56 protein-coding genes and 1 tRNA gene (2 of these 57 cut by a window edge) are annotated in these 57671 nt (G+C 36.6%); 14 read left to right on the top strand and 43 right to left on the bottom strand.

All coding sequences use genetic code 11. The features are described from left to right. Positions 1 to 647, top strand: partial view of a glucosaminidase domain-containing protein gene (locus CLV55_RS03515; protein ID WP_112112363.1) — the 3' portion only. 247 nt of this gene lie to the left of the window's left edge; the window shows 647 of its 894 coding nt (coding positions 248-894); its start codon lies off the left edge, out of view; it ends in the stop codon at positions 645 to 647. Between the two features lie 5 nt (positions 648 to 652). Next, the gene (gene hemL, locus CLV55_RS03510) at positions 653 to 1939 is read left to right on the top strand and encodes a glutamate-1-semialdehyde 2,1-aminomutase (protein WP_112112362.1); all 1287 of its coding nucleotides are present in this window, start codon (positions 653 to 655) and stop codon (positions 1937 to 1939) included. Positions 1940 to 2193: 254 nt separating this feature from the next. Here the strand turns inward: hemL and CLV55_RS03505 are convergent, their stop codons facing one another. From CLV55_RS03505 to CLV55_RS03430, 16 genes are all read right to left on the bottom strand, one after another. After that, on the bottom strand, positions 2194 to 4242 hold the full coding sequence (locus tag CLV55_RS03505; protein ID WP_112112361.1) for an alpha-ketoacid dehydrogenase subunit alpha/beta: 2049 nt from the start codon (positions 4240 to 4242) through the stop codon (positions 2194 to 2196). Between the two features lie 74 nt (positions 4243 to 4316). Further along, complete coding sequence (locus CLV55_RS03500; protein ID WP_112112479.1) at positions 4317 to 5372, bottom strand: branched-chain amino acid aminotransferase; 1056 nt, start codon at positions 5370 to 5372, stop codon at positions 4317 to 4319. Positions 5373 to 5388: 16 nt separating this feature from the next. Then, positions 5389 to 6687 carry a dihydrolipoamide acetyltransferase family protein gene (locus CLV55_RS03495; protein ID WP_112112360.1) on the bottom strand — a complete coding sequence of 433 codons (1299 nt, stop codon included), beginning with the start codon at positions 6685 to 6687 and terminating at the stop codon, positions 5389 to 5391. 35 nt (positions 6688 to 6722) lie between these two features. Continuing rightward, entirely contained in the window at positions 6723 to 7319 is a 597-nt protein-coding gene (locus tag CLV55_RS03490; protein ID WP_112112359.1) for an acyltransferase, read from the bottom strand. An 87-nt stretch (positions 7320 to 7406) separates the two neighbouring features. Continuing rightward, entirely contained in the window at positions 7407 to 8159 is a 753-nt protein-coding gene (locus tag CLV55_RS03485) for an enoyl-CoA hydratase/isomerase family protein (protein WP_245902677.1), read from the bottom strand. Positions 8160 to 8214: 55 nt separating this feature from the next. Beyond that, on the bottom strand, positions 8215 to 10710 hold the full coding sequence (gene paaZ, locus CLV55_RS03480) for a phenylacetic acid degradation bifunctional protein PaaZ (protein WP_112112478.1): 2496 nt from the start codon (positions 10708 to 10710) through the stop codon (positions 8215 to 8217). Positions 10711 to 10791: 81 nt separating this feature from the next. Then, a complete protein-coding gene (gene pcaF, locus CLV55_RS03475; protein WP_112112357.1) occupies positions 10792 to 11994 on the bottom strand; it encodes a 3-oxoadipyl-CoA thiolase in 1203 nt (400 codons plus the stop codon). A 77-nt stretch (positions 11995 to 12071) separates the two neighbouring features. Continuing rightward, a complete protein-coding gene (locus CLV55_RS03470; protein ID WP_112112356.1) occupies positions 12072 to 12479 on the bottom strand; it encodes a PaaI family thioesterase in 408 nt (135 codons plus the stop codon). Positions 12480 to 12551: 72 nt separating this feature from the next. Further along, a complete protein-coding gene (locus CLV55_RS03465) occupies positions 12552 to 13709 on the bottom strand; it encodes a 3-hydroxyacyl-CoA dehydrogenase NAD-binding domain-containing protein (RefSeq protein WP_112112355.1) in 1158 nt (385 codons plus the stop codon). A gap of 60 nt (positions 13710 to 13769) precedes the next feature. Beyond that, the gene (locus tag CLV55_RS03460) at positions 13770 to 14582 is read right to left on the bottom strand and encodes an enoyl-CoA hydratase-related protein (protein ID WP_112112354.1); all 813 of its coding nucleotides are present in this window, start codon (positions 14580 to 14582) and stop codon (positions 13770 to 13772) included. Between the two features lie 126 nt (positions 14583 to 14708). After that, positions 14709 to 15209, bottom strand: coding sequence for a 1,2-phenylacetyl-CoA epoxidase subunit PaaD (gene paaD / locus CLV55_RS03455; protein WP_112112353.1), 501 nt, complete (start codon positions 15207 to 15209; stop codon positions 14709 to 14711). An 83-nt stretch (positions 15210 to 15292) separates the two neighbouring features. Continuing rightward, positions 15293 to 16045 (bottom strand): 1,2-phenylacetyl-CoA epoxidase subunit PaaC, encoded by a 753-nt coding sequence (gene paaC / locus CLV55_RS03450; protein ID WP_112112352.1) that lies wholly within the window; start codon positions 16043 to 16045, stop codon positions 15293 to 15295. 87 nt (positions 16046 to 16132) lie between these two features. Further along, positions 16133 to 16414: a 1,2-phenylacetyl-CoA epoxidase subunit PaaB gene (paaB, locus tag CLV55_RS03445; RefSeq protein ID WP_112112351.1), complete on the bottom strand. Its 282-nt coding sequence runs from the start codon at positions 16412 to 16414 to the stop codon at positions 16133 to 16135. Between the two features lie 81 nt (positions 16415 to 16495). Then, positions 16496 to 17452: a 1,2-phenylacetyl-CoA epoxidase subunit PaaA gene (gene paaA / locus CLV55_RS03440; RefSeq protein WP_112112350.1), complete on the bottom strand. Its 957-nt coding sequence runs from the start codon at positions 17450 to 17452 to the stop codon at positions 16496 to 16498. Between the two features lie 91 nt (positions 17453 to 17543). Further along, on the bottom strand, positions 17544 to 18617 hold the full coding sequence (gene paaE / locus CLV55_RS03435) for a 1,2-phenylacetyl-CoA epoxidase subunit PaaE (RefSeq protein ID WP_112112349.1): 1074 nt from the start codon (positions 18615 to 18617) through the stop codon (positions 17544 to 17546). A gap of 177 nt (positions 18618 to 18794) precedes the next feature. Then, positions 18795 to 19364, bottom strand: a complete 570-nt coding sequence (locus CLV55_RS03430; RefSeq protein ID WP_112112348.1) for a TetR/AcrR family transcriptional regulator — start codon at positions 19362 to 19364, stop codon at positions 18795 to 18797. A 135-nt stretch (positions 19365 to 19499) separates the two neighbouring features. Here CLV55_RS03430 and CLV55_RS03425 point away from each other — a divergent pair, with 135 nt between their 5' ends. Beyond that, the gene (locus tag CLV55_RS03425) at positions 19500 to 19808 is read left to right on the top strand and encodes a rhodanese-like domain-containing protein (protein ID WP_112112347.1); all 309 of its coding nucleotides are present in this window, start codon (positions 19500 to 19502) and stop codon (positions 19806 to 19808) included. Between the two features lie 6 nt (positions 19809 to 19814). On the opposite strand, the gene CLV55_RS03420 is transcribed toward CLV55_RS03425, so the two are convergent. After that, a complete protein-coding gene (locus CLV55_RS03420) occupies positions 19815 to 20765 on the bottom strand; it encodes a GSCFA domain-containing protein (protein ID WP_112112346.1) in 951 nt (316 codons plus the stop codon). Between the two features lie 120 nt (positions 20766 to 20885). On the opposite strand from CLV55_RS03420, the gene CLV55_RS12810 reads away from it, so the two are divergent. After that, positions 20886 to 21053 (top strand): hypothetical protein, encoded by a 168-nt coding sequence (locus CLV55_RS12810; RefSeq protein ID WP_158527013.1) that lies wholly within the window; start codon positions 20886 to 20888, stop codon positions 21051 to 21053. Between the two features lie 313 nt (positions 21054 to 21366). Continuing rightward, positions 21367 to 23112 (top strand): ABC transporter ATP-binding protein, encoded by a 1746-nt coding sequence (locus tag CLV55_RS03415; protein ID WP_112112345.1) that lies wholly within the window; start codon positions 21367 to 21369, stop codon positions 23110 to 23112. A 68-nt stretch (positions 23113 to 23180) separates the two neighbouring features. Here CLV55_RS03415 and alaS read toward each other — a convergent pair whose 3' ends face one another. Next, on the bottom strand, positions 23181 to 25817 hold the full coding sequence (gene alaS, locus CLV55_RS03410; protein WP_112112344.1) for an alanine--tRNA ligase: 2637 nt from the start codon (positions 25815 to 25817) through the stop codon (positions 23181 to 23183). Positions 25818 to 25940: 123 nt separating this feature from the next. On the opposite strand from alaS, the gene CLV55_RS03405 reads away from it, so the two are divergent. The 5 genes from CLV55_RS03405 (at position 25941) to CLV55_RS03385 (ending at position 29213) form a co-directional block, all read left to right on the top strand. Continuing rightward, positions 25941 to 26918 (top strand): M23 family metallopeptidase, encoded by a 978-nt coding sequence (locus CLV55_RS03405; RefSeq protein ID WP_112112343.1) that lies wholly within the window; start codon positions 25941 to 25943, stop codon positions 26916 to 26918. 49 nt (positions 26919 to 26967) lie between these two features. Continuing rightward, positions 26968 to 27300, top strand: coding sequence for a MerR family transcriptional regulator (locus tag CLV55_RS03400; RefSeq protein WP_112112342.1), 333 nt, complete (start codon positions 26968 to 26970; stop codon positions 27298 to 27300). A gap of 61 nt (positions 27301 to 27361) precedes the next feature. After that, a complete protein-coding gene (locus CLV55_RS03395; RefSeq protein ID WP_112112341.1) occupies positions 27362 to 27964 on the top strand; it encodes a LemA family protein in 603 nt (200 codons plus the stop codon). Then, positions 27964 to 28401: a TPM domain-containing protein gene (locus CLV55_RS03390; RefSeq protein ID WP_112112340.1), complete on the top strand. Its 438-nt coding sequence runs from the start codon at positions 27964 to 27966 to the stop codon at positions 28399 to 28401. The genes CLV55_RS03395 and CLV55_RS03390 overlap by 1 nt, the downstream gene beginning before the upstream one ends. Positions 28402 to 28403: 2 nt before the next feature. Further along, positions 28404 to 29213 carry a TPM domain-containing protein gene (locus CLV55_RS03385; RefSeq protein WP_112112339.1) on the top strand — a complete coding sequence of 270 codons (810 nt, stop codon included), beginning with the start codon at positions 28404 to 28406 and terminating at the stop codon, positions 29211 to 29213. A gap of 84 nt (positions 29214 to 29297) precedes the next feature. On the opposite strand, the gene CLV55_RS03380 is transcribed toward CLV55_RS03385, so the two are convergent. From CLV55_RS03380 to CLV55_RS03350, 6 genes are all read right to left on the bottom strand, one after another. After that, positions 29298 to 30959 (bottom strand): tetratricopeptide repeat protein, encoded by a 1662-nt coding sequence (locus tag CLV55_RS03380; protein ID WP_112112338.1) that lies wholly within the window; start codon positions 30957 to 30959, stop codon positions 29298 to 29300. 12 nt (positions 30960 to 30971) lie between these two features. Continuing rightward, positions 30972 to 31892 carry a PstS family phosphate ABC transporter substrate-binding protein gene (locus tag CLV55_RS03375; protein WP_112112337.1) on the bottom strand — a complete coding sequence of 307 codons (921 nt, stop codon included), beginning with the start codon at positions 31890 to 31892 and terminating at the stop codon, positions 30972 to 30974. 233 nt (positions 31893 to 32125) lie between these two features. Then, positions 32126 to 32932, bottom strand: a complete 807-nt coding sequence (locus tag CLV55_RS03365) for an energy transducer TonB (RefSeq protein WP_112112335.1) — start codon at positions 32930 to 32932, stop codon at positions 32126 to 32128. A gap of 16 nt (positions 32933 to 32948) precedes the next feature. Continuing rightward, positions 32949 to 33518: an ExbD/TolR family protein gene (locus tag CLV55_RS03360; protein WP_112112334.1), complete on the bottom strand. Its 570-nt coding sequence runs from the start codon at positions 33516 to 33518 to the stop codon at positions 32949 to 32951. A gap of 18 nt (positions 33519 to 33536) precedes the next feature. Further along, entirely contained in the window at positions 33537 to 34160 is a 624-nt protein-coding gene (locus tag CLV55_RS03355; RefSeq protein ID WP_112112333.1) for an ExbD/TolR family protein, read from the bottom strand. 36 nt (positions 34161 to 34196) lie between these two features. Then, positions 34197 to 35015, bottom strand: a complete 819-nt coding sequence (locus CLV55_RS03350; RefSeq protein WP_112112332.1) for a MotA/TolQ/ExbB proton channel family protein — start codon at positions 35013 to 35015, stop codon at positions 34197 to 34199. Positions 35016 to 35388: 373 nt separating this feature from the next. On the opposite strand from CLV55_RS03350, the gene CLV55_RS03345 reads away from it, so the two are divergent. Together CLV55_RS03345 and CLV55_RS03340 are read left to right on the top strand one after the other, a co-directional pair. Next, positions 35389 to 35757, top strand: a complete 369-nt coding sequence (locus CLV55_RS03345; protein ID WP_112112331.1) for a DMT family protein — start codon at positions 35389 to 35391, stop codon at positions 35755 to 35757. A 13-nt stretch (positions 35758 to 35770) separates the two neighbouring features. Beyond that, positions 35771 to 36133: a cupin domain-containing protein gene (locus CLV55_RS03340; protein WP_112112330.1), complete on the top strand. Its 363-nt coding sequence runs from the start codon at positions 35771 to 35773 to the stop codon at positions 36131 to 36133. On the opposite strand, the gene CLV55_RS03335 is transcribed toward CLV55_RS03340, so the two are convergent. From CLV55_RS03335 to queA, 6 genes are all read right to left on the bottom strand, one after another. Continuing rightward, positions 36130 to 37491 (bottom strand): FAD-dependent oxidoreductase, encoded by a 1362-nt coding sequence (locus tag CLV55_RS03335; RefSeq protein ID WP_112112329.1) that lies wholly within the window; start codon positions 37489 to 37491, stop codon positions 36130 to 36132. The two genes, CLV55_RS03340 and CLV55_RS03335, sit on opposite strands and share 4 nt — an antisense overlap. A 68-nt stretch (positions 37492 to 37559) precedes the next feature. Continuing rightward, positions 37560 to 39977, bottom strand: a complete 2418-nt coding sequence (locus tag CLV55_RS03330; RefSeq protein ID WP_112112328.1) for a penicillin acylase family protein — start codon at positions 39975 to 39977, stop codon at positions 37560 to 37562. A gap of 116 nt (positions 39978 to 40093) precedes the next feature. Beyond that, positions 40094 to 41182, bottom strand: a complete 1089-nt coding sequence (locus tag CLV55_RS03325; RefSeq protein WP_112112327.1) for an agmatinase family protein — start codon at positions 41180 to 41182, stop codon at positions 40094 to 40096. A 129-nt stretch (positions 41183 to 41311) separates the two neighbouring features. Then, on the bottom strand, positions 41312 to 43378 hold the full coding sequence (locus tag CLV55_RS03320; RefSeq protein WP_112112326.1) for a T9SS type A sorting domain-containing protein: 2067 nt from the start codon (positions 43376 to 43378) through the stop codon (positions 41312 to 41314). Positions 43379 to 43446: 68 nt separating this feature from the next. Further along, positions 43447 to 44724 (bottom strand): kynureninase, encoded by a 1278-nt coding sequence (kynU, locus tag CLV55_RS03315; RefSeq protein ID WP_112112325.1) that lies wholly within the window; start codon positions 44722 to 44724, stop codon positions 43447 to 43449. Positions 44725 to 44897: 173 nt separating this feature from the next. After that, on the bottom strand, positions 44898 to 45947 hold the full coding sequence (queA, locus tag CLV55_RS03310) for a tRNA preQ1(34) S-adenosylmethionine ribosyltransferase-isomerase QueA (RefSeq protein ID WP_112112324.1): 1050 nt from the start codon (positions 45945 to 45947) through the stop codon (positions 44898 to 44900). Positions 45948 to 46094: 147 nt separating this feature from the next. On the opposite strand from queA, the gene CLV55_RS03305 reads away from it, so the two are divergent. Then, positions 46095 to 46168 (top strand) — tRNA-Pro (locus CLV55_RS03305). A gap of 6 nt (positions 46169 to 46174) precedes the next feature. Here CLV55_RS03305 and aroA read toward each other — a convergent pair. From aroA to CLV55_RS03275, 6 genes are all read right to left on the bottom strand, one after another. After that, complete coding sequence (aroA, locus tag CLV55_RS03300) at positions 46175 to 47422, bottom strand: 3-phosphoshikimate 1-carboxyvinyltransferase (RefSeq protein WP_112112323.1); 1248 nt, start codon at positions 47420 to 47422, stop codon at positions 46175 to 46177. After that, positions 47419 to 47781 carry a four helix bundle protein gene (locus CLV55_RS03295; RefSeq protein ID WP_112112322.1) on the bottom strand — a complete coding sequence of 121 codons (363 nt, stop codon included), beginning with the start codon at positions 47779 to 47781 and terminating at the stop codon, positions 47419 to 47421. Before CLV55_RS03295 ends, aroA begins: the two co-directional genes overlap by 4 nt. A 30-nt stretch (positions 47782 to 47811) precedes the next feature. Then, positions 47812 to 48138 (bottom strand): nucleotide pyrophosphohydrolase, encoded by a 327-nt coding sequence (locus CLV55_RS03290; RefSeq protein WP_112112321.1) that lies wholly within the window; start codon positions 48136 to 48138, stop codon positions 47812 to 47814. An 18-nt stretch (positions 48139 to 48156) separates the two neighbouring features. After that, entirely contained in the window at positions 48157 to 49182 is a 1026-nt protein-coding gene (locus CLV55_RS03285; RefSeq protein ID WP_112112320.1) for a DUF2971 domain-containing protein, read from the bottom strand. 10 nt (positions 49183 to 49192) lie between these two features. Then, complete coding sequence (locus CLV55_RS03280; protein ID WP_112112319.1) at positions 49193 to 51592, bottom strand: hypothetical protein; 2400 nt, start codon at positions 51590 to 51592, stop codon at positions 49193 to 49195. Positions 51593 to 51754: 162 nt separating this feature from the next. Further along, the gene (locus tag CLV55_RS03275; RefSeq protein ID WP_146739524.1) at positions 51755 to 52240 is read right to left on the bottom strand and encodes a hypothetical protein; all 486 of its coding nucleotides are present in this window, start codon (positions 52238 to 52240) and stop codon (positions 51755 to 51757) included. A 431-nt stretch (positions 52241 to 52671) separates the two neighbouring features. Between CLV55_RS03275 and CLV55_RS03270 the strand changes: the two genes are divergently transcribed. Then, positions 52672 to 53046: a hypothetical protein gene (locus tag CLV55_RS03270; protein ID WP_112112317.1), complete on the top strand. Its 375-nt coding sequence runs from the start codon at positions 52672 to 52674 to the stop codon at positions 53044 to 53046. 65 nt (positions 53047 to 53111) lie between these two features. On the opposite strand, the gene dtd is transcribed toward CLV55_RS03270, so the two are convergent. The 7 genes from dtd to CLV55_RS03235 form a co-directional block, all read right to left on the bottom strand. Continuing rightward, entirely contained in the window at positions 53112 to 53564 is a 453-nt protein-coding gene (gene dtd, locus CLV55_RS03265) for a D-aminoacyl-tRNA deacylase (protein WP_112112316.1), read from the bottom strand. A gap of 34 nt (positions 53565 to 53598) precedes the next feature. After that, entirely contained in the window at positions 53599 to 53904 is a 306-nt protein-coding gene (locus tag CLV55_RS03260; protein WP_112112315.1) for a GIY-YIG nuclease family protein, read from the bottom strand. 109 nt (positions 53905 to 54013) lie between these two features. Next, the gene (gene rsgA / locus CLV55_RS03255; protein ID WP_112112314.1) at positions 54014 to 54991 is read right to left on the bottom strand and encodes a ribosome small subunit-dependent GTPase A; all 978 of its coding nucleotides are present in this window, start codon (positions 54989 to 54991) and stop codon (positions 54014 to 54016) included. A 78-nt stretch (positions 54992 to 55069) separates the two neighbouring features. Further along, positions 55070 to 56143 (bottom strand): bifunctional 3-deoxy-7-phosphoheptulonate synthase/chorismate mutase type II, encoded by a 1074-nt coding sequence (locus tag CLV55_RS03250; protein WP_112112313.1) that lies wholly within the window; start codon positions 56141 to 56143, stop codon positions 55070 to 55072. Between the two features lie 75 nt (positions 56144 to 56218). Continuing rightward, positions 56219 to 56905, bottom strand: a complete 687-nt coding sequence (folE, locus tag CLV55_RS03245; RefSeq protein WP_112112312.1) for a GTP cyclohydrolase I FolE — start codon at positions 56903 to 56905, stop codon at positions 56219 to 56221. Positions 56906 to 56916: 11 nt separating this feature from the next. Beyond that, positions 56917 to 57600: an SDR family NAD(P)-dependent oxidoreductase gene (locus CLV55_RS03240; protein ID WP_112112477.1), complete on the bottom strand. Its 684-nt coding sequence runs from the start codon at positions 57598 to 57600 to the stop codon at positions 56917 to 56919. Positions 57601 to 57666: 66 nt separating this feature from the next. Next, on the bottom strand, positions 57667 to 57671 hold the final stretch of the coding sequence (locus CLV55_RS03235; protein ID WP_112112311.1) for a TIGR03643 family protein. The gene runs 307 nt beyond the window's last position; the window shows 5 of its 312 coding nt (coding positions 308-312); its start codon lies off the right edge, out of view — the gene reads right to left on this strand; it ends in the stop codon at positions 57667 to 57669.

Here is a 57671-nt window from a genome sequence, read left to right as displayed (position 1 = left end):
CCGCTGTTAAAGTAACCACAGCCATGGTGCAGGATTATATTGAAAAATACAAAGCCATTTCAAAAAAAGATATGGTAGATTATGGTATTCCTGCAAGTATCACCCTGGGACAAGGCATACTTGAATCGGGTGCAGGTACAGGACCTCTTAGTGTACAAGCCAACAATCATTTCGGTATTAAATGTCATAAAGAATGGAACGGCCCTAGTGTACGTTATGATGATGATGAAGCCAACGAATGTTTTAGAAAATATGCCTCCCCCGAAGAATCGTTTAGAGATCATTCGTTATTTTTATCTTCGAGAGCGCATTACTCGAGCTTATTTCAATTAGATAAATCCGATTACAGAGCTTGGGCTATGGGACTTAAAAATGCGGGCTATGCGACAGATCCCGCTTATCCTACAAAACTAATCGGGCTGATTGAACGCTACCAATTGCAAAAATTTGATGCCGAAGTGCTTGGCACAACCTACACCTCTACTAGTTCTGGCAATACAACTCCTTCGCAACTGCATCAAGTGAGCAAAGGCGACACCCTTTATTCCATATCAAAACGATACAACATTTCTATAGAAGACTTAAAAAAGAAAAATAACATGGCCAACGACTCTTTATCAGTTGGGCAAAATCTAATTATAAAATAACCCTTATGTTATATCAAAGAAGCAGTCAGCTTTTCATTGAAGCTGAAAAAGTAATTCCAGGAGGCGTGAACTCCCCTGTTAGAGCCTTTAAAGGTGTGGGAGGCACTCCTATTTTCGTAAAAAAAGCCAAAGGAGCTTATTTATATGATGAAGATGACAATCAATTCATCGACTACATCAATTCGTGGGGTCCTATGATTTTAGGGCATGCTTTCGAACCCGTTATTGAAGCCATAACAGAAAGAGCCAAACTAGGAACGTCTTTTGGAACTCCCACGGCTCTCGAAACAAAAATTGCTGCACTGGCGCTTGAAATGGTACCCAATATTGACAAAATTCGATTTGTAAATTCAGGTACTGAGGCTTGCATGAGTGCCATTCGACTGGCTAGAGGCTATACCAAAAGAGATAAGATTATAAAATTTGCAGGATGCTATCATGGACATTCCGATTCCTTCCTTATTCAAGCGGGAAGTGGTGCGAGTACGTTTGGCATTCCCAACAGCCCAGGGGTCACTTCAGGAACCGCTCAAGATACTTTACTGGCACAATACAACAATATTCAAAATGTAATGGCTCTTTTTGAAGCTAATCCTAATGAAATTGCGGCTGTAATTATTGAACCTGTAGCTGGAAATATGGGATGTGTCCCACCAAAAGAAGGGTTTTTGGAACAACTTCGTGCGCTGTGTACAGCAAATGGAACCCTTTTAATTTTTGACGAAGTGATGACTGGTTTTAGGCTCGCACGAGGTGGCGCACAAGAGTTGTATAACATTACGGCTGATATCGTGTGCTTCGGAAAAGTAATTGGAGGTGGCCTTCCCGTTGGAGCCTTTGCGGGTCGAAATGAAATCATGAATCACTTGGCTCCATTGGGACCAGTGTATCAAGCCGGCACGTTATCTGGTAATCCTTTGGCTATGGCTGCGGGTTATGCCATGCTTGAGACACTCAATACCGATCGTGAAATATACCAACGCCTTGAAGAAAAAACAGCATATCTTGAAAAAGGCATGCACAAAATACTCACCAAAAACAACGTAGCCTATACCATCAATCGAGTAGGATCGATGATTTCGGTACATTTTGATGCCCAACCTGTAACCGATTTTGATACTGCCAAAGCGGGAGATAATGCTTTCTTTAAAACGTTTTTCCACAATTTACTTCAAAGTGGTATTTACATTGCCCCCTCTGCGTACGAAACATGGTTTATTACCGACGCACTCACCTACGACGATTTAGACACCACGCTAAATGCCATAGACCGCGCCACACAAAATCACTAATTTTTAGGATTGAATAAAAGAAAAACTCCAACTGATATGTTGGAGTTTTTTTGTAACGATACATATTGTAAACTTTCTATAAACAGGATTTTTGAGTACTTTTTTTGTCTGAACTAATACTCTTTTGCTCCTTTTAAGTATCCTTTTGCTTGATTTGAGTACTTTTCCTTCATTAAAAACCCACTTGATCCTAAAAAAAGCCCTGACTGCTTTTTAATAACAATCAGGGCTTTGTGCTATAAATAGGTAAAAAGCTAGTACGCCAAAAGGGCTTCAATTTTTGCTTTCACCTTATCTACATTCGGAATCATAGTGAACTCCAAAGTACTATTCAGTGGAATGGCGGGCATATTTTCAGAACCGATAACCATCACAGGTGCATCTAAATATTTGAAGCAATTCTCTTGAATTAATCCTGCCAAACTTCGTGCAAACGAATTGTTAGTGGGTTCTTCGGTTACAACAAGGCATTTTTTTGCTTTCTTCACCGATTTAAAAATAGTTTCCTCATCTAACGGATATAAGGTTCGCAAATCTATGATTTCGACTTGATTTTTCATCGTTACCGAAGCGTTCAAGGCCCAGTGTACGCCCATTCCATAAGTAATTATAGTTAGGGTTTCCTCCGTTTCTTGTTCCCAAATTTCTTGAACGATATTCGCCTTTCCAAAAGGCAACATGTAATCTTCGCTTGGTTCGTTTACTCTTGCTGCATCTGTGCCTTTTACCTTACTCCAATACAAACCCTTGTGTTCTAAAATCACCACTGGATTTGGGTCATAATACGCTGCTTTCATCAAGCCTTTTAAATCGGCACCATTGCTAGGATACGCGATTTTGATGCCGCGAATATTCGTCAACACACTTTCTACAGACGACGAATGATAAGGGCCTCCACTTCCATAAGCACCAATTGGAACTCTCAAAATCATGCTCACTGGCCATTTTCCGTTGGATAAATAACATGAGCGACTCACTTCGGTAAACAACTGGTTCAAACCTGGCCAAATGTAATCGGCAAACTGCACCTCAACAATCGGTTTCAAACCAACCGCCGACATTCCCACCGTAGACCCTACTATAAAAGCTTCTTGAATGGGGGTATTAAACACACGTTCGTCTCCAAATTTTTGTGCCAATGTTGCCGCTTCTCTAAAAACACCCCCCAATCGTCCGCCAACATCTTGTCCGTACAACAAACATTCTTGGTGTTTTTTCATTAATTCTTCTACAGCAAACAGGGCACAATCGACCATCACGACTTTATCCTCGCGTTCTGGATTTCGTTCTCCAACTTCTTCTGTGATTGGGGTTGGAGCAAAATCGTGTGTAAATAAATCTTCTGGTTTGGGATCTTCGGCTAGTTGTGCTTTATCAAAATCAGCTTGAACTTTGGCAACAGCCGAATCTTCTATAGTTTTAATTTCGTCTTTTGTAAATCCTGCTTCTAACAATTGTTGTTTCAAAACTGGATAAGGATCGCGCAATTGTGCTTCTTCCAAATCGTCACGATACCATTCCATTCGAACTCCAGAAGTATGGTGATTTAATAACGGTACTTTCGCATGCACCAAAAACGGACGGCGTTCTTCACGAATGGTTTGCACTACTTTTTGAATCGCCAAATAGCTTTCGGTGAAATTGGCTCCATCAATCGAAATGGCTTCAATTCCGTGAAATCCTTTGGCATATTCAAACGCATTTTGCGCACGGGTTTCGGCAGCATTAGCCGAAATGTCCCAACCGTTATCTTGTACTAAATACAAAATTGGTAATTGCTTTAAAGCTGCCATTTGCAAGGCTTCGGCAATTTCTCCTTCGGTTACCGAGGCATCACCAAGCGAACAAATCACAATGGGATTTTCTTGATTTTTATCTTGAATTCCTGTATTTTCTTTGTACCAAAATCCCATTGCGGCTCCGGTTGCTGGAATAGCCTGCATACCCGTTGCAGAGGATTGGTGCGGAATTTTAGGCTTATCGGCATCTTTCAAACTCGGATGACAATAATACGTACGCCCTCCCGAAAATGGATCATCTTTTTTCGCCATCAACTGCAACATCAAATCGTAGGGTTGCATTCCTATTCCAAGCATCATAGCATCATCACGATAATATGGAAACGCATAATCTTGCGGCAACAATTGCATCGCCATCGCAATCTGAATCGCTTCGTGTCCGCGTGACGTAGCATGCACGTATTTGGAAACTATTTTGAAATTATCTTCATACAACATTGCCATGGCTTTGGCCGTTGCCATTGTTGAAAAGGCTTTTTTAAGAATTGATTTGTCTAAATTCATTTATTTAATGCTTATCTGAAAAGTAAAAAACTTTGCGCTCGTTGCGCCTTCTTTGCTAACCTTGCGGTTAACTATTATTTTGCTTCAACAATCCAACCAAATTCGTCTTTACTATCTTGTACTTTAATCGCATTCAGCGTATCATTTACCATAACAGAAACTGGATTATCCTCTGGGAATTTAATAGATATATCGTTATTCCCAATTTCTTCAACCATCGCAATTCCTACAGCTGTTCCTGTTCCGAAAGCTTCTTCTAATGTTCCGTTCTTGGAAGCTTCTATGATTTCTGACATCTTGATGGGACGTTCAGTAACTTCAAATCCTTTACTTCGCAACAAGTCGATGACACTCATTCGAGTAATTCCAGACAAAATAGAACCGCTTAAATTAGGTGTGATAAACTTCCCTGCTATTTTAAAGAAAATATTCATGGTCCCTACTTCTTGAATGTACTCAAAAGTATAGGGATCTAACCACAATACTTGATCGTATCCTTTCGCTTTAGCATATTCTGTTGGACGAATCGCTGCGGCATAATTCCCTGCGGCTTTCGCCTCACCGGTTCCTCCATTTACCGCACGAACGTATTTTTTTTCGGCATATAATTTGATTTTTCGACTAAAAAAGGGTCCGGCTGGTGACGCCATCACGATAAACTTATAAGTAGTAGCTGCACGCATACCGATAAAAGGTTCGTCGGCATACATAAACGGACGCAAGTACAAAGCACTTCCCACTTGTGTCGGAATCCAATTTTTCTCTAAAGCGGTAAATTGTTTTAAAGCTTCTACAAACAATTCCTCGGGAAACATAGGCATTCCCATTCGGTCAGCGCTAAAATTCATGCGCTTGGCATTTTCTTCGGGGCGGAACAATAATGCTGTACCGTCTTTTCCTAATGTTGCTTTCATGCCTTCAAAAATGGCTTGCCCATAATGCAACGCCATGGCCGCAGGATGGGTGGGAATCAACGCTAAAGGTTCTATTCGAGGATTTGTCCATTCGCCGTTTTCATAATCACAAATAAAGAGGTGATCGGTAAATTGGGTACCCATCGTAATGTTTTCAAGGTTTACTTCCGAAACTCTTGATTGTGAAACTTTAGTTATTTTTATTACTTGATTCATAATCTGTTCCATTATATTATATCGTTGTATTGCTATCAAATTGTTCTAAATAATCGCCTACTTTTCGCAAGAAAGAGCCTCCTAAAAATCCGTCTACTACTCTGTGGTCAAACGATAAAGAAAGATACATCATGCTTCGGATGGCGATTTCGTCACCTTTTTCTGTTGTAATCACTTCAGGACGTTTTTTTATGATTCCTAAAGCTAAAATGGCAACTTCAGGTTGGTTGATAATGGGTGTTCCCATCAAACTTCCAAAGGTTCCTACATTGGAAATGGTGAACGTACTTCCTTGAATTTGCTCGGGTTTTAATTTATTATTACGAGAAGCTTCTGCTAAAGAATTTACATCTTTTGCCAAAGCCACTAAATCTTTTTCATTCGCATTTTTCACTACGGGAACAATTAAATTACCAGAAGGTAACGCAGTTGCCATTCCGATATTGACATCGTTGTGAACGATAATATTCTTCTCATCAACCGAAACATTTATCATTGGAAAATCTACAATTGCTTTTGCTACAGCCTGAACAAAAACTGGTGTAAACGTTAATTTCTCGTTGTGCTTTTCTTGAAATTTCTCTTTGTTTTCGTTGCGCCAGTTCACTAAATTCGTCACATCTACTTCAATATACGACGTCACATGAGGCGACGTTTGCTTGGAATACACCATGTGATCTGCAATCATTTTGCGCATTCGGTCCATTTCTACAATGCGATCTTTTCCTTCTACAAAATTGATTTTTGGCTTAGGAAAGGTTGTAGATTGTAGGTTGTGGGTTGTGGGTTGAGGAATGCTTTTGAGAGGATATTTTCTATTCTTTAGATAATTAAAAACATCGCTTTTTTGCAAACGCCCATCGGTTCCCGAACCCGGAATGGTTTGTAATTCTTCTATGGATAAATTTTCCTTTTGTGCAATTGAAATGATTAATGGCGAAATAAACGCATTTGGATTGGTTGTTAGTTTTCGGTTGTCAGTTTTCGGTTGTGGAACCTCGACTGCATTGGGCGAAACAGACTTATTTTCAATAGAACTATTTTCAGACTTTTGACTTATGACTTTTGACTTTTGACTTTCATCAATCAAAGCCAAAACGGTTCCTACTTCAACCACATCATCTTTCTGAAAACGGATTTCAGTAATCACGCCCGATACCGGTGACGGTACATCGCTGTCTACTTTATCGGTAGCCACTTCCAATAGTGTTTCTTCGGCTTCCACAAAATCACCTACGTTTTTCAACCAACTGATTATTGTTGCTTCGGATATGCTTTCACCCATTTTGGGCATTTTGAATTCTGTTATTGACATATTTTACATATGTAGGGACAATTCGCAAATTGTCACTACGATTTTTTAAATTCTTCTAATGTTTTATAAAACGCTTCTTGTGTTTGTCGATTAGTTGGGATTTCTCGCAACGGTTCAACGGCTTTTAAGGTTTCGTAACACTCTTTTGGCAATTGTTGGTACAAAGCGGTTCCTTTGGTTTTCCAAACCATCATTTCATCCGAAACGTCTTTTATAATTGCGGCTGGATTTCCCACTACCATTTTTCGATTTGGGATTTGCATTCCGGCTTTTATGAAACTTAAGGCACCAATGATACATTCATCGCCTATATTCACATCATCCATAATTACGGCATTCATTCCGACTAAACAATTGGCTCCAATATTAGCTCCGTGAATTATCGCTCCGTGACCAATATGTGCCCTAGCTTTTAACACCATCGTCTTTCCAGGGAACATATGAATCGTGCAATTTTCTTGCACGTTACACCCATCTTCAATGATAATTTCACCCCAATCGCCACGAATGGCAGCACCAGGACCAACATACACATTTTTTCCAATAATCACATTACCCGTAACTGCCGCTTGTGGATGAATAAAACTACTTTCGTGTATGACTGGGATAAACCCTTTGAATTCGTATATCATATTTTTAGGTTGTGGGTTGTAGGTTGTGGGTTGTAGGTTGTGGGTTGTAGGTTTCCTTCTAACACCTACTACCTAAATCCTACTACCTTATTTAAACTTCTTCAACGTTTCTTTTGTAAAATCAGACAACACCAATCGTCCACTGATGGCGGCTCTTTCAGCTAATAAAGCATCCCAATCTTCGGTACCTCGCCAAAAAATCTTTTTCATTTCAGTCATCGCCTCGGGATTGTAAGTACATAGATATTCGGCGAATTGTTGTACCGCTTCATCAAGTGCTTCTACCGTTTCATAGATCGTAGCATACAATCCTTTGTCTTTTGCCCAAGATGCTTCATAAAATGTATTAGCATCTATGGCAATTTGTGACATGGCAGAAACTCCCATTTTTCGTTCGATGGCAGGTGATACGACAAAGGGTCCAATACCTACATTCAGTTCGCTTAGTTTAATCGCTGCATTCTTGGTTGCCATACAATAATCAGCCGCTGCGGCAATACCTACGCCACCTCCAACGGTTTTCCCTTGGATTCTTACAATAATGAATTTTGGGCATTTTCGCATGGCATTGATTACATTGGCAAAACCAGAAAAGAATACTTTTCCAGTTGCTGCATCATCGATATTGATTAATTCTTGAAAACTAGCTCCCGCGCAAAAAGCACTATCGCCACCGCTTTTCAAAATAATTACTTTTACTTCTGGATTGTGCCCTACTTCTGTAATCGTATTGGCTAATTGTGCTAAAATAATTCCTGGTAATGAATTTTTAGCAGGATGAAAAAACTCGATTGTAGCAATGTCGTTTTCTAGGTTTTGTTTTACGTATGCTTCCATTATACTATTTAATCGCAAAGAGCGCAAAGTTTACGCAAGGTTCGCTAAGTCTTTATTTTTATATTAAATTAAATTGTTCAAAATGATGATTCAAATGTTTTCGTTCTAACAAATACGATTCGTATCTATTTAATTCTCCAAAAACCATATTCTTCATAATCGCTTCTGGATTTTCTTTGAAGAAGGTTTTGTATTGTTCTCTTGCTTCGAAAAATTTGGCTTTGGCGGTTTCAAAATCAGGATGAACTAAGTCTTCTAATTCATCTTTTTTCATCGTTGGAAACTTAGTTCCCTTTGGAAATTTATCATAATTGTATAGCGAATTATGCACTTTATCCAAAATGGTTGAGGGTGTTACAATTTCGAAATCTTGAATTTCACCTGAAAGGATTTTGTAGCCTTCTTCCAAATGTTCCAACAAATGTTGCGGCGTTAGAATTCCCCAAATTGGTTTGGCATTTTCTGTTAATTTATTGATACATTCAGCAACTTTTTCATCGGTCATTTCTACAAAAACCTCTTGTTTTTTCTGTACCATGGTCAAAATTGTAGCAACTGCTACCAACTCATCAGTAGTATCAAAAACCTCAACAAACCATTTCACAATACCGCTCGGATGTTCGGCTGAAGCCACGTCTCTATCCACTTTTTGTTTGCACGTTAAACGCACATAAACGGTATCATTGTGATAAATCGGACGCAAGAAACGACATTCTTCCAATCCGTAATTCGCAGCAACCGGACCTTTATTTGGATAGACAAACAAACCAGCCGCTGCCGCTAAAATGAAGTAGCCGTGTGCGGTTCTTTTCTTAAAAATACTTCCATCCAACGAAGTAATATCGGTATGCGCATAAAAATGATCCCAAGTTAAATTAGCAAAATTGATAATATCGGTATCGGTCACGGTACGATTATGAGTACGCAATGACATTCCCGGTTGAATATCCTCCCAATGGTATTGAAACGGATGTTGCGTGATTTCTTTATACGCCGAATGCGCTTGATAAATGCCTGTGATTTCGGTTAAAGTTGTTGGCGAACCCTGAATGGCACAACGTTGCATATAATGTTTGATACCTCGAACACCACCCATTTCTTCACCTCCTCCAGCACGACCAGGACCTCCGTGAACCAATAATGGTAATGGCGAACCGTGACCCGTACTTTGTTTGGCATTCTCACGATTCAACACCAAAATTCTACCGTGATGCGAGGCGGCATTGACCACATAATCTTTAGCAATTGCATCTGAATTGGTCACAATTGACGACACTAACGACCCTTTACCCATTTGGGCTAATTCAATCGCTTGATCCAAATTCTTATAAGGCATAATCGTTGAAACCGGCCCAAAAGCTTCGGTTTCGTGAACCGCTACATTAGTGAATGGATGGTCTTCACGAAGTAAAATCGGACTCACAAAAGCGCCTTTTTCATCCGCTCCGATGATGTTCGTTTTTTCTAAATCGCCATACACTATTTTGGCCGATTTGGATAATTCCTGAACTCTTCCTTTTAAAACATTTACTTGGTCTTTACTTACTAAAGCTCCCATGCGAACTTCTTTCAATCTCGGGTCACCAATTGCTAATTTATCCAACGATTTTGAAAGCGCCCCTTGTACATCATCCATCAATTTTTCAGGAACAATCATTCTTCGAATCGCAGTACATTTTTGTCCGGCTTTTACCGTAATTTCACTACGAGCTTGATTGATAAACAAATCAAATTCGGGTGTTCCTGGAACAGCGTCTTCGCCTAAAATAGAAGCATTCAAACTATCGGCTTCCATCGTAAACGGTACCGATTCCTGAATAATTCTTGGATGTGCTTTCAACAATCTTCCTGTAGCTGCCGAACCAGTAAACGTAATCACATCCTGACTTTCAACAGTATCAAAAATGTTTTTGGCGGTTCCCGAAATCAATTGCAAGGCGCCTTCTGGCAATATATTAGAAGCAATAATTTCTCGTACCACCGCTTCGGTTAAATAAGCCGTTACGGGTGCAGGTAAAACCACTGCTGGCATTCCCGCCATCCAATTGACCGCACATTTTTCTAACATTCCCCAAATTGGAAAGTTAAATGCATTAATATGAATCGCCACGCCTTTTTTCGGAACCAAAATATGATGCGCCATAAATCGACCCCCTTTCGACAAATCAATCGGGTCACCTTCTACGTGATACGGTTGATTAGGAAACAATTTTCGCAACGAGGCATTCGAATATAAATTTCCAAAACCACCTTCAATGTCAATCCACGAATCGATGCGAGTAGCTCCTGTTCGGTAACTGATTTCGTAAAACGCTTCTTTGCGTTTGGTCAAATATAGCGCCAAACTTTTTATCATATTGCCGCGTTCTTGGAAGGTCATCTTGCGCAGTTTTTCGCCGCCTTTGGTTCTTCCATAATGCAAAATCGCAGGAATATCCAATCCTTCTACAGAAGTTTCTGCGATGAATTCACCAGTTACTGCGTCATATGATGGCTTTCCTTCTCCGGTAGCTGAAGTCCATGTTCCTAGTACGTAATGTTGTGTTTTAGTCATAATTTTTTGTTTGATTTTTGATTGATAATATTTGATTTTTGAACTTCTTAAATCGACAATCAAAAATCTTCAATCGTTAATCTATACCCTTTCAATAATCACCGCATAGCCTTGCCCAACCCCAATACACATCGTGATTAAGGCATATCGCTTTCCGGTCAACTGCAATTCTAATGCTGCTGAATAGGCAATTCTGGCTCCCGTTACTCCTAGTGGATGACCAATAGCAATAGCGCCACCATTCGGATTAATTCTTGGGTCGTTGTCTTTCAATCCCAACTCCCGAATGCAAGCAATACTCTGAGCCGCAAACGCCTCGTTCAATTCGATGATGTCAATTTGGTCTAACGTCAAACCTGCTTTTGCCAAAGCTTTTTTAGTCGCTTCCACTGGACCAATTCCCATAATTCTCGGCTCTACGCCCACTACAGCCGAACTCACAATTCGAGCGAGAGGTCTTAAACCGTATTGTTGGACCGCTTCCGCAGAGGCAATAATCGTTGCCGCTGCACCGTCATTTAATCCTGAGGCATTTCCAGCAGTTACGCTACCGTCTTTTTTAAATGCCGGACGCAATTTTGCCAAACCTTCCTTTGAGGTAGTTGGCTTGATAAATTCGTCTTTCGAGAATTGAATCGCATCCCCTTTTCGTTGCGGAATGTCAACAGTTACAATTTCTTTGGCTAATCGTCCTGAAGCTTGAGCCGCAGTAGCTTTTTGTTGGCTGTGCAACGCAAACGCATCTTGGTCTTCACGAGAGATGTTATATTTTTCTACCAAATTTTCAGCCGTTTCTCCCATCGCATCCGTGCCATACATGGCGTGCATTTTCGGATTGATGAATCGCCATCCAAAACTCGAATCGTACATTTTACTATCAGTTCCATAGGCCGATGAGGGTTTGGAAACCACCAAAGGACCACGTGTCATATTCTCAACTCCACCGGCAATAAACACATGTCCGTCGCCTGCTTTAATCGCCCGACTCGCATTGATAATAGCCGACAATCCCGAACTGCACAACCGATTCACCGTTTCACCCGGAACGGTATACGGCAATCCCGCTAACAGTAAAGACATACGAGCCACATTACGATTGTCCTCACCCGCCTGATTGGCGCAACCTATGATAACGTCATCGTAGGCACCGGTTGGAATGTTTGGATTTTTTTCAACTACGGATTTGATAACCAAAGCCCCTAAATCATCAGCTCTTACTGCTGATAAAGTGCCTTGATAACTTCCTATTGGCGTTCGAACGCCGTCTATGATATATGCTTCCATTTAGGTATTTGGTATTAGGTTGTAGGTTTTAGGTTAAACTTCATAAATCAAAAATCGTTAATCTTCAATCGTTAATTTTATTCTTCCCATTCTTTTTGAGTGCGATACACGACGCCTTTAAAAAGCGCCACCAACTCGTCCCCTCGTTTTACTTCTATAATATTAAATCCTAATTTATTGTTTACTTTTTCAATTACGGATTCGGCCATTAGATAATCGCCTTCACTAACCGCTTCAATATGATTGATAGACGTTTCGATAGAAACCGAAAACCTTCCGTGCGTATTAGCAGCAAATCCGAAAGCGGTATCGGCTAACGAATACGTAATTCCGCCATGCGCTTTGTACATGCTGTTGAGCATTTCTTTTCGAACGGTCATCCCTACTTTGCAACGCCCGATTTCACATTCGAGAATTTCAATCCCGAGCCACTGACTATAGGCATCCTGACTCAACATCTTGTATGGTATTTTGGTTCCTTCCATAATGATTTATTTGATTGTTGATTAAGGATTTTTGATTTTTTGTATAGTTCAGCAATCAAAAATCGTTAATCTTCATTCGTTAATTAAAAACTTTTTACCTTCTCTTGCCATTCTACGCAAAATCGGACTGCATCTATATCGGTCTTCGTGGTATTCATTGTACAATTCGTCCAGCTTTTCTACGCACCAATTTATTCCCAATTCATTAGCCCAAGCGAGTAGTCCTTTTGGGTAATTCACTCCTTTGGTCATGGCGTTGTCAATATCTTTAGCAGAAGCAATGTTTAAAAAGAACGTATCGGCCGCTTCGTTGATAAGCATGACGATTACGCGTTCAAAAATGCTTTTCGCTAAAGCCAAATCTTCTTTTGGAACAGGTAATTCTTGACAATAATCATAAAAACCTCTTCCCGATTTTCTTCCTAAAAATCCGGCTTCCAACAGACGTTTTTGTGTGAATGACGGTTTAAATTTTGGGTCAAAATAAAAAGCGGTAAACACGGTTGCGGTTACGATATAATTCACATCATGTCCAATCATATCCATTAATTCAAATGGACCCATTCGGAAACCGCCGATAGTTTTTAAAGCCCAATCTATTGTAGCGAAGTCGGCTACACCTTCCTCATAAATGCGTAAACTTTCACTGTAAAAAGGTCGAGCAACACGATTTACGATAAAACCTGGCGTATCTTTGGCAACGGCTACAACTTTCTTCCAATCGGAGATAATTTGTACCGATTTTTGCAACACTTCTTCGCTCGTTTGCACCGCCGGAATCACCTCAACCAACTGCATCAATGGCGCTGGATTAAAAAAGTGAATTCCAATGACGCGTTCCGGTTTTTTACAAGAAGCAGCAATGGAAGCTATAGATAACGATGATGTGTTGGAAGCCAATATCGTATTTTCTGAGACTAAAGTTTCTAATTCAGAGAATACCTTTCGCTTGACTTCAAGATTTTCTACAATCGCTTCAATGACTAGGTCAGAATCGGATAAATCGTTGAGCGAATTGACATAAGAAATAGAGTTTTGAATTCGGGATTTTTCATCGGCATCAATTTTTTCTTTTTCGACTAACTTCGATAACGTAGTTTCAAGAGCCTTTTTACTTTTGGCTAACGCATCTTGATTCAAATCAAATAATTTTACGGCACAACCAGCTGTTGCGGCTACTTGCGCAATGCCGCTTCCCATGGTTCCTGAACCTATTATTGCTATATTCATACTACTACTTTTAACCGCAAAGAGCGCTAGGTTTTACGCTAAGTTCGCTAAGTTGATTATTTAATTTCCTTTGAATTCTGGTTTTCTTTTTTCAATAAAAGCAGTTACTCCTTCGTTATAATCGTATGATGAACTCGCTTCTATTTGCAAATCACTTTCTAATGCCAATTGTTGTTCCAAAGTATTAGTCATGGATTGATTTAACAATCTTTTGGTTAATCCTAATGCTTTTGTTGGCATTTGTGCTAAATTTTCGGCAATGGTTTTTACTTCTTCCTCAAAAGTGGCTACTGGAAATAATTTGTAAATCATCCCCATAGTTAATGCTTCGAGAGCTGAAACTTTATCGCCCAACATCATCAATGCCGATGCTTTTTGAAACCCAATTAATCGTGGTAAAAAGAAGGTTCCAGCACTATCTGGTACCAATCCTATTTTACTAAAAGCTTGAATAAAACTCGCATGTTCGGAGGCAATAACAATATCACATGCCAAAGCAATATTTGCTCCAGCCCCTGCGGCTACTCCATTTACTGCTGCTACGATTGGTTTTTCGATAGTTCTAATTCTTTGAATAATTGGATTGTAGTGTTCTTCTAAGATTTTTCTAAATCCTGGATTTAACTCTGGATCAGTAACTTCTTTTAAGTCTTGTCCAGCACAAAATGCTTTTCCATTCCCTGTTAGAACTATAGCTCTAACTGTTGAATCTTCATTGCAATTGTCTAAAACACTCTGTAAAGACAAGGCCATATCTCTGTTGAAACTGTTGAATACTTCAGGTCTATTAAGTGTAATCCACGCTACCTTATTTTCAATTTTTAACTCAATTGCTCCGCCAGTTCGCAGAAGCTCGTGCGAATTATTGCTCATACCTATTTTATTATAAGATTGAAGATTAATGATTTTTGACCCGAGAGCTTTGCTCGAATTGGCGAAGCATTTTGGAAGTATAGAAATCTTAAATCAAAATTCAACAATCAGCAATCGTTAATCTTATTATTTTAAACATTTAAAATAGTCAAATGGTTCCTTGCAATCCTCACATTGAAACAAGGCTTTACAGGCTGTAGAACCAAATTGACTAAGTACCTTTGTTTGTTGGGAACCGCATTGTGGGCACTTCACGAGTTTTTTATTTCCTAAAAGTGCTTCTTTATCTGCATGTTCTGACAAAGGGGCTGCGATTCCATATTTTTCGAGGGCTGCTCTCCCTTTCGATGTAATCCAATCGGTTGTCCAAGCTGGCTTTAGGATTACTGCTACTGAGGCTTCATATCCTTTTTGTTTAAAAGCCGCCTTGATATCATCTGCAATAGTATCCATAGCAGGGCAACCACTATAGGTGGATGTAATCTCAACGTACACCTTTTGATTTTCGATTTTCGCAGAACGAACAACTCCCATATCAACAATTGTTAATACAGGAATTTCTGGGTCTGAGACTGTTTCGAGTATGTCAAGCAGTTCTTGATCGATAGGTATTAGTTGCTCTGTCATATAGCTTTATTTGATTGAAGAGTGCTTCGCCAATTGGAGCAAAGCTCTCGATTCTAAAATCAACATTCAACAATCGTAATCGTTTACCACGTCATGTTCGGATACGTGCGTTGCATGTACTGCATCTCTGTCAAAATATAGCCCATATGTTCGCTATGTATTCCTTGCTTTCCACCTTTTTGAAAGTACTCCACCTCTGGAATTTGTAGCGTTGCTTCTTCTAAAATAGCTGTTACTTTTTTATAATAATTCTCTTTCAACATGGCAACATCTACACCTATTCCCTCTGCAACCATGACTTTATCAGCGTCTGTTTGATGAAACAATTCGTCGGTGAAAATCCATAAATCATTGATGGCTGTTTGAATTCTGTTGTGACTTTCTTCTGTACCGTCGCCTAATCTTCTAATCCAATCCGAAGAAAAACGAACGTGGTACAACACTTCTTTTATGCTTTTCGTCGCAATGGCAGCAAGCTGTTCGTCTTTACTGTCTTGTAATTCTTCCAAAAGTGCCAAATGATATACATCATATAAAAATTGTCTTGCGATAGAATAGCCAAAATCAGTATTCGGTTGTTCTACTAAAAGTACGTTTTTGTATTCACGTTCCAATCGAAGAAAAGCTACAGTATCTTCATTCGCATCGCCGCCTTGCAATTGGGCAACATATTGAAAATAACTGCGGGTTTGCCCTAACAAATCCAAAGAAATATTAGTCAAAGCGATGTCGGTTTCAATACTGGGTCCATGACCACATAGTTCTCCCAAACGCTGTCCTAAAATCAAGGAATTATCAGCTATACCGAGTATGTATTGAATTAAATTGTTATTCATTTCTGTTAAGGTTGTGGGTTATAGGTTGTGGGGTGTAGGCTTTACGTCTGAATGACAAAACCTATTACCAAATACCTAAAACCTAATTTACATGTGTTTTAATTCTTCGGGCAATTCGTAGAATGTTGGATGACGATAGGCTTTGTCCATTGCTGGTTCAAAAGTTTCTCCGTTATTTTCTGGGTTAGAGGCTGTGATTTGAGCAGATGGTACCACCCAAATACTCACGCCTTCCATGCGACGGGTGTATACATCTCGCGCATTTTCTAATGCCATGGTAGCATCGCTAGCGTGAAGCGAACCGCAATGACGATGCTCTAATCCGTTTTTACTTCGTATAAATACTTCCCAAAGTGGCCAGTTTTTCATAATTTATTAGTCTTAAAGTCGAAAGTCGAAAGTCGAAAGTCGAAAGCCTTTAAGACTTTGGACATTTGACTTTGGACAAAATTATATTGCTTGTTTTTCTTCTTTATTTGCTTGTTTTTCGGCATAAGCCATAGCTGCATCACGCACCCATTGTCCTTTCTCGTGAGCATTAATTCTGTCTGACAAACGTTGTTTGTTACAAGGACCATGTCCTTTGACTACTTGCCAAAACTCCTCCCAATCGATTTCACCAAAATCATAATGTTTTCGTTCTTCGTTCCATTTCAGTTTTGGATCGGGAATGGTCAAACCTAAAATATTAGCTTGAGGAACCGTTTGGTCTACAAAAGCTTGACGCAATTCGTCATTGGTTTTACGTTTCAATTTCCATTTCACAGATTGCTCTGTGTTGGGCGAATCGGCATCACGAGGGCCAAACATCATTAACGAAGGCCACCACCAACGGTTAATAGAGTCCTGTGCCATCGCTTTTTGCTCTGGAGTTCCATTGCAAAGCGTTAATAAAATTTCATAGCCTTGACGCTGATGAAAACTTTCTTCTTTACAAATTCGCACCATCGCTCGAGAATAGGGTCCATAAGAAGTTCCCATTAAAGCCACTTGATTCATAATAGCAGCGCCGTCAACCAACCATCCAATAGTTCCCATATCTGCCCAAGTTACCGCTGGATAATTAAAAATACTAGAATATTTAGCCTCTCCAGAATGCAATTGAGCAATCAACTCATCTCGAGAAATTCCAAGAGTTTCTGCGGCACTGTATAAATACAAGCCGTGACCTCCTTCATCTTGAATTTTAGCCAACAAGGCTACTTTTCTGCGTAAAGAAGGTGCGCGCGTAATCCAATTTCCTTCTGGCAACATACCAACAACTTCAGAATGTGCGTGTTGGGAAATTTGACGAATGTGGGTTTTGCGATACTTTTCTGGCATCCAATCTTTGGGCTCGATTTTCTCATCGTTATCGATGCGAGCTTGAAACATTTGCTCTAAATTTTTGACTTCTTGTTCTGACATAATTTAAAGTAATTAGTCGTTAGTAATTAGTGATTCGTCACTTTTATATCATCGTGTTTGGAATTCTGAAACAAGTTCAAAATTGTTTCTCTTACAATCCAAAATCGACCACCACTTTTTTGGAAGTGGGTACCGCTTGGCAACTCAACACATAGTTTTTAGCTAATTCATCTTCTTCTAGCGAGTAGTTCAGTTTCATTTCGACCGAACCATCAACTACTTTACAACGACAGGTACTGCACACGCCACCTTTGCAAGCATAGGGTAAATCGGCTCCCGCCGCAATGGCACCATCTAAAAGATTATCAAAATCTTCACCCATCACAAAATGAAATTCTTTCCCTCCATCAATGATGGTCACTTCAGTGCCTTCTACTTTTTTCTCAACAATTTTATGGATGCGTTGTCTGTCTTCTTCTGACAATCCTGTTGTAAATAATTCATAATGAATTTTATCTTTAGACAACCCGGCATTTACTAATGTATCGCGCAACAAATAGATCATTTCTTCAGGACCACAAATAAAACACTCATCGGTTTCAGACACATCAAAAAGTTTCTCTGTAAGCACTTGTATTTTTTCTTGAGTAAATCTTCCGTTGAATAATTCGGAAGGTCGGTATTCTTTTGTTAGGAAATGAAAAATTTCAAAACGATTGAAATATACATTTTTAAGCTGTTCGATTTCTTCTTTAAAAAGAATTGATTTTACAGTGCTGTTCAAATAAAACAACTTAAACGTACTGTGAGGCTCGGCTGCTAAATGCGTTTTAATCATTGACAAAATAGGCGTCACTCCACTTCCTGCTGCAAAAGCAATATAGTTTTTGCTTTTTGCCGGTGCCACTTCAGTATAAAAGGCGCCGTGTGGAGGCATTATGTCGAGCACATCGCCAGATTTCAATGTATCGTTAGCAAAGGTAGAAAACAACCCGTCGGGAATTCTTTTTACAGCCACTTGCCATTTATGCTCCAACGGACTCGAACACAACGAATAGGAACGACGAACTTCTTTGCCGTCTAACATAGTTCGTACCGTAACATGTTGTCCTTGTTTGTATTGAAAATCTGTTTGTAACGCTTCTGGTATAGCAAAGGTAATGACCGAACAATCTTTGGTGTCCTTATATACATCTGCTACTTTTATACTATGAAATTTTGCCATAAATTACTTTTTACACTTAACTAACAACTGTTAGTTTGCAATGCAAATATAGTGATTTTTTCAACACATTACGAAAACGTTGTAATTTTTTAATTTACTCCCTAAGATATTACCATTTAAAATGCTTTTTTTGGAATACCGAATGAAGGAATCAAAAAAATACAGAAAACAACTTACTTAAACAATACCATTTAATAAGACTTTAACCATGTTTTCTGTTAATGCTTTTGAACTCAATTTATTGGTTTTATTGTACCAAATGTATAAAGTACGCAACGTGGAAAGAATTGAAAAAATAATAACATCAATATTGAGATCTTTAATGTCCCCTTCTTGGATTCCTTTTTGAATGATGGCTTTAAAGTTCTCTTCGTAATCGTTACGCATTTTGATAAAGTACTCTAAATCCGAATCGGTTAGGTGCATCCAATCGTTATTCAAACAAGCTAAAGCATTAGAATCTCGTAGTGTGATATCAATATGCAACTGAATGATTCGTTCTATTTTTTTTATGGCGGAATCCTTAGAACAAACCACTTCATTCATTACATTGGTAAATTCTTCAGCAATCTCAATAACGATGAGTACTAAAATTTCTTGCTTAGATTTGATGTGGTTGTACAAACTGGCCGCCTTGATATCCATGGCTTGGGCAATGTCTCTCATTGTGACTGCACTGTAGCCTTTCTCTTTGAAAAGCGTAGCCGCCACGTTTACGATTTCGGTTTTTCTGTCGGTTAATTTCATCGTTCCAAAGATAAAAAAATTAGCTTGGGTAACTTTTGTTACAAGTTTGTAGGATGGATAGTTATACTTTTGTCTTCTACATTTAATTTTAGAATAGCGATTTAAGAAATTAGAAAAATTATTAAGACACGAAATATGGGATTATTAGATTTATTAGGCTTTGGAGGAAAATCGGATACCCTCAAAGAATTTATAGAAAAAGGGGCAGTGATTGTTGATGTTCGTACCGTTGGTGAATACCGAAACGGTCATATTAAGGGATCAAAAAACATTCCTTTAGACACTCTTTCGAGCCAAATACATGAGATTAAGAAACTCCAAAAACCTGTGATTGCCTGTTGTGCGAGTGGCATGCGTAGTGCTCAAGCGACAGCTATGTTAAAAAAACTAGGCATTGAAGCAATGAATGGTGGCGGTTGGAGCAGTCTAGAAAATAAATTGTAATCTATATTAAAACTCCATAAAAGGAAATTGGTTTTTGAGTTGGGCGCTTTTTTTGGCCAACGTTTGTAAAAATTGTTGATGGCTTGCAGTATTCGGATTGAAGGGTCTGTGAGCCATTCCTTTTTGAATTTGGGCTACTTCTTGCATTATAGGAGAGGTAGACGGTGCGAGGGTACTCTCACAAAAACGCTCCCAAATGTAGCGCAGGGCAATTTTATTAGGATGCAGTAGATCTTCGTCATAAAAACGGTAATCACGCAATTCGTCCATCATGATTTCATAGGAGGGAAAGTAGTTGACTGCACCCGATTGATTATCCATTATTTCATGTAGCGCAGTAATCAAATGGGCCTTGCTTCTTTGGTTTTCCACAAATCCGTCTTTAATGTGACGCACTGGCGATATGGTAAAAATGAACGCACATGTTGGGTTAATTTGCTGCACTAAATCGATAGTATTTCTCATGGATTGAAATAACGTTTCAACAGATAGAATTTCTTTGTCAAATTGGTTTTGGGACACTTTATGACAATTGGCTACGATTTCATGAGAAGCTTTTTGTCGGTAGACCCATGCCGTACCATAAGTACAAATCATGTGCGAAGCTGCTAGCAATTCGACTCTAAAATGATGCAATTTCTTATTGAGCGATTCCAACAACAATTTGGGATCGGTTTGACTAAGCGCCGAGTGCACTTCAAAACAATGCCAAAGTTCGTTATGGAAAAAAATGTCTTTTTCAGTAAATTCTATTTTGTGTACCGCACGGTAGATGAGTTTTTCAATCGCCACCGGATTAAAAATAATCCCAAACGGATTGGTGAGGTGTTGAAACTTAAAATAATCCCATTGAGCCCCCATATTTTCGGCAAAACAAGACCCTAACGAAATGATTCTTGACGCATATTCTATGGCGTGCTCCGATGGGGTGATGGGTATTTTTGTAGTGAATTGCATTCTTATGATTGATAAAAATATTGCATTGCACCTCGTAATTAGGCAAAACAAAGATATTGATTTTTGTTTTCCAATTACTTTTTTAAACTACAGTTTTCCTAAACAAAGACTATTTTATCTATGCAACAGGCTATAAATCTTGATAAACAAACAATAGAAGATTTTAAAGGAGCTAGTGTCGAAGAAGTTAAAGCATTTGGGAATACTGCATTAGCTGGTGAAGGTCGTCTGATAGTTTTTAGTATTTTGATTTTAATTATATTCTCAATTGCAAGAAGATGTAATTAAACAGCTCCGCAAAAAGTTCCTATGAAAGGTAAACGTCTCCCGACTTTTGAGGAACACTTAAAAATTTCTGTCGTGAGGCATAGGCAGGAAATATTTATTTTGTCTTTTCGCTTTGCTCGAATGCAACACGTAGTATTATAAACAAACTCTTTTCGGAGTTTAGCCCTTTGGATTCAAATACCTTAAGTTTCATAAAGATACATTGTAATACATTATATAGGGTATTGTTTTAAATGGTATCTAAATCGCTAAACAATACTACCTACGTCTTGCTTTTTCCCTATTTTTGCATTCTTAAAATCAGAATTCTTGTATGAAACTACTCTACACCTACCTTATAAAACATAAAACCTTGTTGTTTTTTGCCTTGGTTATGGCTGCTATAAATATTTGTTTTAGTTTATCCGACTCAGTAATTACGGGTAAATTAATGCAAGATTGTGGGGTGGGCATTGCCAAATATAAAGGTGAAGAATGGCGGTTTATTAAAGCGGTTTCTTTTTGGCTTGGGCTTTCTCTTGGAGCTGCGATGATTTCACGTATTACGAAAAATTTTCAAGATTATTTTACCAACATCGTCATTCAACGCACTGGAGCCGCCATGTATACGGATGGAATTAAAAAATCATTGGATTTGCCTTTTGAAGATTTTGAAGACCAACGTAGTGGTGAAACGTTGAGCAAGCTTCAAAAAGTGCGCACCGATTCTGAAAAACTCATTACACTTTCGATTTCTTTGATTTTTCAAACCATTATTGGATTTATTTTTGTCATCGTTTATATTTCTAGAATCGATTATAGAATTTCGTTCATCTACCTCATCACAGCCCCTATTATTGCCTTAGTCAGTTCGTATTTAGGTAAAAAAATCAAAGCCGTATCGCGGAAAATTGTTTTACAAACCAATGCTTTGGCTGGAGCTACCACCGAGAGTTTGCGTAATATTGAACTTGTAAAAAGCTTAGGACTAACCTATCAAGAAGAAAAACGATTAAATCTAAACACGCTAAAAATCCTGCAATTGGAATTGGAAAAGATTCGCTTCATTAGAAGTTTGAGTTTTATTCAAGGTACTACCGTACACTTTTTAAGAACGTGTGTGGTGTTTACCCTCTACTATTTCTTATTTGGTGGAAAAATTTTAGTAGGGGATTTACTAACGATGGTCTTCTTTACCTTCTTCATTTTTAATCCTTTGCAAGAATTAGGTTCGTTTATCATCGCACTAAACGAAACAAAAGTCTCTATGGAAAACTTTAAAGACTTGTTGCAAGCACGTACCGAATTCCGTCCAAAAGAAGCTACTCCAATTGGTGTCATTTCGTCATTACATTTTTCAAATGTGAGTTTCAAACATAAATCGGCCAATCATTTTGCCGTAGAAAACATCAATTTTGACATCAACCAAGGCGAAACGGTGGCTTTTGTGGGACCGTCTGGCTCGGGAAAAACAACATTAGTGAAATTATTAGTGGGACTCTATCCTACTGCGCAGGGAACCATCAAATACAATAATATTGACTCCAAAGCAATTGATTTACTCTATTTGCGAAAACAACTCGGATTTGTAACCCAAGATGCGCAGTTGTTCTCGGGAACCATTAGAGAGAATTTATTGTTTGTGAAACCCACTGCAACCGATGAAGAGTTATATGATGCCCTGAAAAGAGCCAGTTGCGACAATTTATTAAAACGGGCTCAAGACGGTTTGAATGCAACCATTGGTGAAGGAGGAATTAAAGTTTCGGGGGGTGAAAAACAACGTTTATCTATTGCCCGTGCGATATTGCGTAATCCCAACTTATTAATTTTTGACGAAGCTACTTCGGCTTTGGATTCCATTACAGAAGAAGAAATTAATGAAACCATTCGAAACATTTCTGATAAAAACAGAATAACAGTACTTATTGCGCATCGCCTTTCAACTGTAATGCATGCTGATAAAATTTTCGTACTAGAACAAGGAAAAATTATTGAACAAGGAAAACATGACGCCCTGTTGCAAGAAAAAGGCTTGTATTATGCGATGTGGCGCCAACAAATTGGGGAACGAAAATAAAAAAGGAACACAGATTCTCAAAATTGATATAATTTCTCAAATCTGTGTTCCAAAATATTTAGTAAACTCTATTTCACAAAATCAACCGCTTTTTCTAATGCTTCTTTGATTCCTAGTATATTTTTACCTTTTCCAGAAGCGAAGAAGGGTTGACCTCCCCCATTTCCGTCAATGTATTTTCCTAATTCACGAATCACATTCCCTGCATTCAATCCTTTTTCCGCAACCAATTCTTTGGAAATATAACAATGAATATTAGGTGCATTGTCGTCCACAGAAGCTAAGAACACAAACGAGTTGGCTTTGAAATTTCCTATCGCTTGAGCTAAATCTTTAGTAGCCCCCATAGATAAATCTACTTGTTTCGCTAGGAAGTTGATTCCATTTATTTCTTGGAACTCATTACTTAAAGTATTCTTTAAACCGTCTACTTTTTCTTTTATTAATTGCTCAATTTGTTTTTTCAACTTTGCATTATCCTCTTGTAAGGTAGCGACCGATTTTAATACATCTTGTGGGTTTTTCAACGTTTCTTTGATTTCTGCTAAAGTATGCTCTTGGTTTTTATAGAACGCTTTCACTGCATCACCCGTAATAGCTTCAATACGACGAATACCGGTAGCTACAGCTCCTTCAGAAACAATTTTGAAATGCCAAATTTCTGCAGTGTTTTTCACGTGAATTCCACCACAAAGTTCCATACTTTGCCCAAATTTAATAGCGCGAACATTATCACCATATTTTTCTCCAAACAAAGCCATAGCACCTTCGTCTAACGCTTGTTGAATTGGAATACTTCTGCGTTCAATTAAAGGCAACTGCTCTTCAATTCGAGTATTTACAAAGTCTTCTACTTGTTTGATTTCTTCGTCGGTTACTTTACTGAAATGCGAAAAGTCAAAACGCAGATAATTCGGATTTACTAACGAACCTTTTTGTTCCACATGAGTTCCCAAAATAGCGCGCAATGCTTGATGCATCAAGTGCGTAGCTGAGTGATTTTTAGAAGTTGACGTTCTTAAATCGGTGTTGACTTTTGCCACAAAATTGGCCTCTAGATTTTCAGGAAGTTGTTTAGTAAAATGGAGAATTAGGTTGTTTTCTTTCTTCGTATCAATGATTTCAATCGTTTCATTGGCTGATACCAAGGTTCCTTTATCTCCTACTTGTCCTCCTCCTTCTGGATAAAATGGGGTACTATCAAGTACGATTTGATATAAAACACCATCTTTTTTGGAATCTACCTTACGAATACGCGTAATTTTTACGTCATTTTCCGTTTGGTCATAACCTACAAAGGTTTCAACATTTCCAGCGATTAACACCTTCCAATCATCCGTTGAAACTTCAGAAGCAGCTCGAGAACGGGCTTTTTGCTTTTGCAATTCGACTTCAAAACCTTCCTCGTCATAAGTATAGCCTTTTTCTTTTAAGATCAATGCGGTTAAATCTTTTGGAAATCCGAACGTGTCATACAATTCAAATACTTTCTCCCCAGGCACTTCTTTACCACTCGTCTCTGAAACCACTTTTTCCAACAATTGTAATCCTTGCTCTAAGGTTCTCAAGAAAGACGCTTCTTCCTCTCGAATGACATTCGTAACCAATTGCTGTTGCGCTTTGATTTCTGGGAAAAATTCGCCCATTTGATTAGCTAAAACTTCTACTAATTTATTGATAAAAGGCTCTTTGGTATTCAAAAATGTAAATCCGTAACGAATCGCACGACGTAAAATTCTACGAATCACATACCCTGCTCCCGTATTTGATGGTAATTGACCGTCGGCAATAGCAAACGCTACGGCACGCACGTGATCTACAATAACACGAATCGCAATATTGGTTTTATTTTGTTCCTCAGATATGTTCTTAACTTCGTTTGAAGTATATTTTAATCCTGTAATTTGTTCAACTTTTTCAATCAATGGCGTAAAAACATCTGTATCATAATTAGAAGTCACATTTTGCATCGCCATACACAAACGTTCAAATCCCATTCCAGTATCTACGTGTTGCGCTGGTAATTTTTCTAACGAACCATCTGCTTTTCGGTTGAATTCCATAAATACGTTATTCCAAATCTCTACTACTTGTGGATGATCGGCGTTGACTAGGTCACGTCCTGATATTTTGGAACGTTCTTCATTGGAACGTAAATCAATATGAATTTCTGAACAGGGTCCGCATGGCCCTTGGTCACCCATTTCCCAAAAGTTGTCCTTTTTATTTCCAAGAATGATGCGGTCTTCCGAAACATATTGCTTCCAAATATCAAACGCTTCTTGATCGAACGGTACATTTTCGGCAGGATTTCCTTCAAATACTGAAACATATAAGCGGTCTTTGTCTAACTTCAACACTTCGGTCAAAAATTGCCATGCCCAAGCCAAAGCTTCCTTTTTGAAATAATCACCAAACGACCAGTTTCCTAACATTTCAAACATAGTATGGTGGTAGGTATCAAACCCTACATCTTCCAAATCGTTGTGCTTTCCTGAAACACGAAGGCATTTTTGCGTATCTGCAATACGTTTGCTTTTAGGCGTTCCATTTCCAAGAAAATATTCTTTGAACTGCGCCATTCCCGAGTTGTTAAACATCAGCGTGGGGTCGTCTTTTAAAACGATAGGTGCTGAAGGAACGATTAAGTGTCCGTTGCTTTCAAAGAAGTTGAGATACGCTTTACGAATGTCTTGTGATTTCATTGGTTTAAGTATTATGCTGATATTTTTTTTAAATCTTGTAATGCTAATTGAAACATTTATTAAATTTGTTCGTATAATTAGTATTGTACTATAAACGAGTACAAAAATAGTATAATTTAAGAAATGTCGAAGAAAGTTAAGTATTATTACGATCCAGAAAGTCTAGCCTATCGCATCATAAGTCCAAAAAAGCTAAAAAAGTTTGGTTATGCCTTCCTTTTTTTGATAGCTTCGGCATTATTTGGCTTTCTTTGTTTTGTCGTTTTAATGAATACTCCTTACTTTCAAACTCCAAAAGACAAAATGCAACAGCGTGAAATTGACAATCTGACCTTACGCTATGCGCTTTTAAACAAGAGAATTGAAGATTTAGACGAGGTAGCTTCAAATTTGGAAGATCGAGATAATAATTTGTATCGTGTTTATTTTAATTCGGCACCTATTCCAACAGAGAAAAGAAGAGGCATAATAGATCGAGCGCGCTATAAAGAATTGGAAGGATTTGACAATTCAGAATTGGTTATCAATACTTCTGAAAAAGTTGACGGCATTACAAAAGCGCTTGCAGTTCAATCGAAATCGTTGGATGAAATATTAAAATTAGCTAAACAGAAAAATAAATTATTGAGTGCGATTCCAGCCATTCAACCAGTCAAAAACGAGGATTTAAAACACATGGCTTCAGGGTTTGGCTATCGTTCAGACCCTTTTACCAAAGCACGAAAAATGCATGAAGGGATGGATTTTACTGCCAAAACGGGTACTCCAATTTATGCCACGGGCGATGGGATTGTAAAAAATGCAGACAATTCGTTGTCAGGTTATGGAAATCATATTGAAATCCGACATGGATATGGATATTTAACATTGTATGGTCATCTCAGCAAATACAAAGTACGTCCAGGACAACATGTGAAACGAGGCGATGTGATTGGTTTTGTGGGTAGTACAGGACGTAGTGAAGCACCTCATTTACACTATGAAGTACATAAGGACGGAAAAGTAGTAAACCCTATTAATTTTTATTACGGAAATATTTCGGCAGCAGAATATGTTGTCATATCAAAAATTGCGTATCAGGAAAATCAATCCTTGGATTAAAGATGTACGATTGATGAATTTGATTTGGAACAACTAAAAAAATATAAAAATGCACATACAATTATCTAAAGACAAATTATATTTTAGTATTGGTGAAGTCGCCGATGCTTTTGGCGTCAATGCTTCCTTGATTCGATTTTGGGATAAAGAATTTGATATTCTAAAGCCTAAAAAAAACGCCAAGGGAAACCGAATGTTTACCCAAGAAGATGTCAAAAATCTACAACTAATTTATCATTTAGTTAAAGAACGTGGCTTTACATTAGAAGGGGCTAAAACCCATTTGAAAGAAGGTCAGAAAAAAACTTTAGATAAATTTGATATCATTGCAAAGTTGGAAGGTATCAAATCCGAACTGACAACCATTAAAAATAATCTTTAGGAATGATTTTTGCTCAAACAATAAAATAAAAATAAAAACAAAACTTAAAAAATAAGAAAACATGAGAAAATGGTTAATCCCTGTTGGAATAGTTGTAATACTTGTATTGATGTCAATTTCTTCCTACAATGGTCTTGTAGGCGTTCAAGCAGATGCTAAAACAGCTTGGTCAAAAGTAGAAAGTGCGTATCAAAGAAGAAATGACCTTATTGGTAATTTAGTAAAAGTGGTTCAAAAAGCTGCTAATTATGAAAAAGGAACTTTAACGGCTGTAATCGAAGCTCGTGCTAAAGCTACTTCGATAACTATTGACCCTGCCAATGCTACACCAGAACAAATGGCACAATTTCAACAAGCACAAGAAGGTTTAAAAGGTTCTTTATCTAGACTTTTATTAACTGTGGAGCAATACCCAGAATTAAAAGCAACAGAAGGCTTTAAAGAACTTCAATCTCAAATTGAAGGAACAGAAAACAGAATTAATGTGGAAAGAGATCGATTCAATGATGCTGTGAACATTTATGATCAAAAAACCAAAAAATTTCCTAGTGTAATTTTTGCAAAACTTTTTGGATTTAACGAAATGAATCGTTTTAAAGCTGATGTTGGTGCTGAAAAAGCTCCAGACGTTAATGACTATTTTGATAAAACAGAAACAAAATAATGTCAAAAGTAGAAGACTTTTTGTCAAAAAAAGAAGAAGCTGAAGTAGTTGAAGCCATTCGTATGGCTGAAGAAAATACTTCGGGTGAAATTCGCGTACACGTAGAAAAAGAAACTTCTATTGCCACTATAGATAGAGCAATGGAAGTTTTTTCTATGCTTAAAATGGAAAACACCAAAGATCGAAATGGTGTGCTTATTTATGTCGCCGTAAAAAGTAAACAATTTGCTATCTATGGAGACCAAGGCATTAACAATAAAGTAGGCGATGATTTTTGGAACACTACTAAAGATATTATGCTAAATCATTTTAAAAACGGCAATAATAAACAAGCTTTAGTAGAAGGCATTCTAAGTGCCGGACAACAACTTAAGCATCATTTTCCATATCAGAATGATGATGTGAATGAACTTTCTAACGAAATATCAAAAGGATAGACATGAAAGAACCAATAAATAAAATTTATAATGGCAATTGGGTTTTTCGCTTTTATATTACTTTTTTGTTTATCTGCATGAGTAATTTTGGGTATTCACAACTCACAATACCTGAGAAGCCATCGTTTATTCCACCAATAATAGATAGTACACAAACGTTATCTGAAATTCAAAAGCAGCAATTATTTGAAAAACTCAAGAATTATTCTGATAGTACTTCTACCGAAATTTTTGTAATGATTGTACCTACAACTCAAGGTGAAGACATTTCAAGATATGCTACAGATTTAGGACAAAAATGGAAAATTGGACAAAAGGGAAAAGACAATGGTATTGTTTTTCTTATTGCAAAAGACGACCGTAAAATGTCTATTCAAACGGGTTATGGCGTTGAACATTTATTAACCGATGCCTTATCAAGACGAATAATAGAACAAGAGATTAAACCTGAATTTAGAGAAGGTCGGTATTTTGAAGGAATCGACAATGGAGTTACGGCTATCTTTAAAGTATTGAAAGGTGAATATAAAGGTAATCCAAAAAGAAATAAAGATGACAGTATCCCAATTGGTGTATTCATCATAATTTTTATTATTATCATTATTCTTATTTCAAGAAACAGAGGCAACGGACGTGGTGGAAATGGCATAGGAGGCCCGAGTTTATTAGACATGATAATCCTTAGCAATATGGGAAGAAGCAGTGGTGGCGGTTTTGGTGGCGGTTTTGGAGGTTCTTCTGGAGGAGGGGGTTTTGGTGGCTTCGGCGGTGGCGGAAGTTTTGGCGGTGGTGGTGCTAGTGGCGGCTGGTAAAGACGAATTGAGTCAACTTTATTTTATAAAAAAAACTCGTTTAGAATGTCTAAACGAGTTTTTTGTTTGGGTTATAGTCTCCTTTTACTTTAATATTTTTAACGAGTCTAAAGCATATGTATTCGTAGGGTCTAAAGCCAATGTTTTGTTTAATAATTCTTTAGCTTTTGCCTTATCGGAATTGGCATAATGTGCCGCCATGTTATTGTAAGCTTCTGTCATTTTTGTTTTTGCTTTTGCAATCTCTTCAGGCGTTTTCGTATTCAATACATCTAAGAATTGTTGGTATGATTTTGCCATAATTTCATCGTTTTCCAATGAATTATTAATACGTGCTTTGTACAAAAAGGCATCTGGATAGGTTGGTGTCAATTGAATCACAGTATCCATAGCTTTATCTGCATTTTGTAACGCTACTTTATCAATAGTTTTGGCATCTTTTCCTCTATTTACAGTATAAACACACAAGCCAAAGTACATATTATCTTCAACATAATTTTTTGAATTAGAATTGGTAATAGCTACTTCAAAAAGAGCTGCAGCAACATTATACAATTTTGTGCCATAGTAGTTTTTAGCAACTTCGTTCAATAAATTTGCAATTGTAGGATCTAACTCCAGCGATTTTTTGATGTCTGAAATTCCGTTAGCAAGTATGGTGGCATCAACCGTTTTTCCATCTGCCGCAACCGCTTTTTTAATCTTTGACAAGCCTAAATAGTAATAATCTCCTGAAATAATTTTAGACCCTTTTTGAATGTAATCTGTCAATGCTGTGATCGCAGCATCTGTATTTCCATTTTCATAAGCCGCATAACCTAAATATCTTAAAATACGAGGATTTACTTTATCTAATTTTTTCATTTCATTCGCTTCTGCTTCAAGCGCTTTATAATCTTTTGCCAGAATTAAAAAGTCGGCATGGCGCATACGAGAAGCTAAGGAATAATCGGTCAAACTCATGTATTTATTATAATAATCCAATGCCTTTGCAATATTTTCTTTAAAGGTTGAAGGCTTATTATACGCCCACAAATAGTACGTTTCCGCCAATTCTCGATACACAGGGCCATAATTTGCATTCAAAGCAATCACTTCATTATAGGCTGCAATTGCTTCTGTATAGGCTTTCGCACCTTTTAACAATACACCCAATTGCATTTTTGCGCGAATAAGTGTATTATCAGTTGTATAAGCATCTCGATAGGAAGCATAAGCTTCATTTTGGCTTTTATCACCATAATATGCATCACCCAAAACCAATTTAATCATCGCATCATTTGGATTAATAAGTTTTGCTTTTTCTAGCAATGCAATAGCCTTTTTATAATCTGGTTTTGGTACATTCATATAAGCTTGAGCAATACAGATATACTCTTCTGTATCTTTCTTCTTCATATCTTTCATAACCAAATCAAACTTAGCTTGTGCTGCAGCAGTATTATCACTTTCTAGATCTAGTTGTCCTAATCCAATATTATTCAACCTCCCACCATCTGGTGCAGACAACCCTTTTTGGAACACTACTTTCGCAGAATCTTCGCTATTTTGTTTAAGATAAATATTCCCTAACAAAAAAGCCGCTCTTCCATTATCAGGTTTCGTTTGAAGAAGAGTTTTGAGCATGGTTTTTGCTTTTTCATATTGCTCAGCATCAACCGCTTTTTTTACTTGATCTAAATCTTGAGCTTGTACAAAAGCTGTTGCACTTAAAAAAGCAATACTGAAAAATTTTAATGTATTCATTTTCTTAGAATTTTATTTACTTTCGTTTTCTATTTGTTTTCTTATATTTATTTTTCTACTTGGAATTCTTATTGGAGACAATCCCGATTTTAATACAATACGTTGTCCTTTTTCACCGGCCATAAACGAGGCTAATCCGATTCCTAAACCTTCATATCCCTGACAATTGATCAGGTACAAATCACGTGCCAAAGGATATTTTTGCATGGCTAGATTATCTTGACTTGGGTATACATACTCTTGCGAATCACCTCTAACACTCATCACCGAAACTTGATTTACAAAAGCTTGCATAGAAGGCTTGGGCTGTGCAATCCAATTGAGTCCGACCACTCCAATCATATTTTCATTCTCAGCGACATATTTTATGACTTCATCATTAGTCTTAAAAGAATAAGTTCCAGAAACAGGAAGTTCCTCCACTTTTGCTTTTTCACACAACATTCTTGCTGCACTCGAGTTTGGATTGTCAAAAACTAATCCTTTGAATTTCTTATTTTTCCCTTGAATAAAGGCAACCACATCTTGCAATGCGATTAGAGTATCATGCGTTGACTTTTTAGAAATAAATGCAATAGCATCCGTAGCAAAAGCCGTAGTTCTTGGAACTATATTTTTAGTTTTAAAATAAGATTCTTCCACTGGAGATAATTTCCGTGACAACACCGCCACTTTGACTTTACCCTTTGCTAACGATGATACACATTCTTTTTCTGATAGTGGCAACATCGCAATAGAAGCTTTATACGTGTTTTCGAATACTTGTACTTGATCTTCTACAATTGGTACCAAGGCTTCATCAACCAAGAGTGCCATTTTGCCTTCTACTATGGTGTCACGTTCATTTGTTGATTCCTCTTGCTTTTTACACGCATAAAAAACAAAAATCACAACTGTCATAAAGAGAACCCAAACTGAACTATTTTTAATCATTCGTCTTTCGTTGAATTAAAGAAACGCAAAAATCGTAAAAAAGAATATACTATCAATAAAATTCCGAATGCAATTCGATATTTATATTCCATTCTTAATGGTAAACTCTTCCAGAAGATAATTAATGTTCCAAGTGTTAAATAAATCAAAAAAAACAAAATTCCTATAAATAGAAGAAATCGCTCTTTAAGCGATTTCTTCTTGTAACTATCAATGAATTGATGTATCATTCTTTATTCAGAAGCTTTTGGGAAAGCAATTGGAATAACATAAGTACAACGTACTTTTTTACCATTTTGCTCTGCTGGAGTCCAACGTGGAGCTTTTCGTAATACTCGTTCAGTTTCTTTTCCAGTGCCATATCCAATATCTTTTACTTTGATATCCGATAAAGACCCGTCTTTTTCAACTGTGAACGTTGCAAAAATCTTACCTCCTGGAAAATTTTCATCTTCTATGATGTCTTTATCAAAGTTATTTGCGATAAACTGTCTAAACTTATCAATTCCTCCTGGAAAACTAGGTTCTACTTGAACTCCAGCAGAATTATAAACGGTATTATCTTCTGTAATTTCTTGATTCTTAGGACCATCTCCTGAAGGCCCTAATGTTAATTCAGCATCTGGATCTCCTTTAATGGTTTCAGCTCCTAATTTTTTATCTTCAATTTGCTTTACTTGAACAATTTCTTCAACCACTTCTTCCGTTTTAGCCACAACAGGCTTCACAAATTTAATTTGATCTACTTTTGGAGGTGGTGGCGGTGGCGGTGTTAAATTCTCTTTCGGTTTTTCCTTAGGAGGCATTTTTACCGTCGTAATTTTTGTATTTAACGTGGCATCATCATTAGTTGTTGAATTTCCAATAAACTCAATAATTTTTGGTGTTGATACCGCTAAAGCAAAAACCACTGCACCAATTAGAAGAGCCACTCCTGAAGTTTTTTGGTTGCTTTGACGTAAATCATAAGCTCCATAACTTTTGTTGCGTCCTTCAAAAACGATGTCTAACCATTGTTTGTTTAATAGGTCTAATTTCATGTTTTTACTTTTTAAATTAAGGAGTTACTAATTTTAGCTCCTCGGGTGTAATATCATTAACTATGGCATATGTTGGTACGTTGCAAATAGCCATTTCGTCTAAGATGTCTACTAAATTTCTATAGGTAGCTTTTTTAGTAGGCTTAATAATCACAATCAACCCATCGCCTGGTTTGCTTCCTGACTTAGCGGCACAATATGCTGCCACAGATGTCACACGTTTCAATATCTCTTTGCGGATACCCTCTTTGCCATAGGTTGCTTCAGTTGGTGCTCCTCCTGGTTCTGGTGTTGCTAACAACCCATGAAACCATTTGATTTTGTTATCACCACCCAAAACAATCGTCATAGTTCTCTTTTGATCTACTTTTATTTCCTCTTTTGGATCATCTTTTTTATCATTCTTATCAGGCAATCCAAGATTCATCGACTGTGGTTTTGATAATGACGTGGTCAACATGAAGAATGTAATGAGAAGGAATGCCAAATCCACCATGGCAGTTAAATCTACCTTAGAGTTTTGTTTTTTACTTCTTACTTTACCGCCTTTGCCACCGCCACTATCACCGGTATTTAATTCAGCCATTTTTTATATTTTATTATATTAATAGTCTTTCCCTCTTAGACCTGTTACCAAATCGAACGTATTGATGTCTTGGTCTTGTAAAATATCCATAATTTTTTTAATTTTTGGATATTCCAATTTTGCATCGCCTTTAATCGCGAAGTCGAGATCTTTTTGATTTCCTAACTCTATATTTGCTTGACGTGCAGTATAAATCCAATCTTTCAATTGGTTATTGATAGAATCGAAAGGAACACCTGGTTGTAAACCCACTTTGTTTCTTTCTGCACTCTTCATTTTTATAATACTGCTTAAACTTTCGATAGGCACTCCGAAACTTTCCATAAGAGCGAACTGATCTTTCTCTTGGTCTGTAAAACTTACTTTATATTTATCTGACATCAATTCAAGAGTTTTTCTACGAATATCTCTTCCTTTAATATCAAAAAACACATTGTCTTTTCCTTTCCCAACGGTAATGGTAACCAATCCGATATCGGGTAATTTTGTTTTAACAGTAGAACTTGGTGTGTCAACATTTACAGGCTCTGGCACTTTTGCCGTTGCCGTCAAAATAAAGAAAGTAAGCAAAAGGAAAGCCACATCACACATTGCCGTCATGTCAATGGACGCCGCTTTTTTGGACATTTTTATTTGAGCCATAATTTATCTTTTACTTATTATATAATAGTATTCCTATTATTTTAAACCTCCTCTAAATTTTCTGTATGTATTAACAATTGCAGTACCTGCTTCGTCAATAGAATAGGTTAACGTATCTATTTTAGATGTAAATAAGTTATAGAAAATAATTGATAATGCTGATGTCGAAATTCCAGTTGCTGTATTAATCAACGCCTCAGAAATACCATTTGCCAACAACGCTTGGTCTGGAGTTCCAGCTGAAGCTAACGCCCCAAACGCCTTAATCATCCCGGTTACAGTCCCTAATAATCCTGCAAGAGTTCCTAATGATACTGTTGTAGAAAGAATAGTCATGTGTTTTTCTAACATTGGCATTTCTAACGAAGTTGCCTCTTCGATTTCTTTGTGAATCATCTCAGCGGCTTCTTCACTAGAGAACCCTTCTTTTTTCACATCTTGATATTTTACAAGTGCTGCTCTAATCGCATTTGCCACAGATCCTTTTTGTTTGTCACAAGCAGCAATAGCATCTTCAATATTTCCAGAAGCAATACTTCCTTGTACTTTTTTCATGAATTTATCAAGATTTTCTATACCTGCCGCTTTAGTAATTACCATAAAACGCTCTACAGAGAATACAATTACCATCAACAACAATCCCATAAGAACAGGTACAATTGGACCTCCTTTATATACCATTGCCAAATAGTTTCCTGGTAGTGGATGTCCTGTATTTACTCCACCCTCAAAGTTAGAACCAGCACCCATGATGAAATTCCAAACAATCCATCCTACAAAGATACATGATACAATTACAATACCAGAGAACATACCGCCTCCGTTAGATCCATTTTCATTTTTTGCGTTTGCCATTTTTTTAATAATTTAAATAGTTTTTAATAATTTATAAGTTTTAGTTGTAATAAACTTGTTTAGGAGCAAATTTAATTTTTTAGTTTAAATAAAAAAACTTTTTTTGTTATTTATAACATTCTTTAAAAACAGAACTTTTCGCTTTATTTATTCGGTTATATCTTTATTTTTTATAAATAAAACACAAAACTATGTCGTTTTATTGCATTCTTTTTAATTACGAACTACACTAATAACGTCTCCAAAACCTGTCTTAGTATGCTACATAGAGAAACTATTTCTAAAAAAGGTTGGAAAAGTGAATTGATTTTTACCCGAAAGAGAAAAATAAACATAAAATTAAGTAGTATTGCATTTTGTAAAAGCACCTCTTATGAAAAGTTTTACAACTATTGGCCTTCTCCTCCTTTCCAACATTTTTATGACATTAGCTTGGTATGGTCATTTAAAATTTAAAGAATTGAAATGGTTTGAAAATGCAGGACTGATTACCATTGTACTTATCAGTTGGGGATTGGCTCTGTTTGAATATTGTTTTCAAGTGCCTGCCAACAAAATAGGATACCAAGGTAATGGTGGCCCTTTTACCTTACTGCAATTAAAAGTGATTCAAGAAGTCATTACTTTAATCATTTTTGTCATTTTTTCATTGTTGTTTTTTAAAAACGAAAGTTTAAGATGGAATCATTTGGTTGGGATGTGTTTCTTGGTAATGGCCGTTTATTTTATTTTTAAGAAGTAAAAATTAATTTGAGATGAAAAAATACATAATTCAAAAAGCCCCTTTTGTAGTTCCTACAACTGATGGAAAATTAATTGAAGAACATCATGGTAAAGTGGCCACCCAAAACGATGCCATTTCAATTGCTCACATGATAGCCCCTGCTGGTTGGAGCGAACCTTTTCAAACTCCTGAATTTGAAGAGTATACCTACATCATTTCAGGAAAAAAGCAATTCATTATTGAAGGTGATGTTGTGGTGCTTGAAGCAGGTCAATCCATCAAAATTGAAGCCCATACTCGTGTGCAATACTCCAATCCGTTTGACGAGCCATGCGAATATATTGCCATTTGCAGACCAGCATTCGATTTCAACAAAGTGCATCGGGAAGATTAATCCAGTAGTCCGATGCTCGTTGTCAGTTTTTGGAGAATTATTTTTTCAACTTCTTCACTATTCCATTTTGATGCAATGTTTTCTATTTGCATGACTTCTTCCATGATTTTATTTTGGAAATCACCGATAGCTAAGGCTTCGGAATAGGGTTGTAAACTAAAAGTTACTCGACTGTATAAGGGCATCCATTTGTCGGGATGTTTGTCGGAAAACCATTTTTCAATTTTCTTTTGCAACAAGAATTTTTCATCGGCAGTTTTCGTACTCATTTCGATAAAATTTCTTCTAGAAAGTTCAGCAATGGCATCGGCATTGGGTTTTCGCGACTTTTGGTATTCTGAAAAGATTGTTTTCCAATCGTCGCCATAATTCGAAATCAATTCGTTCAAAATGGTGATGTCTTCAAAACCGGCATTCATTCCGTGTCCGTAAAATGGCACAATAGCATGCGCCGAGTCACCAATGAGCGCTACTTTATCTTCATACGTCCACGGGTAACATTTCATTATCGCCAAATAACTGGTCGGATTTTTGAAAAAATCGTTTACCAAATCGGGAATGACTTCCTTAGTATCTGGAAAATAGGTTGCAAAAAAATCGACTAAGGCTTTCTCATCTTTCAATTGTTCAAAAGAATTTTCACCTTCAAACGGCATGAACAATGTGCAAGTAAAAGAGCCATCCAAATTAGACAAGCCCATCAACATAAAATTGCCTCTTGGCCAAATGTGCAGCGAATTTTTATCAATCTTGTGGGTGCCATCTTCGTTAGCTGGAATATGCAACTCTTTATACCCTAGACTCATAAATTCTTGAGAATAATCGAACATCGCTTGACGTTGCATACGGTGGCGAATTCTAGAAAAAGCGCCATCCGCACCAAAAACAATGTCATATTTTAGTTCGCTCCACTGTCCTTGTTCGGATTCTCCTTCAAAAAGTGTTGCAGTAGCCAGTGAGATATCCCAGATTTTACGATTAAAAAAGAAATCGACCCCAGCCTCTTCTGCCAAATCAATCATTTTCCGATTTAAAACTCCGCGTGATAAGGAAAAAATGGCTTCGCCTTCTTTTCCATAAAATTGGGTTACAAAACTTCCGTCTTGTAAGTGAATTCCTCTTTTATCAACTGGAATTCCTATTTTTCGAATTTCTTCCTCCAAACCCACATCTTGCATGGCTTTCCATCCTCTATTTGACATAACCAAATTGATAGAACGTCCAGAAAATTCAACCGTTCTCATATCTGGACTTCTGTCGTACACATGAACAGTATGACCTAACCGTTTGAGGTAAATTGCCAATAAGCTTCCGACTAATCCAGAGCCTACTACCGCTATTTTTTTTGGGGTTTGCATGTAATTTTATAAAAAGAAGTTGTGCAAATTTAATTTATTTTGTTTCAATACCAAGACCTCATATCATTTTAGTTTGCTGGCTCAAATAGCAATTTTGTTGACGTCGTCACAATCTCTTTTTTATTGAGCTTCATTTTTCTAAATTTCCCTTGTGCATACATCGTGGCTTGATCGTTGTAATGCTTGCTCATTGGATTTCCCGATTGCCCTGTTGGCAAAATGCTCATACTGTTTTCAACGTTTGAAAAATCAATAATCCGTCGCGTTGAAGGTCCGGCTTTAACCTTATAAATTCCGTCGGACGCAAAACCAAATTGTAAATTATTGATCACTTCATTAGATCCTGCAACAGCATAGGGTCCAACATTAAAAAAACTTCTTAATGCTTTAATTTTACCTATTGGATGCTGATGTTCTACCGTATGAACTTTTTCCCATTGCCACATTGTGACATCACTTCCCAATTGTTTTTCGAGTTCGGAAACCGTTTCTCTAAAAGACTTTGTCAAAATTTCTTTACGCGTTTCTTTTTTGTTTTTAGTAATACAATTATCCCACCAAATCGAATTGTCGTTCGTAATCTGAGGTTCAATAATTTGTTTTATGATGTGTGTGGACAACAAGGCCGAAAACTTTTCATCTCCGAGTTCGTCAAGGAAGGTATTTTCCAAATATCGGTACATGAATTTATTATAAATCGTTGATTGAATGGTATTCAAATCGTTTTCTCCGTTCCAATTCAACATTAAATATAGGGCTTCTTTTTCTAATCTTGAAAAGCCTGTTTTGTTTAAACTAGAAACTACCACTTTAGCTATTTTTGCAGCATTAGTAGATGTGTTATCCAAAATCATTTTCTCCACATCTTGTGCGGTCCAATTGTTTTTTGAAACTAAAAAACGTTCTATGCGTTGGGCTCTATCTTTGGGCAAATAGTATCCTGGATACAAATAACCGTCTATGGGCTCGGGTTGGTTGTTGGACGAATATACATAATTCCATGGCGGATTTATAGCCGATGGATTTTTTGAAAAATCAAGAAATTCTCTTTTATCATCGATGCCATTAGCGCCATTCATGATGAAATTGCCGTTAACCGATTTATCCAATTTATAGAGTTTTCCAGAGGCAATCCAAGCGATATTATTGTGTGCATCGCCATACATCACATTCAATCCGGGGGCTGCAATTAGAGAAACACCATTATAAAAATCATTGACATTTTTAGAATGTGACAATCTATGTACCGCCTCCAAAATCTGATTTTTTTGCTGCGTATAAACCCAAGTCATGGAAACGGGCTTTTTGGAATTCAGTGTCGTTAAAAGTCCATTCATCACAGGTCCATGAATGGTTTGCTTTACATGTAAAGTAACCGAAGTACTGTCTTTAACTTTTATGATTTTTTGTCTAACGATGTAATTTTTATATCCGTCACTAGTTTTGTATTGATTTACGTTATTGGGATTTTGCTCCTCTTGAAAAAAATCAATGTCATCATTTTCAAACATGGTCAATCCGTAAGCATATTCTCGATTATGTCCCAAAAGCGGAAATGGAGCGCCAGCCAAATAATATCCATACATTTCATAATCGGGCGTGTGAATATGAGCTTCATACCATGTACACGGTTGTGAAAAAGCAATATGAGGATCATTGGCAAAAATCACTTTTCCATTTTTGGTTTTTGGTGACCCTATTACCCAGCTATTACTTCCAATAAAGGGAGGTACCGGAGATTGGTCTAATAACCGTGCAACAGCAGTAGCAATCTTTGTATAGTTATTTAATTGAGCTTCATTCTTTTTGGTTTTACCTTGACCCTCTTTATAATTTTTCAACTGAACCGTACCCAATGAGCCATCGATTCCAAAATCTTTTAGATAGGGCATTCCTAGTTGATCACGAATATCCGTAAGCAACGGATCGGTTTTTTGAGCCATGGCAAAACTAAATGACATGAACCCAAATATATTATACACATCTTTAAGGGTAAATTTTTCTTTTTTAACGCCAACTAATTGAAATTCGATAGGAGTTTTTCCGTTTTCAATATATTGATTAATTCCATCTACATAAGCCATTGCTAGTTTATAGGTTTCCGATTTCTTGTCTAATTCCGCTACTTTTTTTTCAGAATCTTCGTCTATTCCTATACCTGCAAAAAACGTATCGTTTGCCAACGCTTTACTTCCAAACAATTCTGACAACCTTCCTGGAGCAATACGTCGTAAAAGTTCCATCTGCCACAACCGATCTTGGGCATGAACATAACCTAAAACTGTCATCGCATCTTTTTGATTAGTAGCATAAATATGAGGAATGCCATACTCATCAAAATAAACTGTAGTCTTTTTATCGATGTGTTTTATAGTCACTTCCCCTTCGTATTGTGGTTTAGTCGATTGAAGGTATACAAAAAGTGATGTAAAAAGTACAAGAAGTACTATTCCTATTACTACTACTATTTTTTTAAGTTTTTTCATTTGCAAACGGATTGAGTACCAAATATAACGAATAAAACCATTGAGAGATTCAGTTTCGTTAAGATTTCGCCTAACTTTTCTAAACTTCTCAATGGTTTACTATCGTTAAGCTTTTTTTATTTTCTAGGAAATTGAATGTAATTACCCGTATTCATGCCATTGTTTTTAGCCAAAACACCACACATATGAAACAACATTCTTGCGCCTACATTTCCATCCCAATCGTCATTGTCTCCTGGAGCAACTTCCACCAAATCAAAGCCAATGATTTCTTTATCACTTTCGGCTAATTTATTAAACAAATAGGTAGCTTGTTCAAACGAAAATCCGCCTGGCACAGGAGTTCCTGTATTCGGACAATACCAAGGATACATGCCATCAATATCGAAGGAAATGCATACTTTTTGAGGTAGAGACGCCAAGATAGCGTCACATTGTTGTTGCCAAGTTTTTCCTTCAAAAGTCTCTTTTTTCAGATCAGCATCGGTGTGTACTAACACTCTTCCGTTTTGTGCTTGAACTACAGCAACCTCTTGTTCGCAAAAATCACGGATTCCGACTTGAACAATTTTAGAAATCTGAGGGATTTGTAATGCATTATACATAATAGAAGCATGCGAATAGGTAAATCCTTCATAGGCAATACGCAAATCCATGTGTGCATCTAAGTGCAAAATCCCAAAATCGCTATGTTGGGTAGCCAAAGCTTCGTAATATCCTAATGGTGTGGAATGATCTCCTCCCAGAAGTACGACTTTTTTACCTTGATTCATCCAATGCAAAACCAATTCCTTCACCTCGGTATGTACCTCACGGCACACTTTATTTATTTTTTCTAACTCAGCCTTTAAATTCGGAATTTCATCAATATTTTTTCCCTCTTCTAAAGCTTGTATAATAGGTTGCGCAAGGGCTTTATATGTATCCGAATTGGTTTTCCAACCTTCAGGAACTTCGGCTAAATACATTCCGAGTTTCCATAATTCTGGAAAATCTTGATGATTTAAATCCACTTGAAAAGAAGCATCGAGGATGGCATCTGGACCTTCCGAAGCCCCCGCACCATAACTCACAGTTACTTCCCAAGGTACAGGAATAATAATAATGTCAGATTGTGCAGCCGAAAAAGGCAATCCAAACACAGTCGCATCGGCAAGTCCAGGTTGGCTTGGATCAAAATTTTGTATAATTTGTTCTTTTGTCATTTTTATAAATAATAAGTTACAAAAGTACTAAGGATGTAAGGTTTTTGCAAAAGATGTTTTGAAACAGTTGAAATAAAAAAGCCACAATGTTTTTAAGGTCACTGTGGCTTTAAAAATGGTATTAATGCATTATTCTTTTATGAATTTATATGATGCTTTGGACACATTAAAATAAATAGTATACAAGCCTGATTCATATTTTGAAACATCAATAGTTTCTTCATTTGATAACAGTTTTCGTTCCGTTACTTTTTGACCAAGTAAATTGTAAATTGTTACGCTTTCATTCGCCTCAAAATCACCTTTGATTGTAATTTGATTTTTTGTTGGATTTGGAAACACCGCTACCTTTGTCTTGCTGTTTTCGTTGAGGGTTAAGTTTGGTGTAATTGTCAACGTAAATGTTTGAGAAACTGTAGCCGTACCACTCGTAGCGGTCATGGTAATTGAATACGTTCCAGGAGCGAGAACCGTGCCTATTACTGGCGATTGCGTTACTACGGCATTACAATTAGCAACAATTGGATTAGCTAAAGAAGAGAAACTTGGCAAAGTATAGGTATTATTTGCATCCGCGGCAACCGTTTGATCTGCAATAGCAGCCATTGTTAGGGGAAGTGCTGTTAAAGCATACCCAGCAGCATTAAATTTATCCGTCATGGTCTGAATGTCAGCACAAGGATAATTCATATTTATAGCGGCTTGTCTCACTGCAGCGGCAGCCGTTTTCTGATTACTTGAACTATTTGTCAAAGCCAACCCTTCTAAAAAGGCTTTATCGGTTTTGGTTCTACCAATCACATCATAGATTTTCATTAGAGCGGTTGCCCAAATTTGCCCGTACGTATGAATTTCGGTATACGTAGACCCTGTTTGTGGATACGTTCTAGTATAATTTGTTACTCTCCCACTCCACCATTCGTTATGACCATCCCAACTAAAAACCCAATTATACGCTGGTTCATTAGATGCCCATTGATTCAAACTTCTGCTGTAAGACATTGCCCAATAATCTCCACTTCCTTCTCCTAATCCTGTTGAACTTGAAGAATGACCTCCCGTTATCCAATCGTGAATTCCGTGTCCCATTTCATGCAATATAACATCAGAATCTTCTGCATCATCAACACCTCCTTCACCAAAAACTAATGTTCCTGATGAATAGTATGAATTATCTGCTCCATTATCTCCAGAAGGATCAAACCATAGAACTCCAGAATTTGTTAGTGGAATACAAGGAATTCCCAGTGTAAAATTAATATAACGCATACTGTCATCTAAATGATAAAAGGCATTTGCAGCTTCAAAATTATCTGCCGCTCTATCAAATAAAAAATCGGGCGTTGCTTGTGTAAACAACCCTTTACTTGGAGCTTCTAAATCTTTAATTTCAACAAAAGAGCTCTTTAGTTTGTATACGCCACTTGTATAATCGATTTCAGGCAAAGTTACTCTAGTCCTAGCAGCATCTAACGAGGCATTTGTTGCATCTGAGTTATCTACATAATCCCCTGCATAAGCTACATGCGCTTGAGAAAGAGGATCCGGAATATAAACATAAGCCGAACCATTCACGAAATTTGTAGTTTTTAAAGCGTTTTTATTTTCACCTTTCGCCTCATTTTTTTTCTTTTTTTCTTTTTTATGATGATATACTGCAACATCTTTTGTACTTAAAACAGCGCCCGATTGTGCATCTATCATAACTTCCCAACTTCCTGACATATCAAATGCATTCGTCACCACTCTGTAAGCTAATTTCGTTTGGTTGCTTATTTTGCAAACTACCAATTTGCATTCTTGATGGGTAATCACTCCTTTGAAAGCTAAAGTCTTATTCGATTTAGCAATAGCTTCATTTGCTGTTAATACTGGAATTGTATTGATATTTGCTATCGTCTCATCGTAATTATTTGAAGTAAAAGTCACCTCATTAGCATGTGCAAAATTAACTACTATTTCATTGTCGAATACCGGAACATCGTGTAGCATTTGTTGAAAACGTAAGGTTTCACCAGCCAAACTCTTCCGCACAAAGGTAAGTTTGAATGTGTGATAGGGTTGGATATGTAACTCTTTTGCTTGAGAGGCAATCCATTCTCTTGCAACGGATTCTTTATCTGAAGAAACTTGTGCCAATGATTTGAGATTTGCAAAGACAAGTAAAATCAGTATTAGACGTAATTTTAACTTCATAGTTTAGTTTGTTTTAGTTATCAATAGATTACAAATAAAATCAATTCATTTTAAATAGCCAAACCTTTCTAATTTCTATGCAAAATTCCGGCTTTTAAAATTTGTCCAAAACGATACATATCTTCATAAGAAGTATATAAAGGAACAGGTGCCAAGCGAATTACGTTGGGCTCACGCCAATCGGTTATCACACCATTTTTCATCAAATAATCAAATAAACTTCGCCCCTCTCCATGCAAAAAAACAGATAATTGACAGGCGCGTGCTGTGGGAATGGCTGGGGTGATTATCTCAAACGCACTTCCTACCTCTTGAGCAATTTCTTTTAGTATAAACTCTAAATAAGACGTTATGATATCTCTTTTTTCTATCAAGGCATCCATTCCTACTTCATCAAAAATTTCTATCGACGCTAGATAAGGCGCTAAAGATAAAATGGGTAAATTACTCACTTGCCAACCTTGAGCCCCTTGAACAGGCTCAAATTGGGGTTCCATTTTAAATCGGCGTTCTTTATTATGTCCCCACCAACCTGCAAAACGCGGCAAATTGGACTGATGGTGTTTTTCGTGCACAAAACAACCCGAAGCATTTCCGGGCCCAGAATTCATATATTTATAGGAACACCATGCGGCAAAATCTACATTCCAATCATGCAAATCCAATTTAATATTCCCTGCAGCATGTGCTAAATCAAAACCAACATAGGCTCCCACTCTATGTCCTGCTTCAGTGATGGTTTTCATATCAAATACTTGACCCGTGTAATAATTTACCCCCCCAAAAAGTACCAAAGCCAGTTCATCTCCTACTTCTTCAATTTTTGACAGAATATCTTCTAAACGAATATTGTGTTCCCCTTCACGCCTTTTGATTTCAACAATCGCTTCCTGAGGATTGAAACCATGATGATGTACTTGGGATTGAAACATATATTGGTCGGATGGGAAAGCTTTTTCCTCGCATATTATTTTAAATCGCTTGGCTGTGGGACGATAAAACGACACCATCAATAAATGCAAATTAATAGTTAAGGTATTCATTACCGTAACTTCTGATGGCTTTGCTCCTACTATTTTACTTAAAGGAAGAGCAAAACGCTCATGATAATCCCACCAAGGTTTTTCTGCAAAAAAATGACCTTCTACGGCCAAATGCGCCCAATCATTCATCACTTCGTCTACAAATTTTCGGGTACGTTTGGGTTGCAATCCTAAAGAATTTCCTGTAAAATAGATTACGTCTCTCCCCTCATGTTGTGGAAAGATAAACTCATTTCTATAGGTCTTTAATGGATCTTGAAGGTCTAATTGTTGTGCAAAATCGAGCGTGTTCTGAAAAGTCATGGTTCTTTGGTTTTATTTTAAATGTACGTAAACGTCTTTATGCTAACAGGTGTAAATGTAACAAAAAAAGATTGTCTAAAAGGCATTGTTTTTTTACTAAACTTTTAAAAATAAAGACAAAAAAAATCTCACTAAGAGAAGTGAGATTTTAGTTACGAATAGTACGTCGACTTTTATAGAATTAACATTGCGTCGCCATACGAGTAAAACTTATATTTTTCTTTCACCGCTTCTTCATAGGCTTTTTTCATTAAATCATGCCCACAAAATGCTGAAATCATCATGAGAAGTGTTGATTTTGGCGTATGAAAATTAGTAACCATACAATCTGCAATACTAAAATCATAGGGAGGAAAAATAAATTTATTGGTCCATCCTTCATACGGATTCAAAGTTTTGGCAGAGGAAACCGAGCTTTCAATGGCACGCATAGAAGTCGTTCCAATACAACAAATACGCTTTTTATTTGCTTTTGCTGCATTGACAATATCACATGCTTCTTGTGTAATTTTCAACTCTTCGGAATCCATTTTATGTTTAGATAAATCTTCTACTTCAACGGGATTGAAAGTTCCTAATCCCACGTGTAACGTCACTTCAGCAAAGTTAATTCCTTTAATTTCCAACTTTTTCAACAAGTGTTTCGAAAAATGCAAACCCGCAGTTGGAGCTGCTACAGCCCCTTCTTCTTTCGCATAAATCGTTTGATAACGCTCTGCATCTTCTTCAGTAACCTCACGGTTGATGTATTTTGGAATAGGAGTTTCTCCTAATTCAGTCAATTTATTTCTAAATTCTTCATAAGTTCCATCATAGAGAAAACGCAAAGTTCTCCCGCGTGACGTGGTATTATCGATCACTTCTGCTACCAACGAATCATCGTCTCCAAAATACAACTTGTTTCCAATTCTTATTTTTCGGGCAGGATCAACTAAAACATCCCAAAGTCTTTGCTCTGCATTCAATTCACGAAGTAAAAACACCTCAATTCTTGCCCCTGTTTTTTCCTTATTTCCATACATTCTAGCTGGAAATACTTTGGTATTGTTTAATATCATAACATCGCCATCATCAAAATAGTCGATAATATCTTTAAACAATTTGTGTTCAATAGTTCCTTTTTTTCGATCAACCACCATCAATCGTGATTCATCGCGGTTTTCAGCAGGAAACTCAGCTAACAATTCGGCTGGCAAATTAAAATTGAAATGAGATAATTTCATTTAAAAGAGTTTAAAAGTTTAGTAATTTAAAAGTTTGAGGATGTTCCAAATCCTTTCAAATTTTAGGTTGCAAATATACGATGGCAAAATAGGCGTTGTCAAGTTTTTGCATGTTTATTTTTTATTTATTACTTTTGCACCCTTGTTCGGGATGTAGCGCAGCCTGGTAGCGTACTAGCATGGGGTGCTAGGGGTCGCTGGTTCGAATCCAGTCATCCCGACTTTTTTTATTCTTCCTCTATTATAAAGCCTATTTTTTTTAAATCGTCCCAAAATGTGGGGTATGATTTTGATACTACTTCGGCTTGTTCGATTCCTATAGTTGTTTTTAGTGCCAAGGGAGCAAATGCCATAGCCATGCGGTGGTCTTGATAGGTAGAAATGGTAATTCCTTTATTGATTATTGTCTTTGCTTTTAAATGCAAGGAATCGTTGGTAACTGAAACGGTTGCGCCCAATTTTGTCAATTCCGTTTTTAAGGCTTCCAATCGATCAGTTTCTTTAATTTTAAGAGTGTGTAAACCATATAAATCACATGCTATTCCGAGTCCGAAACAAGTCACAGCAAGGGTTTGCGCAAGGTCGGGAGAGTGGTTTAGGTTGTAGGTTATAGTGTGTAGGTTTTGGGTACTGGATTTTATAATCGTTATTGAATTATTCTCATTAAAAATAGTTTCGACTCCAAAGTTTTTATAAATTTCAACCAATACGGCATCCCCTTGTAGGCTATTTTTCTTGTAGCTTGACAAGGTTATTTCTGTTCCAAGGTTTGAGAGCGCTATAATGGAATACCAATAAGAAGCTGAAGACCAATCCGATTCAATGGTTAAGATTGTAGGCTGTAGGTCATAGGTCGTAGGTTTAACAAAAATTTTACTATCAAAAAAAGAAGTTTCAACTCCTATAGCATTTAATAACGCTAAGGTCATTTGGATGTATGGAAGGGAGGTCATTTCGCCTTCTAATGTCAATTCTAATCCATTTTCGAGTTTGGGAGCGATTAATAAAAGTGCAGAAACATATTGACTACTCACATTTGCCGAAAGTGAAACTTTATTTTTTGAAAGTTTTTTCCCTTTGATGCTTATGGGTGGAAATCCTGCTTTTTCTTGATATGTTATTTCAGCTCCAAGTTGGTTTAATGCTTCGACAAGAATTTTTATGGGACGCTCTTTCATTCGTGACGAACCCGTAAGAACAACTTCTTTACCTTCTTGAATTGCAAAAAAAGCAGTTAGAAAACGCATGGCCGTTCCTGCATGATGAACGTCAACTAATTGTGAATTATGAATGATGAATGGTGAGTGTAATGCTTTTGACAGTACCTCTGAATCATCAGAATTGGACGTGTTTTCTAGTGAAATATTGGGATACAATGCCCTCAACAACAACAACCTATTAGTTTCAGACTTGCTGCCAGTCAACTTTAATTGTGAATGGTGAATGATAAATGGTGAATGTAACAATAGGTTCATTTTTTCCCTATTTTTTGTTTAGTTGTAATACTAATTGATGCTAAAATCTTATTAATTTCAACAATATCTGATTTTAATGATTGGTATTGAACTTCTTCTAAATAACCTGATTTAAATAATAATTCAAGCCAATAATCAGATTCATTAGCTTCTTTTTGAGCAATAGCTAACTTATGAATAAAGTCTAATTTACTTTCTGCTTGTTCTGATTCTCTAACTAAAGCACCTATTGAAGTTCCACTTCTTAACAATTGCTTACTCAAAACATATTCTTTCTTGTCAGAAGATAAAAACTGATACAGTTTAACTATACGTAAAGCAAAACTAAATGATTTGGTTTTAATTATATTTTCACCCATAATTCATAATTCACCATTTACCATTCACAATTATTTTAGTTTTTCATTATTATGGTGCCTATCGTGGTCGCGTTTGGTTTTTAAATCCATTTTTTTATCGAAAGCCGCTTGCAAATCGACGCCGGTTTGGTTGGCAAGGCATAAGACTACAAAAACCACATCGGCTAGTTCTTCGCCAAGGTCTTTGTTTTTGTCACTTTCTTTTTCGGATTGTTCACCATAACGACGCGCTATGATGCGAGCTACTTCTCCTACTTCTTCGGTAAGTTGAGCCATGTTAGTCAATTCATTAAAGTAGCGCACACCGTGGTTTTTTATCCAAGCGTCTACTTCGTGTTGGGCGTTTTTTAGGTTCATGTTATATCTTTTTTATTTTTAAGTAAAAAATTGCAAGTCACTGTTTATTATTTCTATGTCAAAGTTCATGCTTAATTTTTTTCTTTTTTCAATTAAAAACTGTCTAATTTCGTAAGTGTTTTTAATGTTATATCCTAAAACAATTTTTTTAATTTTAATTTTAGGCAACTTCTGTTGTGCATCCTCTAAAGTTATATTTTCTCTATGGCTATAATTTTTATTGTACCAATCTTCTATTCTTTCTTGTAAAACTAATTTATATATGTAACGAACTTCATTCTGACTATTTATTATTTTATCAATGAATAAATTGTTATGATCATCATAAATATTATTTTTATTTTCCTTAATTAACAACCTTACTTCATTTTCCCTGTGAAACTTATTTGCTTTGTGAAAACAAAAAATTTTAGACATCATTTCATAAAGATTATTTGGCATAAAGCCACCAAAATTATTTTTATGTTTAATTATGCTATTCTTTAAATCATCAAAAATTGTCAAGTTTTCATTACCATATAAAACTTTGCCAAATAACAAATTTAAATTAACATTTTCTACTTCAAATACTAATACAGCTCCAGAACCTCTGTTACTATAGTTTTCCCACATATAGGTATCAGTAATAGTTTCTGGAGTATTTAAACAACTTGATAAACAAAAAATATTTTGTTTTAAATTGGATATAGTATCATCACTAATTTCAATATTTAATTCTTCCTTCATTCTATTCAGACCTAAAATCAATTCTAGATTGTCTGATAAATTTTCAATGGAAGAAAGTCTAAAATAACCAGTTTCTAATATAGAATTTAAACCTTGTAAAGTTGTAAAATGTAATAATTCTTTTTTTGGTTCTAGTTTATACTTTGTCTCATCAAATAAATTCTCATTTGAAATTTCTCCCTTAAAACTTGTTGGCGGACTTTCGCCACTCATCATAAATTTAGACTTGTATCTTGCTTTTGGAAAAAAAGGTTTAAAAACAACATCTAAAAATTTATCTGCCATTTGACTAGCATCTTCATTATTTTGAATTTTCATAATAAAAAATTTACACCTTCAAAAACCCCAATTCATAAACCATAGGTTGTAGTTTTTCTGTCAAGGTTTTATAGGCTTCCTCAAAAGGTTTAAATGATATTGGCGCAAAATCGCCACTTTCATTTCTTCTTTTTAAGGCATTACGCACTTGATACCAACCTACATCGGGGCGGTTGAGTTTGAGTTCTTCACGCACGGCTCTCACATCGGTGTGGGCAAAGTAGGCTTGCCATAGTTTTTTTCCTTCTTTCAAAACAGCTTTGGCTTCTGTGGATAGTTTTTTATCTTTTAGGTACTGCACCATAAAATCACTTTCAAAACGATCATTTGCGCCTACTTCTTCTTCGGTAAAGGGTATAAAATGATTCACGATGCTCCATTTCTTGCCGTTCCATTCGAGATCGTTGGCACTGGCTGTTAGATTACTACCATTAAACAACATCCAAAGTAAACAATCGTTTTTAAATTCATCTGTTAAGGGCTCGGTTGGGATTAAAAACTGGTCTCTATCATTGAGCCAAGTGGGTTTTACTAATCGTCTAACTGAAAAGACTATGGCTGCTTGCCAAAGGTTTTTGTCATCTAAATAAACACCTCCACCATTACGACCAGTATATATTGATGAAGTTAATAATGTTCCCGTCTGCGCATTTTGAAAATCATTATTTCCTGCGAATAGAAAACCTTTCATATTGTCACAAGACATTTTTTTTCTTGGATTATTTGAAACTTTAATAGCATTTGATAAAGGCAAAGCCAATTCATTATTGGTTTTTGATTTTTTCATCCAACTATTTAAAAATATTTTATTTGGTAAATTATAAAATGATTTTTCACCTATGGGTTTGGCTTTTTTATCTAAAACTTCAGTTTTTATTTCGGTGATATCTATTCTTTTAGTTGATAACATATCTGTTTTCCATACCAAAAAACCAATCGGAAAATTTCCCTTTAATCCATCAAAAGCTTTGCTATGCACCACAAAACCTCCTAAATAATTGGCTTTCCAAAATTCTCTAAATCTTTCAAAGTTAGGAGCATTGACATATTTTAATGTACTAAACATGGCAAGTTTAGCAGATGGTATTTCTTTTGAAATTCGAACTAAGAACTGTACAAACAACTCTTTACTAGCATAACCCAATTCTTGGGTTTTCATTAAAGTATTTATTTTTGTTTGTTCAACCTCTTTTTTATTTTCATCTCCTTTACCTATACCGCTACCACTCTCCGCATACGGCGGATTAATCAATACCAATATCTTTTTTCCTTGGGCTATGGCATCACGTAATCCTTGCGGCACTTTGTTGGTCAAACTATAATCAATCGTGCCATCATCGGTAATATCATCATTCAAATAATCATATTGAAAACGTGTGGCGGCTACACAGGTTTTGGTGGCTTTCATTACATCTACATCGGCTTGGTCTAGCGTGCTCATGTATATGTTGCGTGGGTTGGAGTGTTTCACTTCTAGATTACCCACACCACAACACATATCCCAAACAATGTAGTTTTTTTGCCAATTTTCTCCTAGTGTTTCGGCGAGTTTGTCGTAGGCTTTGTCTACTACATTCAATGGGGTATAATAAGCTCCTTTAAAACTGCGCTCGTCTAGTGGTATCAAACTATCTCGTCGTTCCAGCAAATAGTTTCTGTATTCGGCTTTGGGTGGTCGGTGGTAAATAGCCCAAAATTGTCGGTAGCCTTCCCGGTTGCCTAGCTCGTATATTTTATTGTTGAGCATGAATACGGGAGCATTGCCTCTATGCAAGAGTTCGGCGGGCAGGTTGGCATGGGTGCTCACGGTACCATCGCTCATAATATCGGCAAAAAACAATAAAGCGTATTCTTCAGGAGCTACGTCTTTTATTTCTTGTCCTATCATCAATACCCATTTGTCAAATACTTGTTTCAGGTTATCGGGCGTTATTTGCGTACGGATGATATCGCCTGTTTTGATGGCGTTTTTAATCGTGTTTATAAACTCCTCTTCGTGGGTTTCTATTTTAAAACTCACGAGGTATGTTCCAATATAAGCACTTACTACATCGAGTGCTTCTTGAGTATAGCCACTTGCACTTTTACCCCATTTGATGGGTTGTTTTTTATTACTGATGAGCGGCAGGGCATCTGCCGTTTTCATAATAGCCGCTTTTTTGGTATCAATAACGCAGAGAAAAGGCGGTATAGCTTCGCCTTTGTCTAGGGCTTGTTGCACATAATGCAACAATTGGGTAAACATTTGATAGGTACTGTATTTGTACCCATCTTTGGCTTCAAACCATATTTCGTTGGTTTGTATATCTATGAGGTTTTTACTAAAGCTTTTCAGTCCAAGCGCTTTGATATATACATCTTTTACGTCTTCTTCGCTATGGGTGTTTTGTAATTTTTCGTAAAGTGTCATCTTTTACAAGGTTTTATATTTTTTCAACCCTATCAGATTTTGAATCCGAAACAAGATTTGTAAGAATATCAAACGCAAATAGGATTTTCAAATATAAAGGTTTTATCATTATTGCTGAAAAGATTTGTATGGAATTATGTAGCTTTAATAGAGTCTTTTTTTTTAAGGGTTTCTTTTTTTTGATTTCCCAATAACATAGAGCATTCCCTTTCTTAAATAGTTTAGTGTTTTGGTTTGGTTCTTTAATTCTCTTTTGGTAGTGCTTAGTGTTTCTTGCAAAGAAATGATTCCAGTTATAGCTTTATCATATCTTTTTTTAAGCAGTTGATGGGTAGCAAAGAGTTCGTTATATTGTTTTTTACTGACTTTTACATCCAACATGAGTTCATCTATTTTTAAATCTTGACTCTTGTTTTTTTGTTCTAGCTCTTGGATTCTTCTTTCTTGACGCTCCACTTTGAGTTGTAGATTGTATTGTTCCACGGGATAAAACCCATATTTTGTCAAAACAAAACGTTCGCCTTTGGGGTTGGTATAGATGTGCTCTTTTTCTTGAATAAAATGATTGAGTATTGCTAAATAATGGTAGAGCAATTTCATCTCTTTTTCGTTTTCTGGTTTATGAAAGAGTTTATGAAAAAGTGTCATAGCATAAAGATTTCTAGAGTGTTGTTTCCTTTTAAAACGAAAAATTTTATTCCAAATTGTAGCCGTTAACAAAAACAAGGTTGTAGATGCTAAAAACAAGGTTGCCAATAGCATTTACCATGTTGTAGATATTAAAAACAAAGTTGCAGATAGCATCTACAAGGTTTATTTTGGCAAATACAATGTTTCCGATGACAAATACAACGTTGCCGATGCCGTCTACCATGTTTCTTTTGATATAATTATCATTTCCTGCCTTATTCTTATTATTTATTTTTATATTATATTTAGATTTTATGTTTATTTTTTATTTAATAATCAATAATTAAAACATATTAATTATTTTATACAAATATTTTTGTTAAATATATGTTTTATTTTTATTTTTGAATAACCATTATTTCTAAATATTAATTTTAATTCTTTAAACCATGGCAACAAGAACCACAGGAAGAATTATTCTTCCTAAAAATCCCGCAGAATTGTTAGAGTTAGCTAACAAAATTTACAAAAAACATCAAGAAGATGGAGCGACATCACCCCTCAATGCGCAACAAGATTTTAGCTGGGCTACAGAAGGTCCCAAAGTAATTCCTTGCAAAACCAACCACGAGAAGGCAGAAGAAGCTTCAAAACAAGCCGAGCAATATTACCGTCAACGAGACATTGATTTGCCAGCCATTAGAGCTATTGTTCAAAACAGCGCTCAACTACTCAAAAGTATTTATGCAAAAAACCCAAAAGTTTTAGGTGAATATGGTTTGGTTGTTGACGACAGTAAACCTACCAAAAAGGCAAAAGAATAAGCGATTTGTAAATCATGACTAAATAGTGAACGTTACACTTTTAAACGGTGCAATGTTCACTGTTTTTACTCTTTATTTTTTGTATCAATAATAATTGTCACAGGGCCATCATTTAGTAATGACACTTTCATGTCGGCTCCAAATTGTCCTGTTTGAACTTTTTTACCAATTTCTAGTTCCATTTGAGAAACAAATTTTTCATATAGTGGAATGGCACTATCGGGTTTTGCAGCTTTTATATAGGATGGGCGATTCCCTTTTTTTGTTAGGGCATGAAGTGTAAATTGACTCACAACGATTACCTCTCCATCGATGTCTTTTAAAGACCGATTCATCACCTCATTTTCATCTCCAAAAATGCGAAGATTGGCAATTTTAGATGCCAACCAAACGACGTCTTCATGAGCATCAGCTTCTTCAATCCCAAGTAAAACCAACAATCCTTTTTGGATTTTGGCTACTATTTTGTTTTCTATTGTTACTGAAGATTGAGAAACTCTTTGTATTACTGCTTTCATTAGTTAAGTCATTGCGAGGCACGAAGCAATCTTATCAAATTATCATACTATCTTTAATTTCATCATATAAATCGTTCCAATCAGGATTGAAATTGTTGATTAAATTAAGTTTAACTGCTCTGTTTCCTCCTTTTAATTGTTTTTCCCTTCTTATAGCATCGCGAATCATTTGAAATTGTTCAAAGTAAACCAATTTATCTAAATTATACCGTGCTGAAAAGGAATTTTTGTATCGCTTTTCTTTATGTTCTAAAATTCTCTTGGGTAAATTGGAAGTTACACCAATATATAAAGTTGTATTGTTCTTATTTGTTACAATGTAAATAAATCCTGGTTTCATAATTTTTTATTTATAGACATTGTGAGGAATGAAGCAATCTTACATAGTTTAGGCTAACTTGATAAGACTGCTTCGTGCCTCGCAGTGACTGAGACTAAAAACCGAATACTTATTTCCTCGTTTCATCACTAGCAATTCGGTCGTCATTATAAATGTCTTGGCGGTAATGTTCGTCATCTCCTTCCAAAATTTTTAGATAACTGTTGTAACGTGACCAGGCAATTTTATTTTCTTCAAGAGCTTTTTTCACAGCACAATGAGGTTCTTCTTTGTGCAAACAATTATTGAATTTACATTCCGATTTTAATTTGAAAAATTCTGGAAAATAATCGCTCACTTCTTCCTTTTCCATGTCCACAATTCCAAAACCTTTGATTCCTGGGGTGTCTATAATTTTGGCATCAAAACTTAAATCATACATTTCGGCAAAGGTTGTGGTGTGTTGTCCTTGCATGCTTTGTTCGGAAATGGTTTTGGTCTTTAAGTTCAAATGAGGCTCTAAAGCATTCACCAAAGTCGATTTTCCAACCCCCGAATGTCCCGAAAACATAGATACCTTTCCTAGCATCTGTTCTTTTAAAGCGGCTATTCCTATGCCTTCTTGTGCCGAAACTTGTAAACATTGATACCCTATTTCTGAATAGATATATTGCAAATAAAGCTGCTCTTCTTTCATGGTTTCGTCATAGGTATCTATTTTGTTAAAAACTAAAACAGTCTCAATACCATACGCCTCAGCTGTGACCAAAAACCGATCGATAAAACTTGTAGTAGTGGGGGGATTATTAATCGTAATTAAAAGAAATACCACATCAATATTGGCTGCAATAATATGGGTTTGTTTGGAAAGATTTACCGATTTTCTGATGATGTAATTTTTCCTATCGTGAATCGTGTGTATCTGACCAATGGTTTCATCTGTAGTTTGGTCAAGTTCAAAATCAACCACATCACCTACCGCAATAGGGTTTGTGCTTTTGATGCCTTTGATGCGAAATTTTCCTTTAATACGGCATTCATATACCGAATGGTCTTCGGTCTTAACCGTATAGAAACTTCCGGTTGATTTATAAACGAGTCCTGTCAATATGAATTACGAATTATGAATTATGAATTATGAATGACAAAAATAGTATTTTCTAATTTACAATTCATCATTAAAAATTTACAATTGATTAAATATTTTCTCCTGATGATTGATGCTTTCTTGATGTATCGCTTTAAAAAATTGGATAATAAACACTTCACTAAGTCCTTCTTGTGTGCCTTCTGCAATCATTTTTTCTAAAACTTCGTTCCATCGTTTGTTTTGCAAAACGGCTACATTTTTTTCTTTCTTCAAGGCTCCTATTTCCTCTGCTACTTTCATCCGTTTGCCGATCACATCAAGCAACTTTGCATCAAAATCGTCAATTTTAGTTCTAAGAAACTTCAACTTTTGCTGATAATCGTCTGTTTCATCTGTTTCTTTACGAATGACTAATTCCGAAATGATTTCTTTAAGCCGATTTGGGGTAACTTGTTGAGCCGCATCACTCCAAGCATGATCAGGATCGATATGCGTTTCTATAATCATTCCGTCATAGTTCAAGTCTAATGCCTCTTGCGTCACTTGAAAAATCATCTCCCGATTCCCTGTGATGTGCGAGGGGTCTATAAGCATGGGGAGGTTGGGAAATTTATGTTTAAAATCAATCGCAATTTGCCACTCGGGGTTATTGCGGTATTTGGTTTTCTCATAAGTGGAGAATCCTCTATGAATGACCCCTAAATTTTTGATGTTGGCTTGTGAAAATCGTTCCACGCCACCCATCCACAACTTCAAATCGGGATTGACGGGATTTTTAACTAAAATAATCTTATCCGTATTCTGCAACGCTTCAGCAAGTTCTTGAACAGCAAAGGGATTGACGGTTGTTCGTGCGCCAATCCACAATACATCTATATCGTGTTCTAAAGCTAACTTAACATGAGCCGCAGTAGCTACTTCAACTGCCATTTGCAAGCCCGTTTCAGCTTTGGCTTTTTGCAACCATTTTAAACCTATTTCACCCACGCCTTCAAATCCACCAGGTCTTGTTCTGGGTTTCCAAATTCCAGCTCTAAAAACAGAAACTTTAGAATTTTTTAATTCGTGAGCCGTTTTAAGAACTTGGTCTTCGGTTTCTGCACTGCAAGGTCCAGCAATAATAAGGGGTTGTGAATCGTTAAAATTTTTCAACCAATTTGTATCATTCATAATCTCAAAAAAGTAATCCTAAATAGGATTTACAAAGCTATATCTTTATATTGACTTGATAAAAAATATAGCCTTCTAATTTTTTATATGATTCCACAACGTATGAACAACTTGTGCCTCTTGAAACGCCCCACCAAAATAATTGGTAACAGTCGCCGAGGTATCGTCTTTTATGCCCCGAGAAGAAACACACAAATGTTTGGCATCTACCACAACAGCGATGTCTTCTGTTTCTAAAATTTCTTGTAGTTCTAAAGCAATTTGCATGGTAAGGCGTTCTTGAACTTGTGGTCGTTGCGCAAAATATTGTACAATTCTATTAATTTTAGACAAGCCAATCACCTTTCCTTTGGAAATGTAAGCTACGTGAATTTTTCCGAAAATAGGCACAAAATGATGCTCACAATTGGAGTAAAACGTAATATTTTTTTCCACGAGCATTTGATTGTATTGGTACTTATTTTCAAAAAGGGCCACTTGCGGTTTGTTGGCCGGATTCAAACCACAAAAGATTTCGTCCACATACATTTTGGCGACACGTTGCGGGGTTCCTTTTAGCGAATCATCTGTGAGATCAAGTCCCAAAACCTCCATAATTTCTTTAAAATGATGGGCTATTTTTTCTTTCTTTTCAGCGTCAGACATCATAAAAGCATCTGGTTTCATAGGGGTTTGCACGCTAGTATATAAATGATTATCTCCTATTTCATCTATCGAAAAAGAGACTAATTTGGAAGTGTCTAAGGTTGGATTTTTTGTCATCGTTTTAAAATTTAGTTGCTGATTGAAATCAGACCGTTATCTTGAACTAGTATTTGTCCTGTAATTCCATGAGAATCTTCACCCAACAAAAAGACAGCTGTTTTTGCAACCTCTTCAGGATTTAAGATTCTTTTTAATGGATGCTTTGCAATCATGTTCTCTTTTATTGTGTCATTTCTTAAAATTCCTGCAGCCAAAGGCGTATCCACAATAGATGGCGCGATAGCATTGACTCTGATTTTTGGAGCCAATTCAGCCGCTAAACTCTTCACTAATCCTTCAACGGCTCCTTTTGCAGCACCAATGCTTGCGTGAAATGGCATACCTCTTTGCGCCGCTACAGAACTAAACAGAACAATGCTAGCTTGTTCTGCACTTTTCAATTGAGACAAATAGTGCTGAACCACTTTAACAGCTCCCAGCACATTGATTTGCCAATCGTTTTGAAAATCATCAACTTGTAATCGATGAAACGGTTTTAAATTGATGGTTCCAATTCCATAAACTAGGCCATCTAAGTTTTCAATTGCTGGGAGTTCCTCTGTTAAAACATTTAGGGCAAAATGGGTTCCGTTAAAATCATAATCGGGCGTTGTTCTTGAAATGACGTAGCAAAAATCCCCTCGATGTGAGAGTTGTTGTACCACGGCTTTGGAGATTCCTTTACTACCCCCGATAATTAAATATTTTTTCATATTGTGTGTTTTTATTTCATGTGTTAGGTTCATTTCGTACATAGTATTGCCTCCTTGTACTTTTACTTATC

This window comes from Flavobacterium aciduliphilum (genome assembly GCF_003268855.1).
In the GTDB taxonomy this organism is placed as follows: domain Bacteria; phylum Bacteroidota; class Bacteroidia; order Flavobacteriales; family Flavobacteriaceae; genus Flavobacterium; species Flavobacterium aciduliphilum.
Note: the sequence above shows the minus strand (reverse complement) of the source record. Positions and strands in the feature narration are given on the sequence as shown.

Excerpts from the sequence above, each read along its gene's own strand:
- hemL (WP_112112362.1), top strand. The coding sequence starts at position 653 with ATGTTATATCAAAGAAGCAGTCAGCTTTTCATTGAAGCTGAAAAAGTA.
- CLV55_RS03505 (WP_112112361.1), bottom strand. The coding sequence starts at position 4,242 with ATGAATTTAGACAAATCAATTCTTAAAAAAGCCTTTTCAACAATGGCA.
- CLV55_RS03500 (WP_112112479.1), bottom strand. The coding sequence starts at position 5,372 with ATGAATCAAGTAATAAAAATAACTAAAGTTTCACAATCAAGAGTTTCG.
- CLV55_RS03495 (WP_112112360.1), bottom strand. The coding sequence starts at position 6,687 with ATGTCAATAACAGAATTCAAAATGCCCAAAATGGGTGAAAGCATATCC.
- CLV55_RS03490 (WP_112112359.1), bottom strand. The coding sequence starts at position 7,319 with ATGATATACGAATTCAAAGGGTTTATCCCAGTCATACACGAAAGTAGT.
- paaZ (WP_112112478.1), bottom strand. The coding sequence starts at position 10,710 with ATGACTAAAACACAACATTACGTACTAGGAACATGGACTTCAGCTACC.
- pcaF (WP_112112357.1), bottom strand. The coding sequence starts at position 11,994 with ATGGAAGCATATATCATAGACGGCGTTCGAACGCCAATAGGAAGTTAT.
- CLV55_RS03470 (WP_112112356.1), bottom strand. The coding sequence starts at position 12,479 with ATGGAAGGAACCAAAATACCATACAAGATGTTGAGTCAGGATGCCTAT.
- CLV55_RS03465 (WP_112112355.1), bottom strand. The coding sequence starts at position 13,709 with ATGAATATAGCAATAATAGGTTCAGGAACCATGGGAAGCGGCATTGCG.
- CLV55_RS03460 (WP_112112354.1), bottom strand. The coding sequence starts at position 14,582 with ATGAGCAATAATTCGCACGAGCTTCTGCGAACTGGCGGAGCAATTGAG.
- paaD (WP_112112353.1), bottom strand. The coding sequence starts at position 15,209 with ATGACAGAGCAACTAATACCTATCGATCAAGAACTGCTTGACATACTC.
- paaC (WP_112112352.1), bottom strand. The coding sequence starts at position 16,045 with ATGAATAACAATTTAATTCAATACATACTCGGTATAGCTGATAATTCC.
- paaB (WP_112112351.1), bottom strand. The coding sequence starts at position 16,414 with ATGAAAAACTGGCCACTTTGGGAAGTATTTATACGAAGTAAAAACGGA.
- paaA (WP_112112350.1), bottom strand. The coding sequence starts at position 17,452 with ATGTCAGAACAAGAAGTCAAAAATTTAGAGCAAATGTTTCAAGCTCGC.
- paaE (WP_112112349.1), bottom strand. The coding sequence starts at position 18,617 with ATGGCAAAATTTCATAGTATAAAAGTAGCAGATGTATATAAGGACACC.
- CLV55_RS03430 (WP_112112348.1), bottom strand. The coding sequence starts at position 19,364 with ATGAAATTAACCGACAGAAAAACCGAAATCGTAAACGTGGCGGCTACG.
- CLV55_RS03425 (WP_112112347.1), top strand. The coding sequence starts at position 19,500 with ATGGGATTATTAGATTTATTAGGCTTTGGAGGAAAATCGGATACCCTC.
- CLV55_RS03420 (WP_112112346.1), bottom strand. The coding sequence starts at position 20,765 with ATGCAATTCACTACAAAAATACCCATCACCCCATCGGAGCACGCCATA.
- CLV55_RS12810 (WP_158527013.1), top strand. The coding sequence starts at position 20,886 with ATGCAACAGGCTATAAATCTTGATAAACAAACAATAGAAGATTTTAAA.
- CLV55_RS03415 (WP_112112345.1), top strand. The coding sequence starts at position 21,367 with ATGAAACTACTCTACACCTACCTTATAAAACATAAAACCTTGTTGTTT.
- alaS (WP_112112344.1), bottom strand. The coding sequence starts at position 25,817 with ATGAAATCACAAGACATTCGTAAAGCGTATCTCAACTTCTTTGAAAGC.
- CLV55_RS03405 (WP_112112343.1), top strand. The coding sequence starts at position 25,941 with ATGTCGAAGAAAGTTAAGTATTATTACGATCCAGAAAGTCTAGCCTAT.
- CLV55_RS03400 (WP_112112342.1), top strand. The coding sequence starts at position 26,968 with ATGCACATACAATTATCTAAAGACAAATTATATTTTAGTATTGGTGAA.
- CLV55_RS03395 (WP_112112341.1), top strand. The coding sequence starts at position 27,362 with ATGAGAAAATGGTTAATCCCTGTTGGAATAGTTGTAATACTTGTATTG.
- CLV55_RS03390 (WP_112112340.1), top strand. The coding sequence starts at position 27,964 with ATGTCAAAAGTAGAAGACTTTTTGTCAAAAAAAGAAGAAGCTGAAGTA.
- CLV55_RS03385 (WP_112112339.1), top strand. The coding sequence starts at position 28,404 with ATGAAAGAACCAATAAATAAAATTTATAATGGCAATTGGGTTTTTCGC.
- CLV55_RS03380 (WP_112112338.1), bottom strand. The coding sequence starts at position 30,959 with ATGAATACATTAAAATTTTTCAGTATTGCTTTTTTAAGTGCAACAGCT.
- CLV55_RS03375 (WP_112112337.1), bottom strand. The coding sequence starts at position 31,892 with ATGATTAAAAATAGTTCAGTTTGGGTTCTCTTTATGACAGTTGTGATT.
- CLV55_RS03365 (WP_112112335.1), bottom strand. The coding sequence starts at position 32,932 with ATGAAATTAGACCTATTAAACAAACAATGGTTAGACATCGTTTTTGAA.
- CLV55_RS03360 (WP_112112334.1), bottom strand. The coding sequence starts at position 33,518 with ATGGCTGAATTAAATACCGGTGATAGTGGCGGTGGCAAAGGCGGTAAA.
- CLV55_RS03355 (WP_112112333.1), bottom strand. The coding sequence starts at position 34,160 with ATGGCTCAAATAAAAATGTCCAAAAAAGCGGCGTCCATTGACATGACG.
- CLV55_RS03350 (WP_112112332.1), bottom strand. The coding sequence starts at position 35,015 with ATGGCAAACGCAAAAAATGAAAATGGATCTAACGGAGGCGGTATGTTC.
- CLV55_RS03345 (WP_112112331.1), top strand. The coding sequence starts at position 35,389 with ATGAAAAGTTTTACAACTATTGGCCTTCTCCTCCTTTCCAACATTTTT.
- CLV55_RS03340 (WP_112112330.1), top strand. The coding sequence starts at position 35,771 with ATGAAAAAATACATAATTCAAAAAGCCCCTTTTGTAGTTCCTACAACT.
- CLV55_RS03335 (WP_112112329.1), bottom strand. The coding sequence starts at position 37,491 with ATGCAAACCCCAAAAAAAATAGCGGTAGTAGGCTCTGGATTAGTCGGA.
- CLV55_RS03330 (WP_112112328.1), bottom strand. The coding sequence starts at position 39,977 with ATGAAAAAACTTAAAAAAATAGTAGTAGTAATAGGAATAGTACTTCTT.
- CLV55_RS03325 (WP_112112327.1), bottom strand. The coding sequence starts at position 41,182 with ATGACAAAAGAACAAATTATACAAAATTTTGATCCAAGCCAACCTGGA.
- CLV55_RS03320 (WP_112112326.1), bottom strand. The coding sequence starts at position 43,378 with ATGAAGTTAAAATTACGTCTAATACTGATTTTACTTGTCTTTGCAAAT.
- kynU (WP_112112325.1), bottom strand. The coding sequence starts at position 44,724 with ATGACTTTTCAGAACACGCTCGATTTTGCACAACAATTAGACCTTCAA.
- queA (WP_112112324.1), bottom strand. The coding sequence starts at position 45,947 with ATGAAATTATCTCATTTCAATTTTAATTTGCCAGCCGAATTGTTAGCT.
- aroA (WP_112112323.1), bottom strand. The coding sequence starts at position 47,422 with ATGAACCTATTGTTACATTCACCATTTATCATTCACCATTCACAATTA.
- CLV55_RS03295 (WP_112112322.1), bottom strand. The coding sequence starts at position 47,781 with ATGGGTGAAAATATAATTAAAACCAAATCATTTAGTTTTGCTTTACGT.
- CLV55_RS03290 (WP_112112321.1), bottom strand. The coding sequence starts at position 48,138 with ATGAACCTAAAAAACGCCCAACACGAAGTAGACGCTTGGATAAAAAAC.
- CLV55_RS03285 (WP_112112320.1), bottom strand. The coding sequence starts at position 49,182 with ATGAAAATTCAAAATAATGAAGATGCTAGTCAAATGGCAGATAAATTT.
- CLV55_RS03280 (WP_112112319.1), bottom strand. The coding sequence starts at position 51,592 with ATGACACTTTACGAAAAATTACAAAACACCCATAGCGAAGAAGACGTA.
- CLV55_RS03275 (WP_146739524.1), bottom strand. The coding sequence starts at position 52,240 with ATGACACTTTTTCATAAACTCTTTCATAAACCAGAAAACGAAAAAGAG.
- CLV55_RS03270 (WP_112112317.1), top strand. The coding sequence starts at position 52,672 with ATGGCAACAAGAACCACAGGAAGAATTATTCTTCCTAAAAATCCCGCA.
- dtd (WP_112112316.1), bottom strand. The coding sequence starts at position 53,564 with ATGAAAGCAGTAATACAAAGAGTTTCTCAATCTTCAGTAACAATAGAA.
- CLV55_RS03260 (WP_112112315.1), bottom strand. The coding sequence starts at position 53,904 with ATGAAACCAGGATTTATTTACATTGTAACAAATAAGAACAATACAACT.
- CLV55_RS03250 (WP_112112313.1), bottom strand. The coding sequence starts at position 56,143 with ATGAATGATACAAATTGGTTGAAAAATTTTAACGATTCACAACCCCTT.
- folE (WP_112112312.1), bottom strand. The coding sequence starts at position 56,905 with ATGACAAAAAATCCAACCTTAGACACTTCCAAATTAGTCTCTTTTTCG.
- CLV55_RS03240 (WP_112112477.1), bottom strand. The coding sequence starts at position 57,600 with ATGAAAAAATATTTAATTATCGGGGGTAGTAAAGGAATCTCCAAAGCC.